This is a genomic window from Sphingomonas jinjuensis (assembly GCF_014197105.1).
Lineage (GTDB): Bacteria > Pseudomonadota > Alphaproteobacteria > Sphingomonadales > Sphingomonadaceae > Sphingomonas > Sphingomonas jinjuensis.
The window spans coordinates 256,455-314,125 of record NZ_JACIEV010000004.1 but is presented as its reverse complement, the minus strand read 5'-3'; the positions used below and the strand labels follow the sequence as shown (position 1 = coordinate 314,125).

The 57,671-nt window shown below is 69.0% G+C and carries 43 protein-coding genes (2 of these 43 cut by a window edge); 28 read left to right on the top strand and 15 right to left on the bottom strand.

Annotated features, from left to right (window positions below; all coding sequences use genetic code 11):
• The 5 genes in view from ptsP to GGQ80_RS09035 are tightly spaced (at most 2 nt apart) and all read right to left on the bottom strand, a layout consistent with a single transcriptional unit that may run on beyond the window.
• Positions 1-1,760 carry the 5' portion of a phosphoenolpyruvate--protein phosphotransferase gene (gene ptsP, locus GGQ80_RS09055; protein ID WP_183983925.1) on the bottom strand. 700 nt of this gene lie to the left of the window's left edge, so 1,760 of the gene's 2,460 nt are visible here — the first part of the coding sequence; the start codon lies at positions 1,758-1,760; its stop codon lies off the left edge, out of view.
• Positions 1,757-4,642: a beta-galactosidase GalA gene (gene galA, locus GGQ80_RS09050; protein ID WP_183983923.1), complete on the bottom strand. Its 2,886-nt coding sequence runs from the start codon at positions 4,640-4,642 to the stop codon at positions 1,757-1,759. Before galA ends, ptsP begins: the two co-directional genes overlap by 4 nt.
• Positions 4,639-5,772 (bottom strand): N-acetylglucosamine-6-phosphate deacetylase, encoded by a 1,134-nt coding sequence (nagA, locus tag GGQ80_RS09045; RefSeq protein WP_183983921.1) that lies wholly within the window; start codon positions 5,770-5,772, stop codon positions 4,639-4,641. Before nagA ends, galA begins: the two co-directional genes overlap by 4 nt.
• A complete protein-coding gene (locus GGQ80_RS09040) occupies positions 5,769-6,794 on the bottom strand; it encodes an SIS domain-containing protein (RefSeq protein WP_221364283.1) in 1,026 nt (341 codons plus the stop codon). The genes nagA and GGQ80_RS09040 overlap by 4 nt, the downstream gene beginning before the upstream one ends.
• 2 nt (positions 6,795-6,796) lie before the next feature.
• Positions 6,797-7,534 (bottom strand): GntR family transcriptional regulator, encoded by a 738-nt coding sequence (locus GGQ80_RS09035; protein WP_183983917.1) that lies wholly within the window; start codon positions 7,532-7,534, stop codon positions 6,797-6,799.
• A gap of 429 nt (positions 7,535-7,963) precedes the next feature.
• On the opposite strand from GGQ80_RS09035, the gene GGQ80_RS09030 reads away from it, so the two are divergent.
• From GGQ80_RS09030 to GGQ80_RS08970, 14 genes are all read left to right on the top strand, one after another.
• Entirely contained in the window at positions 7,964-10,714 is a 2,751-nt protein-coding gene (locus GGQ80_RS09030) for a TonB-dependent receptor (protein ID WP_183983915.1), read from the top strand.
• Between the two features lie 201 nt (positions 10,715-10,915).
• Positions 10,916-13,261 (top strand): beta-N-acetylhexosaminidase, encoded by a 2,346-nt coding sequence (locus tag GGQ80_RS09025; protein ID WP_246346966.1) that lies wholly within the window; start codon positions 10,916-10,918, stop codon positions 13,259-13,261.
• 29 nt (positions 13,262-13,290) lie between these two features.
• Positions 13,291-15,828 carry a beta-mannosidase gene (locus GGQ80_RS09020; RefSeq protein WP_183984107.1) on the top strand — a complete coding sequence of 846 codons (2,538 nt, stop codon included), beginning with the start codon at positions 13,291-13,293 and terminating at the stop codon, positions 15,826-15,828.
• On the top strand, positions 15,825-18,347 hold the full coding sequence (locus tag GGQ80_RS09015) for a glycoside hydrolase family 3 C-terminal domain-containing protein (RefSeq protein ID WP_183983913.1): 2,523 nt from the start codon (positions 15,825-15,827) through the stop codon (positions 18,345-18,347). The genes GGQ80_RS09020 and GGQ80_RS09015 overlap by 4 nt, the downstream gene beginning before the upstream one ends.
• Positions 18,344-20,662 (top strand): GH92 family glycosyl hydrolase, encoded by a 2,319-nt coding sequence (locus GGQ80_RS09010; RefSeq protein WP_183983911.1) that lies wholly within the window; start codon positions 18,344-18,346, stop codon positions 20,660-20,662. The genes GGQ80_RS09015 and GGQ80_RS09010 overlap by 4 nt, the downstream gene beginning before the upstream one ends.
• A complete protein-coding gene (locus tag GGQ80_RS09005; protein ID WP_183983909.1) occupies positions 20,659-22,884 on the top strand; it encodes a hypothetical protein in 2,226 nt (741 codons plus the stop codon). The genes GGQ80_RS09010 and GGQ80_RS09005 overlap by 4 nt, the downstream gene beginning before the upstream one ends.
• A complete protein-coding gene (locus GGQ80_RS09000; RefSeq protein ID WP_183983907.1) occupies positions 22,881-24,794 on the top strand; it encodes an alpha-L-fucosidase in 1,914 nt (637 codons plus the stop codon). The genes GGQ80_RS09005 and GGQ80_RS09000 overlap by 4 nt, the downstream gene beginning before the upstream one ends.
• 55 nt (positions 24,795-24,849) lie before the next feature.
• Positions 24,850-25,590 carry an SDR family oxidoreductase gene (locus GGQ80_RS08995; protein ID WP_183983905.1) on the top strand — a complete coding sequence of 247 codons (741 nt, stop codon included), beginning with the start codon at positions 24,850-24,852 and terminating at the stop codon, positions 25,588-25,590.
• The gene (locus tag GGQ80_RS18295; RefSeq protein WP_343050970.1) at positions 25,578-26,864 is read left to right on the top strand and encodes an L-fuconate dehydratase; all 1,287 of its coding nucleotides are present in this window, start codon (positions 25,578-25,580) and stop codon (positions 26,862-26,864) included. Before GGQ80_RS08995 ends, GGQ80_RS18295 begins: the two co-directional genes overlap by 13 nt.
• Positions 26,861-27,643 carry an L-fucose dehydrogenase gene (locus GGQ80_RS08990; protein WP_343050968.1) on the top strand — a complete coding sequence of 261 codons (783 nt, stop codon included), beginning with the start codon at positions 26,861-26,863 and terminating at the stop codon, positions 27,641-27,643. The genes GGQ80_RS18295 and GGQ80_RS08990 overlap by 4 nt, the downstream gene beginning before the upstream one ends.
• Positions 27,600-28,937 (top strand): L-fucose:H+ symporter permease, encoded by a 1,338-nt coding sequence (gene fucP, locus GGQ80_RS08985; protein ID WP_425506035.1) that lies wholly within the window; start codon positions 27,600-27,602, stop codon positions 28,935-28,937. The genes GGQ80_RS08990 and fucP overlap by 44 nt, the downstream gene beginning before the upstream one ends.
• Before the next feature lie 48 nt (positions 28,938-28,985).
• A complete protein-coding gene (locus GGQ80_RS08980; RefSeq protein WP_183983900.1) occupies positions 28,986-29,636 on the top strand; it encodes a cell wall hydrolase in 651 nt (216 codons plus the stop codon).
• A 120-nt stretch (positions 29,637-29,756) separates the two neighbouring features.
• Positions 29,757-30,455, top strand: a complete 699-nt coding sequence (locus GGQ80_RS08975; RefSeq protein WP_183983898.1) for a pirin family protein — start codon at positions 29,757-29,759, stop codon at positions 30,453-30,455.
• Positions 30,456-30,790: 335 nt separating this feature from the next.
• Positions 30,791-30,979, top strand: coding sequence for a hypothetical protein (locus tag GGQ80_RS08970; RefSeq protein WP_183983897.1), 189 nt, complete (start codon positions 30,791-30,793; stop codon positions 30,977-30,979).
• A gap of 676 nt (positions 30,980-31,655) precedes the next feature.
• On the opposite strand, the gene GGQ80_RS08965 is transcribed toward GGQ80_RS08970, so the two are convergent.
• From GGQ80_RS08965 to GGQ80_RS08945, 5 genes are all read right to left on the bottom strand, one after another.
• A complete protein-coding gene (locus GGQ80_RS08965) occupies positions 31,656-31,805 on the bottom strand; it encodes a hypothetical protein (RefSeq protein WP_183983895.1) in 150 nt (49 codons plus the stop codon).
• Positions 31,806-31,829: 24 nt separating this feature from the next.
• A complete protein-coding gene (locus tag GGQ80_RS08960; protein WP_183983893.1) occupies positions 31,830-32,132 on the bottom strand; it encodes a hypothetical protein in 303 nt (100 codons plus the stop codon).
• Between the two features lie 78 nt (positions 32,133-32,210).
• Complete coding sequence (locus tag GGQ80_RS08955; RefSeq protein WP_183983891.1) at positions 32,211-32,759, bottom strand: PEPxxWA-CTERM sorting domain-containing protein; 549 nt, start codon at positions 32,757-32,759, stop codon at positions 32,211-32,213.
• 215 nt (positions 32,760-32,974) lie between these two features.
• Complete coding sequence (locus tag GGQ80_RS08950; protein ID WP_183983889.1) at positions 32,975-33,976, bottom strand: hypothetical protein; 1,002 nt, start codon at positions 33,974-33,976, stop codon at positions 32,975-32,977.
• Positions 33,973-35,082: an O-antigen ligase family protein gene (locus GGQ80_RS08945; RefSeq protein ID WP_183983887.1), complete on the bottom strand. Its 1,110-nt coding sequence runs from the start codon at positions 35,080-35,082 to the stop codon at positions 33,973-33,975. The genes GGQ80_RS08950 and GGQ80_RS08945 overlap by 4 nt, the downstream gene beginning before the upstream one ends.
• 411 nt (positions 35,083-35,493) lie before the next feature.
• Between GGQ80_RS08945 and GGQ80_RS08940 the strand changes: the two genes are divergently transcribed.
• The 8 genes from GGQ80_RS08940 to GGQ80_RS08905 all read left to right on the top strand — a co-directional run bounded on the left by GGQ80_RS08940 (position 35,494) and on the right by GGQ80_RS08905 (position 45,042).
• A complete protein-coding gene (locus GGQ80_RS08940) occupies positions 35,494-36,159 on the top strand; it encodes a polysaccharide biosynthesis/export family protein (protein ID WP_221364282.1) in 666 nt (221 codons plus the stop codon).
• Between the two features lie 8 nt (positions 36,160-36,167).
• A complete protein-coding gene (locus tag GGQ80_RS08935) occupies positions 36,168-38,396 on the top strand; it encodes a GumC family protein (protein ID WP_183983883.1) in 2,229 nt (742 codons plus the stop codon).
• A gap of 120 nt (positions 38,397-38,516) precedes the next feature.
• Positions 38,517-39,584, top strand: a complete 1,068-nt coding sequence (gene gmd / locus GGQ80_RS08930) for a GDP-mannose 4,6-dehydratase (protein WP_343050967.1) — start codon at positions 38,517-38,519, stop codon at positions 39,582-39,584.
• Positions 39,585-39,587: 3 nt separating this feature from the next.
• Entirely contained in the window at positions 39,588-40,541 is a 954-nt protein-coding gene (gene fcl, locus GGQ80_RS08925) for a GDP-L-fucose synthase (protein ID WP_343050966.1), read from the top strand.
• A gap of 5 nt (positions 40,542-40,546) precedes the next feature.
• Positions 40,547-41,824: a WcaI family glycosyltransferase gene (locus tag GGQ80_RS08920; protein WP_183984096.1), complete on the top strand. Its 1,278-nt coding sequence runs from the start codon at positions 40,547-40,549 to the stop codon at positions 41,822-41,824.
• Positions 41,825-41,867: 43 nt separating this feature from the next.
• On the top strand, positions 41,868-43,223 hold the full coding sequence (locus GGQ80_RS08915) for a lipopolysaccharide biosynthesis protein (protein WP_183983881.1): 1,356 nt from the start codon (positions 41,868-41,870) through the stop codon (positions 43,221-43,223).
• An 89-nt stretch (positions 43,224-43,312) separates the two neighbouring features.
• Complete coding sequence (locus GGQ80_RS08910) at positions 43,313-43,747, top strand: hypothetical protein (protein WP_183983879.1); 435 nt, start codon at positions 43,313-43,315, stop codon at positions 43,745-43,747.
• On the top strand, positions 43,744-45,042 hold the full coding sequence (locus GGQ80_RS08905; RefSeq protein ID WP_183983877.1) for an SGNH/GDSL hydrolase family protein: 1,299 nt from the start codon (positions 43,744-43,746) through the stop codon (positions 45,040-45,042). Before GGQ80_RS08910 ends, GGQ80_RS08905 begins: the two co-directional genes overlap by 4 nt.
• Positions 45,043-45,089: 47 nt before the next feature.
• On the opposite strand, the gene GGQ80_RS08900 is transcribed toward GGQ80_RS08905, so the two are convergent.
• The 3 genes from GGQ80_RS08900 to GGQ80_RS08890 are packed head-to-tail and all read right to left on the bottom strand — an operon-like array spanning position 45,090 to position 48,546.
• Positions 45,090-46,286 carry a glycosyltransferase family 4 protein gene (locus GGQ80_RS08900; RefSeq protein ID WP_183983875.1) on the bottom strand — a complete coding sequence of 399 codons (1,197 nt, stop codon included), beginning with the start codon at positions 46,284-46,286 and terminating at the stop codon, positions 45,090-45,092.
• Complete coding sequence (locus GGQ80_RS08895) at positions 46,283-47,416, bottom strand: glycosyltransferase (RefSeq protein ID WP_183983874.1); 1,134 nt, start codon at positions 47,414-47,416, stop codon at positions 46,283-46,285. The genes GGQ80_RS08900 and GGQ80_RS08895 overlap by 4 nt, the downstream gene beginning before the upstream one ends.
• Positions 47,413-48,546 carry a glycosyltransferase family 4 protein gene (locus tag GGQ80_RS08890; RefSeq protein WP_183983872.1) on the bottom strand — a complete coding sequence of 378 codons (1,134 nt, stop codon included), beginning with the start codon at positions 48,544-48,546 and terminating at the stop codon, positions 47,413-47,415. The genes GGQ80_RS08895 and GGQ80_RS08890 overlap by 4 nt, the downstream gene beginning before the upstream one ends.
• 384 nt (positions 48,547-48,930) lie before the next feature.
• Here GGQ80_RS08890 and GGQ80_RS08885 point away from each other — a divergent pair, with 384 nt between their 5' ends.
• From GGQ80_RS08885 to GGQ80_RS08870, 4 genes are all read left to right on the top strand, one after another.
• Entirely contained in the window at positions 48,931-50,274 is a 1,344-nt protein-coding gene (locus tag GGQ80_RS08885; protein WP_183983871.1) for an O-antigen polymerase, read from the top strand.
• Positions 50,193-51,404: a glycosyltransferase gene (locus GGQ80_RS08880; protein WP_221364280.1), complete on the top strand. Its 1,212-nt coding sequence runs from the start codon at positions 50,193-50,195 to the stop codon at positions 51,402-51,404. The genes GGQ80_RS08885 and GGQ80_RS08880 overlap by 82 nt, the downstream gene beginning before the upstream one ends.
• Positions 51,401-51,970: an LbetaH domain-containing protein gene (locus GGQ80_RS08875; protein ID WP_183983867.1), complete on the top strand. Its 570-nt coding sequence runs from the start codon at positions 51,401-51,403 to the stop codon at positions 51,968-51,970. The genes GGQ80_RS08880 and GGQ80_RS08875 overlap by 4 nt, the downstream gene beginning before the upstream one ends.
• 96 nt (positions 51,971-52,066) lie before the next feature.
• Entirely contained in the window at positions 52,067-54,454 is a 2,388-nt protein-coding gene (locus GGQ80_RS08870; protein WP_183983865.1) for a DUF3772 domain-containing protein, read from the top strand.
• On the opposite strand, the gene GGQ80_RS08865 is transcribed toward GGQ80_RS08870, so the two are convergent.
• Together GGQ80_RS08865 and yghU are read right to left on the bottom strand one after the other, a co-directional pair.
• Positions 54,414-54,875, bottom strand: a complete 462-nt coding sequence (locus GGQ80_RS08865; RefSeq protein ID WP_183983863.1) for a DUF4126 family protein — start codon at positions 54,873-54,875, stop codon at positions 54,414-54,416. The genes GGQ80_RS08870 and GGQ80_RS08865 overlap by 41 nt on opposite strands.
• A 167-nt stretch (positions 54,876-55,042) precedes the next feature.
• Complete coding sequence (gene yghU / locus GGQ80_RS08860) at positions 55,043-55,885, bottom strand: glutathione-dependent disulfide-bond oxidoreductase (protein WP_183983862.1); 843 nt, start codon at positions 55,883-55,885, stop codon at positions 55,043-55,045.
• Between the two features lie 287 nt (positions 55,886-56,172).
• On the opposite strand from yghU, the gene coxB reads away from it, so the two are divergent.
• The gene (gene coxB, locus GGQ80_RS08855) at positions 56,173-57,093 is read left to right on the top strand and encodes a cytochrome c oxidase subunit II (RefSeq protein ID WP_183983860.1); all 921 of its coding nucleotides are present in this window, start codon (positions 56,173-56,175) and stop codon (positions 57,091-57,093) included.
• On the top strand, positions 57,090-57,671 hold the 5' end (the start) of the coding sequence (gene ctaD / locus GGQ80_RS08850; protein ID WP_183983858.1) for a cytochrome c oxidase subunit I. The gene runs 1,944 nt beyond the window's last position; the window shows 582 of its 2,526 coding nt (coding positions 1-582); its start codon is at positions 57,090-57,092; its stop codon lies beyond the right edge, outside the window. The genes coxB and ctaD overlap by 4 nt, the downstream gene beginning before the upstream one ends.

Sequence of the window (57,671 nt, the reverse complement as noted above, 5' to 3'; positions counted from 1 at the left end):
ATCGTGACCGGCTTGCCGGGCAGCGCCGACATCACCGCGGCATAGGCGCAGCGCTGCTCGGCCCGGTCCGGCGCGGTGGCGCGATCGAGGAAGAGGAATTCGGTGCGGAGCAGGCCGCAGCCGTCGGCGCCCGCCGCCTGCGCCGTCGCGGCATCGGCAGCCGAGCCGCAGTTGGCCTGGACGGCGATCGCGGTGCCGTCCGTGGTGGTCACGGCGGCGTCGCCGAGGGCGCGGGCGCGCGCCTCGGCGGCGGTGCGGCGATCGATGGTTGCCCTAGCGGCGGTGATGACGTCGGCGGAGGGGCTTGCGAGGACGTAGCCCGCGTCGCCGTCGAGCAGCATCGGGGTGTCGTCCGCCACATCTTCCAGCGCATTGCGGAGCGCGACGACCATCGGGATGCCGGCTCCGGCCGACAGGATCGCGACATGTGCGGTCGGGCCGCCGCGGACGAGGGCGATACCCGCGATGCTGGCGGCGTCGAGCGCGGCGAAGTGCGACGGCAACAGGTCGCCGGCGAGCAGGATCGTGCCGGCGGCAAGCGAGGGCATGGCATCGGACGTGCCGAGGATGGCATGGGCGACGCGCTCGCCGACGTCGACCAGGTCGTCGGCGCGCTCGGCGATGCGGGCGTCGGCAGAGGCGCGCAGGGTCGCGGCCTGATCGTCGGTGGTGGCGAGGATCGCGGCGGCGGCGCTGTCGCCGGCCTGGACGCGCGCGATGGCGGCGGTGCGCAGGGTGGGATCGGCGAGGATCTCGCGATGCGCGGCGAAGACGCCCGCGGCCTGGCCATGACCGCTCGCGTCGGCAGCGAGCTGCGCCTCGACCGCGGCGATGCCGCGATAGAGGGCGGCGCGTTCGGCGACTGCGCCGGTGCTGGCGAGGGGGACGGGGCGCGCGCGGCGGAGCCAGCGGGCGGTGCCGAGGGCGAGGCCGGGCGCGGCGCAGACGCCGGCGATCGCACCGTCGGGTAGCGTCACGACCGGCCTGGCGACCGGCGGCGGCGGGGCGGCATTGGCCTCGGGCGTCGTCAGGACGGCGGCGATGGCGTCGAGCGCGACGGCGGCGTCGGGGCCCTCGGCGTCGATCGTGACTGCGCTGCCGTGGCTTAGCCCGAGGCCGAGGAGGGCAATCGAACTGGCGGCGGAAGCGGTATGCTCGCCGGTGCGGAGGTTGGCACTGGCGTCGAGCGCGCGCAGCGCAGCAACGATGCGGCCGGCGGGGCGGGCGTGGAGGCCATGGTCGAGCGCGACCGTAACGTCGCGGCTGTGGCGTTCACCGCTTGCCGTCGTGGTGTCGCCCGAGGTCTCAACCAACAGGCGCATCAGCGGATCGCCGACGGCGACGAGGCGATCGGTGAAGCGCTCGACGATCGTGACGCCGTCGCCGGCGACGATGATCGGGGTCGTCGCGGCCTGGGCGCGCATCACCAGCAGGTCGAGGTCGAAGCGGATCAGCGGATCACCGGTCTTCACCCGATCGCCGGGCGCGACGAGCGCGGTGAAGCCGTCACGGCCGAGCGCGACGCTGTCGATGCCGATGTGCATCAGCAGCTCGACGCCGTTCGCGTCGCACAGGGTGATCGCGTGGCGCGCGGCGTGGATCGTCAGCACCTGGCCGTCGCACGGCGAATGGAGCGTGTCGCCGGTCGGCTCGATCGCCAGCCCCTGGCCGACCATGCCTTGCGCGAACGCCGGGTCGGCCACTTCGGTGAGCGGCATCGCCCAGCCGGCGATGGGGGCTATCAGCGTGAACTCGCTCATCGCGCGCTATGCTCGACGACGACCATGCCGGGGAGGCCCGCAGGGGCGGCGGCGGTCTGTTCGAGGAGGACGGTGACGACGTGCTCGCCCGCGCCGGTGGGCCATGCCGCGGTGAGCGGGGCAGGCGCGGCGTTCGATTTTACCGCGACGCGGCGGCCGTCGATCCACAGTTCGCCCCGACCCGCGACCGAATCGAGGCGCAGCGTGCCGCCTTGTGTCGCGATGATCTTCTTCGGCGTCACCTTGGCGCGGTAAAGGCGCCAGCCGGTGGCGGCGTCGGGGGCGAGCGGCTTGCCGACCGAGGTGCGTTCCCAGCCCTTGCCCTCGGGCGCCGCGGGATCGGGGCGGTCGGCGGTCAGCGGCGAGCGGCGCCACCCGGTCAGCTGGCTGGTGGCGCGCACGATCGGTTCCGCGCCGCGCGGGGTGGCGGCGAGGCGGTCGATCGTCAGCGTCGCGGGCTTCAGCCCCGGCGCAGTGGCGCGGACGGCGATGCGGCCGCGGCCGGTGTCCGCCTGGACGATGATCTGGGCAAGGCCGTTGAACAGCGAACGGGCATTGCCCTTCTCGGGCTCGTGGCTGTTGGGGTCGCCGTTGCCGACGCCGATGATGCTCGCGCCGGTGACGGTGAAGCTGGTGGCGAGGTTGGCGGTGGGGACGTGGCGACCCTGTGCATCGACCGCATCGATGGTGATCGGCTGCGTATCCTCGCCGTCGCCCGCCATGACGCGGCGCGCGGGAGTCAGGCGAAGCGCGACCGGTTGACCGGCGGTAACGTGCGACGCACGCGCGACTTCGCGGCCACCGCGATAGGCGATCGCTTCGATCGTACCGGGGGCGTAGGGGACGGTCCACTCGTTGCCCATGATCCGGTCGACCGCAGCCTCGCCCACCGTCTTGCCGTTGAGGCGGACGACGACGCGATCGGCGTTGCTGGTGACGAGCAGCTTGGTAGGCTGGCCCTCCTTGCCCGGCCAGGTCCAGTGCGGGGCGATGGCGACGACCGGCTGGTCGTCGATCCATTGCGCGCGGCGGATGTCATAGGCGGTCTTGGCGAAGCCGCAGAGGTCAAGGATGCCGAAGAAGCTGGCGATCGTCGGCCATTCATAGGGGGTCGGCTCGCCATGATAGTCGAAGCCGGTCCAGGTGAAGCCGCCCGCGACGAAGGGGCGATCGGCGATCAGCTTCCACCCGTCGCGATAGGTCGCGCCCCAGGGTGCCGCCTCGGTATCGTAGGACGAGATGACGTGCGCATCCTTGTCGTTCGCGAACGCGCCGCGGGTCATGAAGGCGCTGGTATCCTCCGAGCTGGTCGACGGCTTCGTCGGGTTCAGCGCGTGGAACTTGTCGTATTCCTTCTGATAGTAGTTGAAGCCCATCACGCCGACGACCTGGCTGACGTTCTCGGGCTCGTAGAACAGGCCGTTCATTGCCGCCGTCACCGGGCGGCTGTCGTCGAGCGCGTGGACCGCGGCGGCCATGCGGCGGACCATCTCGACGCCGGCATGAGTGCCCTGCATCGGCTCCTCGTTGAACACCGACCACAGGATGACGCTGGGATGGTTGCGGTCGCGGCGAACCAGCCATTCGAGCTGGTCGAGATATTCGGGCGCCGGGTTGAACTGGCGGTTCTCGTTCATGACGAGGAAGCCCATCCGGTCGGCATAGTCGAGCAGCTCGGGCGCGGGCGCATTGTGCGAGCAGCGGATGGCGTTGACGCCGGTGTCCTTCATCCGCTGCAACCGCCATTCGAGCAGCGCGTCGGGGATCGCGACGCCGACGCCGGCATGGTCCTGGTGCAGGCAGACGCCCTTCAGCTTGACGGGCCGGTCGTTGACGAAGCAGCCGCGGTTCGCATCGAAGCGGACGGTGCGGAAGCCGATCGCGGTGCGGCGCTCGTCCGATGTCGCGGTATCGCCGACCAGGCGGGTGACGAGGGTGTAAAGCTGGGGTCGCTCGACCGACCAGAGCTGCGGCGTGCCGGCATCGAGGGTCAGCGATGCCTGGCCGCGGGTCAGCGGCTGGACGGTGGCCTGGGCGGTGCCGCGTGCGACCTCGCGGCCCGAGGGGTCGAGCAGCCGCGCCTCGATCGTCGCGGGCCGGGCCACGTCGGCGATGCTCTCGAGCGTGACGGTGACGGGGACGCGCCATTGGCCGCTCGCATCCTGGCGCGGGTCGCCGTGGACGCCGTCGGTCGCGATCGACACGGCGGGGCGGCGCGCGAGCCAGACGTGGCGGTACATGCCGGCGCCCTCGTACCACCAGCCTTCCATCGCGGTGGCATCGACGCGCACGACGATGACGTTGAGGTCGTCGCCGTAGCGCGCGAACGGCGTCAGATCGACGTAGATGCTGTTGTAGCCGGAGAAGTTGTGCGCGACGACGCTTCCGTTGACCCAGATCGTGGCGTTGGTGGCGATGGCGCCGAACTGGAGCTCCAGCTTCTTGCCGTTGTCCGCCGGATCGAGGCGGAGCGTGCGGCGATACCAGCCGATGCCGCGCGGGCGGTAGCCCTGGCTGACGTTCGCTGTCTTCACGAACGGCTGGAACGAGGCCCAGTCGTGCGGGATCTGCACTGGCTGCCAGTCGCTGTCGTCGTAGTCGACCGCCGCCGGGCCGCGCGCGCCGCCGGCCTTGGCGTTCATATAGGTTTCTTCGTGATCCGCGGGGGGCGGCGTCTCCACCTCGCCGTCGTGGAACAGCCAGCCGTGACTGAGCAGCGTGCGCGAAGGATCGGTCACCGGCAGCCGTTGCGGCAGATCGTCGGACGGCGGCGGCATCGGCGGGCCGTCGGCGCGGCGGTTGGCGGCGGCGAAGGCGGGGAGCGGGCCGGCGAGCAGGGTTCCTGCGCTGCCCAGCAGCAACGTGCGACGCGCAATCCTCATGCGACCTGCTTCCCTTCGATCCAGGTGCCGCGCGGCGTGAAGTCGGCGGCGAGTTGTACCCAGTCGGCCCGCTGGCCGGGGGCGAGCGTACCCAATTCCTGCGCGCGGCCAAGGAAGGCGGCGGGATTGGCCGAGGCCATGCGCGCGACGATGTCGGGGGCGAGGCCGAGCAGGTGGACGCTGTTCGCCACCGCCTGCGCCATGTCGAGGTCGGAGCCGGCGAGCGTGCCGTCGGCATAGGAGCAGATGCCGTCGGCGACGCGGATCTGGCGGCCCTGGAGCATGAAGTCCTTTTCCGCGGCGCCGACCGAGGGCATCGCGTCGGTGACGAGCATGAAACCGTCCGGCCCGCGTGCTGCGATGGCGATCCGCAGCATGGTCGGCGAGACATGGACGCCGTCGACGATGATCCCGCACCAGGGTCGCTCGTCGTCGAGTGCGGCGCCGACCAGACCGGGCGCGCGGCCGAGCATCGGGTGCATCGCGTTGAACAAATGGGTGATCCCGGTCACGCCTGCGTCGAAGGCGGCAAGCGCGCCGTCATAGTCGACCTCGGTATGCCCGGCGCTGACGCGCACGCCGGCGGCGTGGAGCGCGGCGATGTGCCGGGGCTCGGCCAGCTCGGGCGCGATCGTCACCATCACCGTGCCGCGGTGCGGGCGGGTGAGCAGCGCGACCATCTCGTCGTCGAGGCGGCGGAAGCGCGCCTCGTCGTGGATGCCCTTGCGTGCGGGCGCCAGGAACGGCCCCTCGATATGGACACCGAGCACGCCCGGCACCCCGGCGGCGATGGCGGCGTCGCTCGCCTCCAGCGCCAGCGCGATGCGATCGGGATGGTCGCTGATGAGCGTAGGCAGGAAACCGGTGGTGCCGAAGCGGGCGTGCGCGGTGCCGATCGCAGCGATGCCGTCGACGCTGGTGTCGTCGTTGAACAGCACGCTGCCGCCGCCGTTGACCTGGGTGTCGATGAAGCCGGGGAAGATCCAGCCGCCGTCGAGGTCGACCGCGTCGGCGCTGTCGGTCAGCGGCTCGACCGTGGTGATCCGATCGGCGTCGACGGTGATCGCGGCGGCGTCGAGCACCGCATGGGCGGTGATGACGTGGCCGTTGGCGAAGCGGTGCGTGGTCATCGTGTCTCGGTCACCTTGGCGAGGTGCGGCGGCGAATCGGGATCGAGCCCGCGCATCCGCGCCAGCCGTTCGGCGAGGCCGTAGAAGCTGGCGAGCATCAGGATCGGCTGGATCGCGGGATGCGCCGCCTCGACCGGCAGCATCGCGTCGTCGCCCGCGGTGAGAACGATCGCGCCGCGGCCGGCGAATTCGCGGGCGACGTCGCGGACGCCGTCGCCGGCGGGGTCAGACGTCGCCAGTGCGAGGATCGGGAAGCCGGTGCCGATGATCGTCATCGGGCCGTGCTTCACTTCGGCGGCGCTGAACGGTTCGGCCTGGATCGCGCAGGTTTCCTTGAGCTTCAGCGCGGCCTCCTGCGCGGCGGCGAAGCCATAGCCGCGGGCGATGACGAACATCTGGCGCGCGGCGGCGAGGGGGGCGGCACCGTGAGTCCAGTCCTGCGCCACCGCGCGCTTGAGCGCCTGGGGCAACGCCTCGACCGCGGCGGTGAGTGCCTCGTCGCCCGACCAGGCGGCGACGAGCGCGGCGAAGCCCGCCATAGCGGCAATGCACGACTTGGTGGCGGCGACCGACCGTTCCGGCCCGGCGCTGAGCGGCAGGCGCCAGTCGGCACGCTCGTGGAGCGGCGAGGTCTCGTCGTTGACCAGCGCCGCGACCGGGATGCCGGCGGCGCGCCAGGCATCGACGCTCGCGAGCAGGTCGGGGCTGCGACCGGACTGCGAAATCGCGACGCACAGCGCGTCGGCGGTCGAGACGCGCGCGGCGAACAGCGACGCGACCGAGGGCGCGATCGACACGACGGGAACGCCGATCATCGTTTCGACCAGATATTTGCCGTAGAGCGCGGCATGATCGGACGAGCCGCGCGCGCAAGTGCCGACGAGGCGGACCGGGCGGCCGCGCAGGTCGGCGGCGAGCGCAGCGATCGTCTCGCGGTTGGCATCCAGCAGCCGGGCGACGGCGACGGGCGCCTCCGCGGTCTCGCGGGCCATCAGGCTGGTGGTGAGGGGCGTCGTGTCCATCGTCATAGGTCCGTCAGCTCGGCGACGAAATCATAGGCGTCGCCACGATAATAGGATTGGGTGAATTCGACCGCGCGGCCGTCGCGGATGAAGCCGCAGCGCTCGATCAGCAGCACCGGCGTGCCGGGATCGACCTCGAGCAGGCGGGCGTGGGCGCCGAGCAGCGGCACGGCGCGCAGCCGCTGGAGCGCGCGGACCGGGCGGCGGCCGGCCGCGTCGAGCGCCGCGTAGAGCGACACCGCGACATCGTCGACGCCGCTCAGGCACCAGCCGGGAACGGTCGCGAACTCCAGCGCCATCGGCAGGTCGTCGGCGGAGCGGACGCGGTGGAAACGAAGGACGGGCGCGCCCGGCGACAGGCCGAGCTGCATCGATTCCTCGGGCGTGACGAGGCCGGCGGCGCGGGTGATCCAGCGACTAGACGGCACCCGGCCGCGCGACGTCATGTCTTCCGAAAAGGAGGTGATCCGCGCGAAGCTTTTTTCGATACGACGGCCGACGACGGTGCCGGCACCCCGGCGGCGGACGAGCAGGCCTTCCTCGACCAGCTCGGCCATCGCCTTGCGCACGGTGATCCGCGACACGTCATATTCGCTGGCGAGATCGCGCTCGCCGGGCAGCGACGCGCCCTCGTCGAGCACGCCGTCGGCGATCGCCCGGCGCACCAGCCCGGCGAGCTGGACATAGAGCGGCGTCGGGTCCGCCGGCGCGAGGGCGCCGATCCGCGACATGAACGTCATTTGCCCTCCCTCTCTTTCCAATGGCTACCCAGCCCTCGCCACCCTGGCAATGGTCCTATTGGTATTACCTTCCCAGCCCCTGCTGATCCGCGCGCCCGTACCCATCCTTCGGTCGATCTCCAGACGGTATGCGAAGCCTTCCAGCGTCGGCCTGACACACAGCAAATGTCAGTACGACTGCCGATTCTCCCCCGAAATGTCCCCCGACATATCTCGCAAAACGATCGCTCGTGCCCGCCGGATAGATCGTATTTTTCACAGAAGAAACAAATTTGCAAAATTTCATTGCGTCAATGGTCCGATATTGGTTACGTATCGGTCTCAAGCCGCGCCGATGCGACACGATGTCGCGGGAGACGCGGCGAGGGGCGCTTTGCGAGCGCGGGGAAGCGAGTGGCCGACGTGGCCGACAGGGCGAAGGGGGTGGACATGGTTTCGCAATTCAAATTACTTCTGCTGACGACGGCATGTGCGTGCGTCGCGGTGCCGGCGATAGCGCAGACGACGACGGGCGATCAGCTGTCGGGCGGCGGCGACGACGTCGTTGTCACGGGTATTCGCAAGAGCCTGACCGACGCGATCGACACCAAGCGTCGCGCCGATTCGATCGTCGACGTCATCAGCGCCGAAGACGTCGGCAAGCTGGCCGACAACAACGTCGCCGAATCGCTGGCGCGCCTGCCGGGCGTCACCGTCGACCACCAGTTCGGCGAGGGCGAGCAGCTGTCGATCGCGGGCGTCGAGCCGGCGCTGAACCGCCTGACGATCGACGGCCACTCGGTCGCGTCGGCTGACTGGGGCGGCAACCCGTCCGACCGGTCGAGCCGTACCTTCAACTATTCGCTGCTCTCGCCGGCGATCATCAGCCAGGCGATCGTCTACAAGACGCCCGAGGCGCGGCTGCAGGAAGGCGCGATCGGTGCCAGCGTCGACATCGTGACGCGGCGTCCGCTCGATCTGAAGCCCAACACCATCTCGGTCAATGCGGGCGGCGAGTACAACGACCGCGCCAATCGCGGCAGCTTCCGCGGCAACGCGCTGTACAGCTGGCACAACGACGAGGGCACGGTCGGCATCCTCGGCGCGATCAACTACGACAAGGAACAGCTGAGCCGCGCCGGCACCGCCGTCTACTGGTATCGCGACGGATCGGCGCTGCTGGAGAGCTATCCGAAGGACGCCAACGGCAACATCGTCTACACCGGCCCGAACGGCACGGTGGCGAGCGGCGCGACGATCAACGGTTCGCTGCCCAACGCCTCGACGATCGCGGCGTTCAGCAAGGCGCGCTACGCCTCGTTCCTGGCGCATGAATTCTTCAAGCAGGAGCGTCAGCGCATCGGGGGGTCGCTCGCGATCCAGGCCAAGCCGACCGACAATCTGACGATCACCGGCACCGCGCTGATCATCCGCGGCAATTACGACAACCTGTCGAATTCGGAATATACCTACGGCTATGAGGGATCGCGCCTCACCGCAGCGACCTTCATCCCCGCGTCGGGCAATTCGCCGGGGATCGTCAACTCGGCGACGTTCAGCGGCATTCCCAACGGCCAGACCGGCGCGACCGGCCAGCTCGACACGCTGTATCGCAAGACCCGTATCAAGAACGACACCGTGTCGATGCTGATCGACTGGCGCCCGGGCGGGTGGGAGATCACCGGCAACGTCGGCGCGACGCGCGCGTCGGGTGGCAAGAACCCCGAATATCTGCTCGACTTCCGCACCAAGCAGGGTTTCACCGCCGGCGCGAACGGTCGCAACACCTACGTCAACTGGGCCTCGCCGGCGTCGGACGCGACCAAGTGGCTGAGCAACTTCACGGCGCTCGGCGGCGAGAACGTCAACGACACCAACCAGCGCTTCTTCGCGCGGCAGATCGGCGGTATTCCGCTGTCGGTCGGCTTCACCGTCGACAAGGAGAAGTTCGGCGAGCTGAACTTCAAGCACGATGTGGACTTCGGGCCGTTCAAGGCTCTGCTGTTCGGTGGTCGATACGTCGACCACGCCAACAGCAACTACCAGACCAGCAACGCGATCTACACCAACCAGAACTTCACGCTGGCGGACACGCCGTTCGTGGTGCGCGCCGACGATCTATACGATGGGCTCTACACGACCGGCAACGGCACGCCCTATGCGACGCTGGACAAGGACGGCATCCTGGCCACGCTGACGAAGTACGGTAACTTCAATATCGATCGTGGCTTCTCGAAGGACGCCTATTGGCTGGTCAACGAGAAGATCGCGGCGGGTTATGTCCAGGCGAACTTCGAGATGGGCAAATTCCGCGGCAACATCGGTGGCCGCTACGTCCACACCAGCGACGAATCGAACTTCTTCACGCGCAGCGGCGACGTGTTCGCACCGACGCGGGTGAAGACCAACGACGATCGCTTCCTGCCGGCCGCCAACCTGATCTTCCAGGCGGGCGAGGACGTGGTGATCCGCGGTTCGGCGGCGAAGGTGATCGCACGGCCGCGCTATAGCGATCTTGCCGGTTCGCTGTCGCTCGACGATACGACCCGTTCAGGCAGTGGCGGCAACCCCGACCTGAAGCCCTATGCGGCGACCAACTTCGGCGTGTCGACCGAATGGTATTTCGCACCGGGCAGCTTCCTAGCCGGCGAGGTCTTCTATCGCGACATCTCGAACTATATCGGCAACCAGACGGTCGACGGCGTATCGCTGACCAACACGGTGACCGGTCGTACGCTGACCTATTCGATCAGCCGCCCCGTCAACGGTGGCAAGGCGAAGGTCACCGGCTTCTCGGTGTCGGGCAACGCCAACCTGATCTGGGGCTTCGGTATTTCAGGAAGCTATACCTTCACCGACGCCGACACCGGGCTTGCCACCGGCCTGCCGTTCCTGTCGCGCAACGTCGTGACGATCGTTCCCTATTTCGAGAAGGGGCCGTTCCAGGCGCGCGTCAGCTACAACCGCCGGTCGAAGTATTTCTATCGCTTCGGTCGTCAGCAGAGTCAGGATTATACCGACGCCTATCGCCAGCTCGATGCGTCGGTGTCCTACGCGGTGACCGACAACATCCAGGTGAGCGCCGCGGCGCAGAACCTGCTCGACGAAACCTATTACCAGTACAGCAGCACGCCCGACGCACCGACGTCGGTGTACAAGAACGGCCGGGTGTTCTCGCTGTCGGCGACGTTCCGGATGTAAGCCGTGGCGGGGCGGCGGCATCCCAGCAATGTCGCCACCCCGGCCATGCGCGACGGGGTTCCCCGTGATGCCAACGCTCGATCTCTCTGTTGGCATCCCTCACTGCCGCCCGCGGACGTTCCCGCGGGCGGCATCTTGTTATCGGCGCCCGTCGGTATGACGGTGGGCGACATCGTCGAGGTCGCTGAAGGAGTAGAGGCGTTGCGTATCCTGTCCCCCCGGTTCCCCCTGTTCCTTGCCGCGGTCTCGGCCCTGGGCCTCGCCGCCGGATCGGCCGGGGCAGACCCGCTGCCGCTGCTGCCGATGCCGGCCTCTGCTACCCCGGCGAGCGGTGCGTTTACCGTCGCCACGGGCATGCGCATCGGCGTGCCGGCGAGCGATGCGGGCGCACGCGTGGCGGCGCGGCTGCTGGCGGAGCGGGTCAAGGCGTGGCGTGGGCTCGCACTGGAAACCGGCGGGGACGCGGGGCCGATCCGCTTCGTGCGCGATGCGAGCGTCGCGGGGCGCGAGGCGTATCGGCTGACGGTCGATGCGAAGGGCGCGACGATCGCGGCGTCGGGCGATGCGGGGCTGGTCTATGGCGCGATGACGCTGGCACAGCTCGCCAGCCCCGACACCGCGTTCGGCAAGCCGGCGCGGATCGGTGCGGTGACGATCGCCGATGCACCGAGCTTCCAGTGGCGCGGGCTGATGATCGACGTCGCGCGGCATTTCCAGCCGATCGAGGAACTGTATCGCATGGCCGATGCGATGGCGGCGGTGAAGCTGAACACGATGCACATCCACCTGACCGACGATCAGGGCTGGCGCGTCGAGATCAGGAAATATCCCAAGCTCACCAGCATCGGCGGCTGGCGTACCCCGCCCTCGACCGGTGGGCCTGCGCCCGCGCAGAAGGTCGGCGGCGCCTATACGCAGGACGAGCTGAAGCGCTTCGTCGCCTATGCCGCCGAGCGCGGCATCACCGTGGTGCCCGAGATCGACCTGCCCGGCCATGCGCAGGCGCTGGTCGCGGCCTATCCCGAGCTCGGCATCCTGGGCGACAAGCCCGCGGTCAGCAACAACTGGGGCATCATGCCCTATCTGTTCAATCCGGGGCCCAAGGGCATCGCCTTCGTCGAGGATGTCCTCGACGAGCTGATGACGATCTTTCCCGGCACCTACATCCATCTCGGCGGCGACGAGGCGGTGAAGGATCAGTGGCAGCGCAGTCCCGAGGTGCAGGCGCAGATCAAGGCGCTGGGGCTGAAGGACGAGGAAGCACTGCAGAGCTGGATGATCGAGCAGTTCGGCCGCTATCTGGAGAAGAAGGGCCGGCGGCTGATCGGCTGGGACGAGATCCTGGAGGGCGGGTTGCCGCAATCGGCCTCGGTCATGTCGTGGCGCGGCGAGAAGGGCGGGATCGACGCCGCCAACATGGGCCACGACGTGGTGATGACGCCGGGCACTCCGATGTACATCAACTATACCCAGAGTCTGCTGCCCGACGAGCCGCCGGGGCGCTACGACGCGATCACGCTGGCGCAGGTGTATAATTACGATCCGCTGCCCGCCGGGATCGCGGCGGACAAGGCGCATCACGTCCTCGGCGCGCAGGCGAACCTGTGGAGCGAGTATATCGTCACGCCCTGGCAGCTGCAGCATCACGCCTTCCCACGCGCCGGTGCGGTGGCGGAGGTGAGCTGGGCGGCGAAGGGGGCAAAGGACTATGCCGCGTTCCTGCCGCGGCTGGTGCGGCAGGGCGACCGCTGGGAACGCAGCGGCGTGCATGTCGCCGACAGCGCGTTCGCGGTCGCCTATCAGATCGAGGGCACGCGCGGCGACGCGCTGCGTAAGAGTGTGGTGCCGCTGACGCTGTCGACGCAGGCGGGGTACGGCACGATCCGCTACACCACCGACGGCAGCGCGCCGACGTTGCGGTCGAAGGCCTATGCCGCACCGCTGTCGCTCAAGCCCGGCGCCACGGTGCGCGCGGTGGCGTTCGATGCGAGCGGCAATGCGACGGCGGCGGTGCGCAGCTTCGACACGTCGCGCACGGCACTGCTGATGCGCGAGAGTTCGCAAATGAAGGAGTGCCCGGCGGGGTCGCTGGGGCTACGCGTGCCCCTGACGTCGGAATCGACCGCCAATACGCCAGCGTACAACATCAACCTGTTCGACACCTGCTCGCTCTATCCCGAGGCGCCGCTCGATGTCGCCAAGGGCTATCGCGTCGAGGTGGTCCGGCTCGCGCGGCATTACGGCCTGGCGCATGAGCAGCGCATGGTGAAGCAGCATTACAACGTGTCCGACTTCGGCGAGCTGCTGGTGCAGGTCGGCTGCATCGATGCGGCGAAGCGGCGTGCGGCGGGCGACAAGACGGCGCAGCCGATCGCGGCCGGCGCCTTCCCGTTGCCCGACCCCAAGACCGCGCCGCAGCGCTTCGCGTTCGAGGGGAAGCTGCCGGCGATGCCGGGCGATGCCGACGTGTGCTTCCAGTTCACCTCGCCGACGACCGACCCCTATTACACGGTCGGCAAGGTCCAGCTGGTCGAGGCCGCCAAGTGAGGCTGGTGATCGCGGCGTTGCTGCTGCTGATGCCGGGTGTCGCCTCGGCAGCAGCCAAGTCGGTGACCCCGCTCGCAAGCGGCTGGCAGGTGCGGATCGATCCCGCCGATGGCGCGGCGGCGAAGGCGCATTCACGCGCCGCGCGCTGGATCGCGGCGCGGGTGCCGGGGAGCGTCCAGCAGGATCTGATCGCGGCGGGGCAGGTGCCCGATCCGTTCAAGGGGACGGACGAGGCCGCGATCCAGTGGGTCGGGCTGACCGACTGGCAATGGCGAACGACGCTGACCGTCACGCCGACGATGCTGGCGCGCGGGCACCTCGACCTGGTGTTCGACGGGCTCGATACCTTTGCGCGCGTGACGGTGAATGGCCGCGCGCTGCTGACCGCCGACAATGCGCACCGCCGCTGGCGCGCGGACGCGAAGCCGTTGCTGAAGCCCGGCGCGAACGAGATCGTCGTCGCGATCGCCTCGCCGATCAGGCGGTTGCAGCCGATGGTGCTGGCCGAGAAGAACCCGCTGCCCGGCGAATATGACAGCGCCTTCGGCGACGAGCCCAAGGGCAAGCAGACGTCGCCGTACATCCGCAAGGCGAAGTACGGCTATGGCTGGGACTGGGGTCCGCGGATCGTTACGATCGGGCTGTGGCGTGCGGTTCGGCTGGAGGCGTGGGATGATGCGCGGATCGATCGCCTGCGCGTCGAGCAGGAGGCGCTGGGCGATGCCGAGGCGCGGGTCGCGGCAAAGCTGGAGGTGGTCGCCGACCATGCGGTGACGACGATGGTGCGCGCCACGGTGACGACGCCGGCGGGCGCCGCGATCGCGGCGGAGCGGCGGGTGACGCTGAGCGCGGGGCGCAACTTGGTGTCGGTACCGCTGACGATCGCCAATCCGCAGCGCTGGCAGCCGGTCGGCTATGGCGCGCAGCCGCTGTACCGGGTCGAGGCGGCGCTGGGCGACGACGATCGTGTGTCCTCGCGGATCGGGCTGCGGACGGTCGACCTGATCCGTGGGCAGGGCGCATTCGGCTTTCGCGTCAACGGCACGGCGATCTTCGCCCAGGGCGCGAACCTGATCCCGTTCGACAGCTTTCCCGCGCGCGTCACGCCGGCGACGATGCGTTCGCTGCTGGCCGATGCGCGCGCCGCGAACATGAACATGATCCGGGTGTGGGGCGGCGGCTATTATCTCGACGACGCCTTCTACGATGCCGCCGACGAGCTGGGCATCATGGTGTGGCAGGACTTCATGTTCGGCGGATCGGTGACGCCGCCCGACGCCGCCTATCGCGAGAATGTCCGCATCGAGGCCGACGAACAGGTCGCGCGGCTGGCCGACCATCCGTCGATCGTGCTGTGGGCGGGCGGTAACGAGATCCTGTCTGGCTGGGAGAATTGGGGCGACCGCAAGGCGTTCAAGAAGGCGATCGGCGCGGACGAGCAGGAGCGGATCGGCGTCGGCATGGCAGTGCTGTTCGATCGAGTGCTGCGCGATGCGGTGACGCGCAATGCGCCGGGGACGCCGTACTGGAACAACTCGCCGTCGACCGACTACGAAGGCCCCATCGATACCGATGCCAGCGGCGACCGGCATTTCTGGGACGTGTGGTCGGGATCGAAGCCGGTCGAGAATTATCTGAACGGCTGCCCGCGCTTCATGTCGGAATATGGCTTCCAGGCGATGCCCGACCTGGCGACGATCCGCGATTTCGCCGGCAAGGGCGCGCTGGCGCCCGACGCGCCGGTGATGAAGGCGCACCAGAAGTTCCTGGCGGGCGAGGGCAACGAGCGGCTCCGGCTGTATCTCGACCAGCGGCTGCGACCGGCGAAGGATTTCGCGGACTTCGTGTACCTGACGCAGGTCAACCAGGCGCAGGCGATTCAGCTGGCGGCGTCGCATCATCGCGCGTGCCGGCCGGTGACGATGGGGTCGCTGTACTGGCAGCTCAACGACGTGTGGCCGGCGGTGTCGTGGGCGAGCGTCGATTACGAGGGGCGGTGGAAGCTGCTGCACTATGCGGCGCGGCGGTTCTTCGCGCCCCAGGCGATCGTCGCCGAGCGCAAGGGCGATGCGACGCGCGTCGTGCTGGTGTCCGACGCGACGACGCCGATCGCGGCGGAGTGGCGGGTGCGGGCGATGACGATGGACGGGCGCGCGCTGCGCAGCTTCCAGGCGGCAGTGACGCTGCCGCCGCTGTCGGCGACCGAGGTGGTATCGCTGACCGACGCCGACCTGTTCGCCGAGGCGCCCTCGGCATCGAGCTATGCGGTGGCGGAGCTTGTTGTCGACGGGCGGGTCGCAAGCCGTACGATCGTGGAGCGCAGCGTGCCCAAGGACATGGCCTATCCCGACCCGGGCCTGACCGCGACGTGGAACGGCAACGCGGTGACGGTGAGCGCCAAGGCGCTGGCGCGGGCGGTGATGCTCGATTTCGGCGACATCGGCGCGCAGCCGTCGGACGACGGCTTCGACCTGTTACCCGGAGAGAGCGTGACGGTGACGGTGAGGTCGAAGGCGTCGGCGGCGACGCTGAAAAAGGCACTCACGCCGCGGAGTCTGGCGCGATGATCTGGTTGGTGCTGGCGGCGCAGGCGGCCGACCCCGTCACCGCGGCGGTCGCGGCGATGACGATCGAGGAGAAGGCGGCGCAGCTGCAATCGACCGCGCCGGCGGATGCGAAGGCTCGGCTGCCCGCCTATGACTGGTGGAACGAGGGGCTGCACGGCCTCGCGCGCAACGGCCGCGCGACGGTGTTTCCGCAGGCGATCGGGCTGGCGGCGACGTGGGACGTCGAGCTTCTCGGCCGAGTCGGCGACGTCGTCGCGACCGAGGCGCGGGCCAAGTTCAACGCCCGTCCGGCATCGGCGGATCGACGCATCTATGAAGGGCTGACGATCTGGTCGCCCAACATCAACATCTTCCGCGATCCACGCTGGGGGCGGGGGCAGGAAACCTATGGCGAGGATCCCTATCTGACGGGGCGGCTCGGCGTGGCGTTCGTCCGCGGATTGCAGGGGCCGGATCCCGCGCAGCCCAAGGTGATCGCGACGCCCAAGCATTTCGCGGTCCACAGCGGGCCGGAGGCCGGGCGTGACGGGTTCGACGTCGATCCTTCCCCGCGCGACCTGGAGGCGACCTATCTGCCCGCGTTCCGGCTGGCGGTGACCGAGGGCAAGGCGCGCTCGGTGATGTGTGCGTATAACTCGATCCACGGCACGCCGGTGTGCGCGCTGCCGTCGCTGATGATCGACCGGCTGCGCAAGGATTGGGGCTTCACCGGCTTCACGGTGTCCGATTGCGATGCGGTGGGGAATATCCATAGCTTCCACCATTATCGTCTCGACGGCGCAGGAGCTGCCGCCGCAGCGATCCGCGGCGGGAACGACCTCAATTGCGGGACGACCTATGCGGCGTTGCCCGAGGCGGTGCGACGCGGGCTGGTCAGCGAGGCGGAGGTCGACACGGCGCTGGTGCGTTCGCTGACGGCGCGGCGCGACCTGGGGATCGCGTTCGGCGGGACATCGCGCTGGTCGTCGATCAAGCCGACCGAGGTGGATACGCCGGCGCATCGCGCCATCGCGCTTGAGGCGGCGCGCAAGGGAATCGTGCTGCTGAAGAACGAGGGCGATCTGTTGCCGCTGAAGCCGACGACGAAGCTGGCGGTGATCGGGGCCAATGCCGACGACCTTGGCGTGTTGCAGGGCAATTACCATGGCAGCGCCGCGGCGCCGGTGACCCCGCTTGCCGGGCTGCGGGCCCGGTTCGGCAGCGTCGCCTATGCGCAAGGATCGGTGCTAGCGGATGGCGCGGCGGTGGTCGTGCCGGAGACGGCGCTGCGGGGTCTGAGCGCGACCTACGGCGTCGGTGGCAAGACGGTGGAGACACGGGCCGAGCGGCGTATCGACCTCGACCTCAACCGCATGGCACCGCGGTCGGGTCTGCCGGTGACGGGCTGGCACGGGCACTGGATGGCGGAGTTCACGCCGCCGGGGCCGGGGCGCTATCGACTGGTGGTCGACCAGGCGCAGTGCTGGAAGGACTGCACGCAGCACGATGTGGTGAAGCTGACGCTGGGCGGGCGGGTGCTGCATGACGGCGTACTGCCGAAGGGGCGCGTCGAGATCGCGATCGACAGCGACGGGAGCGCTCAGCCGCTGGTGCTCGATCTCGACCACCGCAGCGAGGACGAGAGCATCCGCCTGTCGTGGATGCCGCCCGCCGAGCCGCTGATCGCCGAGGCCGTCGCGGCGGCGAAGGCGGCGGACGTGGCGGTGATCGTCGCCGGCCTGTCGCCCGACCTGGAGGGCGAGGCGCTTCAGGTGCAGGTGCCGGGCTTCGTCGGCGGCGATCGAACCGACATCGCGCTGCCCGCGGCGCAGGTGCGGCTGATCGAGGCGGTGCGCGCTACGGGCAAACCGGTCGTGCTGGTGCTGGCGAGCGGCAGCGCGGTGGCGGTCGATCCGGCAAGCGCCGATGCGATCCTGGCGAGCTGGTATCCGGGGCAGGCGGGCGGGACGGCGCTGGCCGACACGCTGGCGGGCGCGAACAACCCGTCGGGGCGGTTGCCCGTCACCTTCTATCGCGCAACGAGCGACCTGCCGGCGTTCGTCGACTATGGGATGAAGGAGCGGACCTACCGCTATTTCACCGGCACGCCGCTGTGGGGGTTCGGCCATGGCCTGAGCTTCACGCGGTTCGGCTATAGCGATGCCGTGGCGAGCGGCGGCGCGGTCGGCGCGCCGGTGACGGTGCGGGTGCGGCTGGCCAATGCCGGCGCGCGTGCGGGTGAGGAAGTGGTGCAGGCCTATGTCGTGCCGCCGGCGAGCGACGAGAGGCCGGGGTTCACCGATGCGGTGTTGCAGCGCCAGCTGGCGGGCTTCGTGCGCGTGTCGCTGAAGCCGGGTCAGGCGAAGAACGTCGCGCTGACGATCGAGCCGCGCAGCCTGTCGGTCGTGTCGCGCGACAGCACGCGGCGGGTGGTGCCGGGCAGATATCGCATCTGGATCGGTGGCGGCCAGCCGGGCGACGGCGCCGGGCAATGGGTCGACACCGAACTGACGGGCGCAGCGCAGGAGTTGCCGAAATGACGATCGATCGCCGCCAGTTGCTGGCCGGCAGCGCGCTCGGCGCGGTGGTCGCGGCGCTGCCCGCGATCGCCGCGCCGCTGCCGGTGCCGAAGCCCAACCTGTTCGTCGGCACCGGCGGCGACGGCCATACCTATCCGGGCGCGACGCTGCCGTTCGGGATGGTGCAGCTGTCGCCCGACACCGACATCGCGCGGTGGGACACCTGCTCGGGCTATCACCATGGCGACGCGTCGATCATGGGGTTCAGCCACACGCATCTGTCGGGCACGGGCATCGGCGACATGCTCGACGTGCTGGTGGTGCCGACGACGGGGCCGGTCAAGCTGGAGCCGGGGCCGCTCGACCAGCCGGACGCGGGCTATCGCCAGCGCTATTCGGACGAGCTGGCGGAGCCGGGTTACTATCGCGTCCGGCTGGAAAGCGGCGTGCTCGCCGAGCTGACCGCGACCGAGCGGACGGGCTGGCATCGCTATACCTTCCTCAAGGGGGCGGGGCATGTGCTGGTCGACCTAGCGCACATGGTGCTCGACAAATGGGATAGCGGCACGCTGGTCGAGGGCGCGAGCCTTGCCATCGATCGCGACGGGACGCTGACCGGTAGCCGTACCGTCAACCGCTGGGCCAAGGGACGCCGGATCCACTTCGCGATGCAGCTGTCGCGCAAGCCCGATCGCGTGACCTTTTATGGCGACGCGGATGCCGAGCAGCCGGCGGGAACGACCGAGGTCGCGGGCAAGCGGCTGAAGGTGGTGCTGCATTACGACCGCGCCGGCGACGCGCCGCTGCTGGTCCGCTGCGGCATTTCCGGCGTCGATGTCGCGGGCGCACGGGCGAACCTGGCGGCGGAGGCGAAGGCTTGGGACTTCGACGGCGTCCGGCGCCGGGCGGCAAGGGCGTGGGCGGCATCGCTGGGCACCATCGCGGTCGAGGGCGGGACGGCGGACCAGCGCACGATCATGGCGTCGGCGCTGTACCATGCGCAGCTGGCGCCGACGCTCTTCAGCGACGTCGACGGGCGCTATGCCGGCATGGACGGGCAGGTACATCGCGTGCCCGCAGGCGGCGCGGCGTACAGCACCTATTCGCTGTGGGACACGTATCGCGCGCTCCACCCGCTGCTGACGCTGGTAGCGCCTGGACGGGTCAAGAGCCTGGTCGACGACATCATCCGCCAGACCACGCAATCGCCCTATGGCCCGCTGGTCTGGCCGCTCCAGGCGAAGGAGACGGGGACGATGATCGGCTGGCACGGCGTGTCCGTGCTGGCGGAGGCGCAGGCGAAGGGGATCGCGGCGGACTATGCCGCGGCGTGGCCCGCGATCGCGAAGCGGTCGTTCGATTTCAGCGCGCCCGACAAGGACAATTCGCTCGGTCGCGATCTCTACGATCGGATGGGCTATGTGCCTGCTGACAAAGTGTTCGAGAGCGTCAGCCGGACGCAGGAATATGCCTATGACGACTGGGCGTCGTCGCATCTCGCCCGCGCCGCGGGGAAGGCCGACGATGCCGCACGGCTGCTGAAGCGCAGCGGCAACTGGCGCAACGTCATCGACGCCAGCATCGGCTTCGCCCGGCCCAGGCTCGCCGACGGCAGCTGGTGGACGCCGTACGACCCGATCCAGCTGGGACATATGCCCAAGCCGTGGTGGCGCGACTATACCGAGGCGAACGGCTGGCAGGCGACGTTCCTGAACCAGCACGACGTCTATGGCCTGATCGCGCATATGGGCGGGGATCAGGCGTTCGAGGCGCGACTCGACGCGCTGTTCACCGCGCCCTCGACGCTGCCCAAGAATGCGCCGCCCGATATCGCCGGGCTGGTCGGGCAATATGCGCACGGCAACGAGCCGGACCAGCATGCGCCGTACCTCTACGCCTACGTCGGCGCGCCCTGGAAGACGCAGGCGATGGTGCGGCGGCTGTGTACCGAGATGTACCAGAATACCCCCAAGGGCATCATCGGCAACGACGACTGCGGCCAGATGAGCGCGTGGTTCGTGCTGTCGGCGCTGGGCTTCTATCCGGTCGATCCGGTCGAGGCGGCCTATGTGCTGGGCTCGCCGCTGTTCGAGCGCGCGGTGATCCAGGTCGGTGGCGGCCGGTCGTTGACGATCGAGGCGCCGGGCAACCGTGCCGACACCCCCTATGTCCAGTCGGTGACGTGGAACGGGCGGCCTTGGACGAAGAGCTGGATCGCTCATGCCGAGCTGGCGAAGGGCGGGACGCTTCGCTTCGCGATGGGGGCCGAGCCCAACAAGGCGTTCGGTTCCGACAAGGCCGATCGCCCGCCGTCTTTCGGTCGCGCACCGGCGTGATCGCGGCGGCGCTGCTGATCGCAGGCCTGGCACCGGTCGGCTGCGTCGCGGGAGAGGGCGTCGCGGCCGATCTGCTGGCGACGCGACTGAACGAGCGCGGCGCCCGCGTGGTGCGGGGACGGTGCCGCGACATGCTGGTGGTGGCGCCCCCGGCGCAGGCCGAGGCGATCGTCGGCCGCGGTTGGCGCTCCCCCGGGGTGGCGGGTGAGGGCTATGCGGTGCGGCGTGTCGGGCGCGTGACCGTCGTCATCGCTGCGGGCACACGCGGGCTCGTCTATGGCGCGGGTTGGGTGCTCAGGGCGTGGCGCGGCGGTGGGGTTGCCGTGGCGGGGCCGGTCGATGAGGCACCGGTCTATGCGGGACGGCTGACCCAGATCGGCTATCGCGCCAAGAACAACAGCTACGACGCCTGGACGCTGCCGATGTTCAGGCGGCGGATCGAGGATCTGGCGCTCTGGGGTGCGAGCGGGGTGCAGGTAATCGCGCCGGTTTCGGACGATGCCGCGGCGAGCCCGCTCTTCCCCGCGCCGCCGATCGAGACGCTGCGCGGGATCGGCAATGCCGCGCACGCTTTGGGGATCGACTTCGCGCTCTATTACCCGCTGCTCGGCGACTATGGGAAACCCGGTGAGACCGCGGCGGAGATGGCGCGGCTGCGGGATCTGCTCGGGGCGCTGCCGCAGATCGACGCCTTCTACATGCCAGGTGGCGATCCCGGCCATACCGCGCCGCCGCTGCTGTTCGGCGTTGCAGGGGAAGCGGCGCGGATGGTGCGGGCGACCAATCCCGCTGCGCGAGTGTGGTTGTCCACGCAGGGGTTCGATGCCGCGGGCTACGAGGCCTTTTACGCCGAGCTGGCGAGGCAGCCCGCCTGGCTGACCGGGGTGTTCGTCGGGCCGCAATCGCGCGACCCCGTGCCGGTGCAGCTCCGACGCATCCCCGCGCGCTATCCGATCGAGCTCTATCCCGACATCGGTCACACGATGCATGCGCAATTCCCGGTCGATCGCTGGCACCCCGCCTTCGCGCTGACCGAGGGGCGCGAGCCGATCGATCCCCGGCCGCTGGCGATGACCGCGATCTTCCGCCGCTTCATGGCGCTGACGAGCGGGTTCACGACCTATTCGGAAGGGGTGAACGACGACGCCAACCAGTTTCTGTGGATGCGGCTGGCGTGGGAGCCGCAGGCCGAGCCGCGCAGCCTGATGGCGGATTACGGGCGCAGCGTGATCGGCGATGTGCGTGCGGGCGAGGCGGCGTTCGCGCTCGAGCGCAACTGGGTCGGCGACCCGGCGGCGAATGCGTCGATCGATGCGACGCTGGCGCTGGTCGACCGGATGCAGGGTAGCGGCTGGCAAGCCGACAGCCTGCGCTATCGCGCGGTCTATGATGCGCTGGTGCGAGCGCGGCTGGGCGAGGCGCGGCGGCGCGATGCGGCGGCGCGGGCGGCACTGCTGCGCGCCGACGGGGCGGTGGCGATCGCGGCCTATGCGGTGCCGGACGGCGCCGAGGCGAAGGCACTGCGTAAGCGATTGTTCGGGTTGGCGGCGCGACCTCATGCCGGTGCTCGGTTGCAGCTGAGCGTTCCGCTATACGGCGCGTCGAGCGTCGAGCGCGGGGCCAATCTTGATCGCGTCGACGTGACACTCGACGATCGGCACTGGTTGATCCCGCGGATCAGGGCGGCGACCGACCGGGCGGCGCTGGTGCGGCTGGGCGATCATGCCCGGGCGGCCGAGGGGGCGCTGTACGACGATCTGGGCGATCCCGACCATGAGCCGCATCTGGTGCGGGGAGCGGGCCTCGCCGCCGATCCGCCGGGCTTCGCCAGCGCGATCGACGGCATCGCCGACCGGACGCCTGACGATGGCTGGCGGATGTCCGAGATCAGCTATGCCGAGACGCTGTACGATGCGCCGCTGACGCTGCGCTATACCGGGCTCGATCCCCGGCGGCGCTATCGGCTGGTCGCGACCTGGGCCGGCGAGGATTATGCGCTGTCGATGCGGCTGGTCGCCAATGATACGATCGAACTACACCCGTACCGCCCGCGCACACGCAATCCCGAGACGGTCGAGGTGGCGATCCCCGCCGCCGCGACGGCGGGCGGCACGCTGACGCTGGGCTGGACCCGCCCGCCCGGCATGGGCGGCAGCGGCCGCGGCCATCAGATCGCCGAAACCTGGCTGATCCCCGAACATTTGACTGGAGCCCAACGGTGACCGAACTTACGCGCCGCCACCTCGTCGCCTCCGGCGCGCTGCTGTCCGCCGCCCCCGCCTTCGCCGCGAGCGACCGGACCGGCGCGCCCACGCCCTGGGGGGCGACACCGTCGCCGCGCCAGCTCGCGTGGCATGGCCACGAGCAATACGCCTTCATCCATTTTTCGATCAATACCTTCACCGACAAGGAATGGGGCTTCGGTGACGAGAGCCCGGCGCTGTTCAACCCGACCGATTTCGACCCCGACCAGATCGTCGCTGCGGCGAAATCGGCGAACATGCGCGGCATCATCCTGACCGCGAAGCACCACGACGGCTTCTGCCTGTGGCCGACGATGCTGACCGAGCATTGCATCCGCAACTCGCCCTACAAGCAGGGCAAGGGCGATATCGTCGGGGAGCTGGAGCAGGCGGCACGGCGCGCCGGGCTGATGTTCGGGCTCTACCTGTCGCCATGGGACCGCAACCACGCCGAGTATGGGCGACCGGCCTATATCGATTACTATCGCAAGCAGGTCGTCGAGCTGTGTACGCGCTATGGCGAGCTGTTCGAGTTCTGGTTCGACGGGGCGAACGGCGGCGACGGCTATTACGGCGGCGCGCGCGAGACGCGGAAGATCGACGCGCCGGCTTATTACGATTGGCCGTCGATCATCGCGCTGGTCCACCAGCACCAGCCCAAGGCCTGCACCTTCGATCCCTTGGGCAGCGATATTCGCTGGGTCGGGAACGAGGACGGCATCGCCGGCGATCCGTGCTGGCCGACGATGCCCAACCACGCCTACGTTCAGGCGGAGGGTAACTCGGGCGTCCGCGGGGCGCCGCTGTGGTGGCCGGCGGAGACCAACACGTCGATCCGGCCGGGCTGGTTCTATCACAGCGACGAGGATTCGAAGGTCCGTAGTCCCGAGAATCTGGTCCGCTATTATGACACGTCGGTAGGGCGGGGCACGAACATGCACCTCAACCTGCCGCCCGACCGGCGTGGGCGGATTCCCCACCAGGATGCGAAGATCCTGAAAAGCTTCGGCGATGCGATCCGGGCGAGCTTCGCGAGCGATCTGGCGCAGGGCGCGGTGGCGCATGCCAGCCACGAGCGGGGATCGGCGTTCGCGGCCGACAAGGTGCTCGACGGCAGGCGCGACAGCTATTGGTCGACACCCGACGAGGTGACGCAGGCGACGCTGGTGCTCGACCTGCCGCCGGGGCGGGCGTTCGACCTGATCCGTATCCGCGAGCATCTGCCGCTCGGTATCCGGGTGACGAAATTCGCGGTCGACGTTCAGATCGACGGTGCCTGGCGCGAGCTGGCGGTCCACGAGTGCATCTCGGCGCAGCGGATCATCCGCCTGCCCCAGCCGGTGACCGCGCGGCGGTTGCAACTGCGCATCCTCGAGGGCACGGCCTGCCCCGCGATCAGCGAGGTTTCGCTGTTCCGTTCGGTGGCGCCGGTGCCGGTGCCGGCGATCGTGTCGAGCGATCCCAGCGTGTTGTCGACCGCCGGGTGGCGGATCGTGGCGGCGTCGGCGCCTGGGGCCGACGTGTTGCTCGACAATGATGCCAAGACGATCTGGACGCAACCGGCGCCCGTCGCGGGCAAGCCGGCGAGCGTCACGCTCGACCTTGGCCAGGCGGAGATGCTGGCCGGTTTCAGCCTGACGCCGTCGCGACAGGTGATGACCGATGCGGCGCCGCCCAAGGGCTATGTCGTGGAGACCAGCGTCGATGGGCGAAGCTGGCAGCCGGGCGCGAGCGGCGAGTTCGCCAACATCGCCTATGCGCTGTCGACGCAGCGGATCGCGTTCGCCACGCCGCGTCGGGCGCGCTTCCTGCGCCTCAGCTTCGCCGCGACCGCGGTGCCTGCGGCGAAGCTGGCGGTGGCGGGCGTCGGCGGCTTTACTTCCAAGTGAAATTACGTTTGACTAATGAAAATGCCGGCGCATGATGCAAGACCGGGGGGAAAAGATGCGATTTTTGAATAAGGTGGTGGTCGTCACTGCCGCAGCGAACGGTATCGGCCGTGCCAGTGCCGAACGGCTGCGTGACGAGGGCGCGAAGGTGTGGGCGCTCGACCGCGACGGCGACGCGCTGAACGCCATCGACGGTGTCGAACGGGTATTGGTCGACCTGACCAACGCCGCCGAGGTTGCTGCGCTGCCCGATCGGATCGGCGCGATCGATACGCTGTGCAACATTGCGGGTTATGTCGCGGCGGGCGATATCCTGGCAGGCAGCGAGGCGGACTGGGCGTTGTCGTTCGACCTCAACGTCCACGCCAGCTATCACATGATCCGCGCATTCCTGCCCGGCATGCTGGACAAGGGCGGCGGTGCGATCGTCAACATGTCGTCGATCGCATCAAGCGTGAAGGGCATTCCCAACCGCTGCGCCTATGGCGCATCGAAGGGCGCGGTGATCGGGCTGACCAAGGCGGTCGCCGCCGATTTCGTCGGTCGCGGCATCCGCTGCAACTGCATCTGCCCCGGCACGGTCGAGACGCCATCGCTGCGCCAGCGCGTCGTCGACCAGGCGGCGGCGCAGGGCGTGGCGGTGGCCGATGCCGATGCCGCCTTCGTCGCGCGCCAGCCGATGGGCCGGCTGGGCCGCGCGGAGGAGATCGCCGCGCTGGTCGCCTATCTCGCCAGCGACGAGGCGGGCTTCACGACCGGCGCCGTCCATGTAATAGACGGCGGGTGGGTGAATTGACCCGCGTTACCGGGCTTCGCACGATCGATCTGCGCTTCCCGACGAGCCTGTCGCTCGACGGATCGGACGCGATGAATCCCGATCCCGACTATTCGGCGGCCTATGTCGTGCTCGACACCGATACGCCGGGGCTCGAGGGGCATGGCCTGACCTTCACCATCGGGCGCGGCAACGACGTGTGCGTCGCGGCGATCGAGGCGATGCGCCATCTGGTGGTGGGTATCGACCTGGCCGAGATGGCGGCGGCGCCCGGCGCGATGTGGCGGCGACTGACCGGCGACAGCCAGCTGCGCTGGATCGGGCCGGACAAGGGCGCGATCCACCTCGCGACCGGGGCGGTGGTCAACGCGCTGTGGGACTTGTGGGCGAAGGCGGAAGGCAAGCCGGTGTGGCGGCTGGTCGCCGACATGACGCCCGAGCAGATCGTCGCCGCGATCGACTTTCGCTACATCACCGATGCGATCACCCCCGACGAGGCGCTGGCGCTGCTGACGGCGCGGGCGGAGGGCAAGGCGGCGCGGATCGCGACGCTCGAGGCGAACGGCTATCCCTGCTACACCACCTCGGCGGGGTGGCTGGGCTATCCCGACGACAAGCTCCGGCGGCTGGCGCAGGAGGCGGTCGATGCCGGGTTCCGGCACATCAAGCTGAAGGTCGGCCGCGACCTGATCGACGACATCCGCCGCGTGCGCATCGCGCGCGAGGTGCTGGGCCCCGACCGCGAGCTGATGATCGACGCCAACCAGGTGTGGGAGGTCGGCGAGGCGATCGAGTGGGTTAATGCGCTCGCCTTCGCCGATCCCTGGTTCATCGAGGAGCCGACCAGCCCCGACGACGTGCTGGGCCACCGGGCGATCCGCCGTGGCATCGGCCGGGTGAAGGTCGCGACCGGCGAGATGTGCCAGAACCGCATCCTGTTCAAACAGTTCATGGCGGCGAGCGCATGCGACATCGTCCAGCTCGACGCGTGCCGGATCGGCGGGGTGAACGAGGCGCTGGCGGTGATGCTGCTCGCGGCAAAGTTCGACCTGCCCATCTGTCCGCATGCAGGCGGCGTCGGCCTGTGCGAATATGTCCAGCATCTGTCGATGATCGACTATCTGTGCTTTGCCGGGACGATGGACGGACGCGTTATCGAATATGTCGACCATCTGCACGAGCATTTCATCGACCCCTGCGTGATCCGCGACGCCGCGTACATGCCGCCGCAGCGCCCGGGCTATTCGATCGAGATGAAGCCCGAGAGTTTGCGCGACTACAGGTTCGGCGCGTGAAGCTGGGGCTCGCCGGCAGGGTCGCGATCGTGACCGGCGGCGGATCGGGCATCGGCGCGGCGATCGCACGCGGACTGGCGGCGGAGGGCGCGATCCCGGTGATCGTGTCTCGCACCGGCCCCCACGCGGCGACGGCGGCGGCGTTGGGCAAGGACTGGTCGTTCGTCGAAGCGGAGCTGGCCGACGATGCCGCCTGCGAAGCCGCGGTGGCGGCGACGGCCGAGCGCTATGGCCGGATCGATGCGCTGGTGAACAATGCCGGCGCCAATGACTCGATCGGGCTCGACGCGACGCCGGCGGCGTTCCGGGGGTCGCTCGACGCGAACCTGATCCATTACTTCACCATGGCGCGGGCCGCGCTGCCGCATCTGCGCGCCACGCGCGGGACGATCGTCAACATATCGTCGAAGACGGCGCTGACGGGCCAAGGCAACACCAGCGCCTATGCCGCCGCCAAGGGCGCGCAGCTGGCGTTGACGCGGGAGTGGGCGGCGGCGCTGGCCGGAGACGGCATCCGCGTCAATGCGGTGGTGCCGGCGGAGGTGATGACGCCGCTGTATCGCGAGTGGCTGCAGACCTTTCCCGATGCCGATGCTGCGGTGGAACAGATTGCGGCGCGGGTGCCGCTGGGCCAGCGGTTCACGACCGCGGAGGAGATCGCCGATACGGTGCTGTTCCTGCTATCGGATCGCGCTGGGCATACGACGGGGCAGTGGCTGATGGTCGACGGCGGCTATGTTCATCTCGACCGCGCGCTGGGCCGCGACACCAGCGGGTAACGCCGTCGTCGCCGACAAGAGCGATGCGGCCGTGGAGGAGGAGTGTGGCATGAAGGGCGAGCAGGCGCGCGGGTTCCGGCCGGCGATCATCCTGACGGTGGTGTTGTTCTTCCTGTGGGGAATGGCGAACAATCTCAACGACATCCTAATCGCGCAATTCCGCCGCGCCTTCAGCTTGAGCGATTTCGAAACCAGCTTCGTCCAGCAGGCCTTCTACATCGGCTATTTCGTGTTCGCGATCCCCGCGGCGATCGTCGCGCGCAAGCGGGGATACAAGACCGCGATCGTGATCGGCCTGACGCTGTACGGCATCGGCGCGCTGCTGTTCTATCCGGCGGGGCATTATGGCGAGTATCGCTATTTCCTCGCTGCGCTGTTCGTCATCGCGAGCGGGCTGGCGTTCCTGGAGACGACCGCCAACCCGTTGATCGCGGAGCTGGGCGATCCCGCAGGCGCGGCGCGGCGGCTGACGCTGGCGCAGGCGGCGAACCCGGTCGGGACCGTCGCGGGCGTGCTGATCGGCAAATATTTCATCCTGTCGGAGCTGGGGCATGATCCTGCGCAGATCGCGGTGATGGCGCCCGCGGCACGCACTGCACTGCTGCGCGAGGAGGTGGCGGCGGTACAGCTGCCGTATCTGGCGATCGGGCTGGTGGTGCTGGCGGTGGCGGTGGCGGCGTTGCTGGTGCGCTTCCCGCGGCATCGCGACGAGGCGGAGGGCGCGGGATTGGCGGGCGTCGCGTCGGTCCTGCGGCAGCCGGTGCTGCGCTTCGCGGTGATCGCGCAGTTCTTCTACGTCGGCGCTCAGGTCGGGCTGTGGAGCTATACCATCCGCTATGCGCAGGCGAACGTGGCCGGCATGATCGAGCGGTCGGCGGCGGACTATCTGTTCGCCAGCCTGGTGCTGTTCGGCATCGGCCGCTTCGTCGGATCGGCGCTGATGGCGCGGATCGCGTCGGCGACGTTGCTGGCGGTGTTTGCGACGGTCGCCGCGCTGCTGACGCTGGTTGCGGCCTTCGTCGGCGGCGAGCCGGGGCTGTGGGCGCTGGTGGCGGCGAGCTTCTTCATGTCGGTGCAGTTCCCGACGATCTTCGCGCTCGGCCTGCGCGGGCTGGGGCCGTTGGCGCAATCGGGTGCGTCGCTGATCGTGATGGCGATCATCGGCGGCGCGGTGCTGACCGGCGCGATGGGGCGCGTATCGGATCTCGCCGGGATCAATATGGCGCTGCTGGTGCCGGTGCTGAGCTTTGCCGTGGTGCTGTCGTTCGCCCGCATGGCGGCGCGCCGGGCATAGCCTCATCCGCCGCTGGCGGGCGGCAATTTGGATGGTAGAGGCGCTTCCATGGCGCAACGTCGATCATCCCGTTCCCGTCGGCGCCAGGCGCCGGGCGCGGCGGAGCGCTGGTTGCTGCTGATCGGCGTCGTGGCGTTCGTGGTGATCGCCGCCGGGGTGATGGGGCCGTGGCGCCCGGAAAAGGTGGTGCCCAACTTGCCCGAGCCGATGTCGATGGCCGAGGCGCGTGCGTCGAATGCCAGGGTGCCGATCGAGGCCAGGCGCTGGCTGCCGCCGATCCGCTATCGCTTCCGAGGCGGCCCGGCGGAACGCGCGCAGGCGACCGAGTGCCTGGCAACGGCGGCACTATACGAGGCGGGCGACGACCGGCCGGGCCAGCGCGCGGTGATCCAGGTCATCCTCAACCGGGTGCGGGCGCCGGGATTTCCGCGAACGATCTGCGGTGTCGTCTATCAGGGATCGTCGCGGGTGACGGGGTGCCAATTCTCGTTCACCTGCGACGGATCGATCCGGCGCCGCACGATCCATTGGGGCTGGGGCGGCGCGCGGCGGGCGGCGCGCGAGGCGCTGGCGGGGCGTGTCTATCGACCGGTCGGGCGGGCGACGCACTATCATACCGACTGGATGGTGCCCTATTGGCGCGACACGATGGTGAAGGTGGCGAAGGTGCGGACGCATCTGTTCTATATTCGCGCCTGAACGGTCGCATTCCGGCAACGATGTGATGCCGTCATCCCTATTTCGAAACGGTGGCCGAACGCTCATCTTGGGGGCAACGAAGCGCTACGTCGCTTCATCGGACTTTCGAGGAGACAGAGCATGATCGACCATCGCCCCTTCGCCACGCTCGGTGGTGCCAATCACGGCTGGCTGGACGCGAAACATCATTTTTCGTTCGCGAGCTATTACGATCCGTCGCGGATGGGCTGGGGGCCGATCCGGGTGTGGAACGACGACGCGATCGCGGCGGGCACCGGCTTTCCGCCGCATCCGCATGCCGACATGGAGATCATCACTTATGTCCGCGAGGGCGCGATCACGCATCAGGACAGCCTGGGCAATACGGGTCGGACTGAGGCGGGCGACGTCCAGGTGATGAGCGCGGGGTCGGGCGTTCGTCACTCCGAATACAACCGCGAGAGCGACCTAACGAAGATCTTCCAGATCTGGATCGAGCCAAAGGAGCGCGGCGGCCAGCCGGCATGGGGCGCGCGGCCCTTTCCCAAGGGCGAGCGCTCGGGTCGGTTCGTGACGCTGGCGAGCGGGGTCGTGGGCGACCAGGACGCGTTGCCGATCCGCACCGACGCGCGCGTGCTCGGCGCGACGCTGAAGGCGGGTGAAAGCACGGAATATCCGTTGGGCGAAGGGCACCATGCCTATCTCGTCCCGGCGACGGGAGCGATCGAGATCAACGGTGTGCGGTTGGCAGCGCGCGACGGCGCCGCGATCCGTGACGAGCGGGTACTGACCGTCACGGCGATCGAGGATGCGGAGATCGTGCTGGTCGATGCCGCCTGACGGGGCGAGTCACTGGTCGACGATGGCGACGCTCCCGGCGGCCGGATCAGGGCCGCCGGGGGCACGCTAGGGCGACGCTCGGCGACTCGGGGATTGCGGAGGTCGGCGTAGGCAGCCGCTCGGGGGACTCGGGCAGTTGGCACTCTTCGTGAGGCGACCGCCTGCCGAGCCGGGACTGACGAAGGTCAAGTGTCTGATTTTCAGCCCGTAATCCGAAGTCTTCGATAACGTGAAATGGAAATGCGTTACTATGGAAGATTACCGATCTACTTGAGCGATGTCGATTGCCGCGGTGCAACAACTGTGGTATCCCGACCGTTGAAGGAGATACGCCGATGCGTCGGATCGGGACTGCGATTGTCATGGCTGCTGCGCTGATCGCGACGGCAGGAACGGCTGACGCCCAGCGCAAGAAGACGACGACGCCGGTCGTGACCAATCCGGCGGCGCCGCCGCGTAGCCCGGATGCACCCCCGCCGCCGCCTGCGGTGCTCCCGCCGCTGCCGCCGTCGAGCCCCTTCTGAGCGCTCGACCCGAAGACGATGGGGCTCGCCGGGTGCGGGCTCTTTTGTCGTTTTGGAGCGCCGCGATGGCGGTGGAAGGCCGGCTTTCGATCGCCTGAGCTGGCGCTGATCATAGCGATCGACGCAGAGCATAGTCGGGAATCCGGTCGAGGGGGCGGATTGTTTTCAAGTCCTCGACCATGAGGGCTCGACCCCTTGACGTGGAAGCGGCATCGGGGCGCTTCTCCAGCCGGCCGCCCGATCAGGATATGCTGTAAGAGGTCGGAAGCGGGCCGATGCCGCTTCTAACCCCAGCGTTACTGGATCAGCCTCTTGCGCGTGAGGCGGGGGCGGCTCCGAATGGAAATGGCTGCACCATCTTCGGTTGGCCGTGCTTGAAGTCGCCAAGACGGGGCACGCTACTCATCCAGAGCTGGGCTCGTGATCGCCCGGCGAAGGTCTTTGGCGGCGTCGCTCGCGTGCGCCTGGCCCGGCCACGCGTCTGCACTTCGTGTCAGTAGCCTTTGCGGGGCGACCGCGTAGCGGCAGCGGAAATGGTCGCCAGCGGCGTCGAGGTGTCGGTCACGACGCTGAAGCACCGCTCCCTTCGGCCCGGCACCCGCTTTCGCGCCGTCACGATCCTGATGTGCTCGTGTATCAACCCCAAGACACAACGCCGCGTCGGACGCGCGTCGTACTACTCGTCATCCGTCGCGGGGCCATTCTGGATGAGCGACACCGATGCCGGGGTCCATGTCTTCTGCTTGGCAGCCATGCGGGCACCGAACAGGGCGTACACAATGGCGCACACGAGTGCCCCACATCCGCCGCCGATCGCGATCAACATCGTTTCAAGCCCCGTTTCGGCCGCTCAGTTGATCGCGGTCACGTCGTGCTGGCGTAACCCGCTGTTTGTCCGGGGCTGCGTTGTCAGCATGGAGCGACACCAGCGTAGCGGGATCAAGGCCACGCCGATCGTCAGGAAGGTCAGCGAGATGGCGAAATAGCCGATCAGGCCGGCGCCGATGATCATCCGCCGCCAGGGGCGGCGGTCGATGAAGCGATAGAAGAACGTCTCGGTACGGCCCATGATGCACTCCCCGATCAAGAGCTTGCCTGTATCCATGCCGCGACCATCCGGGGCGGGGCAGAGCCCCGGGCGGCTGCGGTCCATGTCGTTGCCGCCGTCAGCATCGCTTCCGTCCGACACCGCGCCCCGTGACGTGGCCGCTGCGTCGGACGGACGCGATCGTCACGCCAGCAGGGTGACAGCGCCCTTCGCGCGGCGACGCATCGTCACCCCGATGGCGCCGAAGCCGATCAGCATCATCGCCCAGCTCGCCGGCTCCGGGATGGCGGTGATGAGCAGGCTGTACTTTTCCGCCGAGTTGTACTTGTTGGTGAACACGAACGAACCCGTCAGGAACGTCGGGGCGATTGAAGGACCGGTGATGACCGACGGACCGTTGGTCGTCAGGATCGCGCGATCATCCACGTCCACCGTAGTATTGTAATAATCCTCGATGTAGAAGCCACCGTCTAGTTTATCCGTGTAGAATTCGATCAATGCGGCGTTGTTGGTCTTGGCGCTGAATCCCGGCAGGTCGGAAAAATTACCCTCGACGATGTAATAGGACGATTCGCCATCGGCATATCCGTCAGTCGGCTGATCGGTGTCGATCGTCCACACTGCACGGTGCGCGCCGTTCAACTCGAAGGAAAAGACGGTGGCCGTGGCGGAGGTAGCCGTCATCGCGGCGGCCAGCGCCATCGCAGCAGCCGACCAATTCTTGAGTTTCATCTGTAAATCCCCCTGTTTGATTCGCAGGTTAACGGTGGGTTAACCGTGCAGCAAGGGACTCATCATCCGCTTATGGTCCGATTATGATACATACTGGCTGCTAATATTGCAGTAATGCATGCCGTTTATGCAGTCGTGTATAAAAACAAACACTTAGACCGTAGCGTCTAGCGACTGGTACAAATAAATCATTGTATTGACTGCCAAACTATCAATTACGACAAGTCGACGCGAAGCGCGGGCGGTACATCCTGTATCGGCACGGCGGCGTCTCGTGGCAAGGATACAAACTGCGCCGGGCAACCGCCTGGAATGTCGACCGTTCGGCGAGACGTGGTCACACCGTGGTTCGTCTCGCTCGAGACCGGGCCGATCGTTACGAAATGCGTTGGCTGGAGGCAGCGCATCGTCCAGGGGCCGCTCGCAGCGATCGTGCTGCCGGGTGTGCGTGCCTTCCATGACAGGACGTGGCGCCCCGGGTCGGCGAAGGTGATCTGCCGTACCCTGTCATCATGCCCGCTAGTGTCGCCGAAAGCCCAACCCAGCAGGCCGCTGCGCGACGAGCCCGGCCGTCGGAAGCTTCGGTCGATTAGCAGATCGCGGCCAGGCGCGAAGGCGGCGCGCAGGGCGAAGGCGGCATCGACGTCGTTGGCGGCGACGATCGTTTCGGCCAGCGACTCGATCTCGTCATCCGTGGGCGGCGCGATCGCCTTCATAGTGGTCAGCAGTGCGACCGCGTCGCCATGGCCAGCTGCGATCAGGCCGCGCTGGTGGACGAGCAGGTCGACGCGCCAGGGCGGCCTTGCGGCGAGGCGCGTCGCGATGGCGTCGCGTCCCTCCGCCGACGCCGCGGCGTCGCGCAGGAACGTGAAGACGGGGGCTTGATAAGCCTGTTGCCGCAGCAGGAGGTCGGCGTCCCGGACGGCGCCGGCCAGATCGCCATCGGCGGCCTTGATCGCCAGCGCCATGAAGCGGATCGGCAGGTTGCGCTTGGTCAAGCTGGTCGAAACCGCGATGAGGCGCTTCTCCTCGGCCCAGCGACCGGCGGCGTCGTCGGCGCGGACGAGCGCTTCGAGTGCGCGGTCGTCGAGCGGTGCGCGGATCAGCGCGTCGCGGGGCGTCGTCGTGTCGCGTGCGGACCGCACGGATCCAAGGACCAGCGCCGTGCCGAAGACGAGGATCGCCAAGGCGAGGGCGAGGCGGAGAGCGAGCCTCACGATGCCGTGCCCCGGCGATCCGCCGCCGACAGCAGGATGCCGGAGAGCAGTCCGAAAACCGCCGACAGCGCCATCATGCGTAGCGGGAAGTCGAGCGCGGAATGGATCAGGAGGATCGCCAGCCCCGCTGCCGCCGCTTGCCCCAGCGACCGGCGACGGGCGGCATGGGCGGCGGCGGTGAGCAAGCCGATGCCGGCGACGATCAGAACGAGCGCGGGCAGGCCGCCCTCGAGCAGCAGCTGCAGAAAGTCGTTGTGGGCGGCGGGGATGCGATACGGACCGATGAGCGCGTCGGACTCGTAGAGCGGGAAGATTTTGTCGAAGGTGGCGATGCCCGATCCCCAGGGCCAGAAGTCGCGCGTCGCGGCGAGCGTCGCCTGCCAGAAGGCATAACGCTCGCTGCCGTCGGCGAAGCGCGTGGCGACGAGCTGGACGGCGCCGCTCGCCCAGGCGGCCGCCACGGCGACGGCGAGCGCGACGCCTCCGATCGCCACGTCGCGTGGTCGCGGGCGGCGCTCGACCGACAGCAGCGCGGCGATCGCGAGCGCAGGTAGCAGGAGCGCCAGGCCGGCGCGCGAGGTGGTGGCCACGATACCGCCGGCGAACAGCAGCAGAACAATCGGTATCGCGGCGCGGCGCCGCGGCCCCATCACGGCAGGGGTGAGGACGATCGCCACGAGAAGCAACGTCGCCTGATGGTTGCGGTTGACGAACAGGCCGGGGCCGAACGGCGCGTGCGCATCGGCGAAGATCGTCACGGCGCCGGTGGCTCGCTGGAAGGCGCCGAGCAGCGCGGACACCAGCGCGACGAGGATGACGATGGCGAGCAGCGCGCGCTGGCGCTGCGGTGACAATCGGGTCGCCGCCCAGAAGAAGGCGATGCCGGGGATCAGCTCAAGGCCGGCAGCGAGCGTTGCCGCAGGGTCCAGCGACAACGGGTGCGGCGCGGGCGACGCGCCGATCGCGGCCAGGATCGCGAGCGCGGGGGCGCGCCCCGGCAGCGCCGTCCACATCGTGACGGGCAGCGGAATGAGATGGATCGCGGGGAGCGCCGCAACGGCGAGGATAAGTATCTTTGCAAAAAGGACAAACCGTCCATCGGTCAATTGCGGATAGACGGCGGCAACGAACGCGAGAAGAGCAATGGAAATTAGCTGAATACAATAGGATAGCACTGGAAAGCCGCTGCCGGCACCGCCTAAGGCCAAGACGGTGACAAGCGCAATGAGGCATATCCAGAATAACAGGTCGCCATCACGTAATCGTGTAGCACGAAAGGATAATAAATCCTGTATCATTCAATAACTTAGCGAAATAATATTGGTAACGTACCGCATGCCCCGCGCCTGACCCCGAGATTGCCACTATTACCAATGACATCGACTGGCGTGCCATAACTGGACGAAGCAAAATCAATGACTCGACAGCGCTTACAACTTCAGCTTATTGCAGTGCAACACTTGTTTCGTGGGGGGACTGTGTCGATCCGGTTGGCCGTTGTTTTGGCCACCCTGCCGATGGCGGCTGGGTGCGTCGAAAACCAGACGTCGCGCGTCTTGCCGCGCGGCGATGACGCATATCAGGCGCTCGCGGCGCGGGCGGCGAGCGTGGAGGCGCCGGTCGACTATCGGATCGGCGCGCTCGATACGATCGACGTGGCGGTCTTTGCGGAGCCCGACCTGTCGGTCAAAGGCGTCCAGGTCGATGCCGCGGGCAACGTCGAGCTGCCGCTGATCGGCACGGTGCCGGCGGCGGGCAGCACCGCGCGCCAGCTGTCGGATCGCGTCGGCCGCCTGTACGGCGCGCGCTATCTGGAGCATCCGCAGGTCACCGTCTCGGTCGCGACTGCCGTGTCGCAGCGCGTGACCGTCCAGGGCGAGGTGACCGAGCCCGGCGTCTATGACCTGAAGGGGACGACGACGCTGCTCCAGGCGATCTCGCTGGCGAAAGGCGAGACGCGGGTCGCGGCGCTGCGGAGCGTGTCGGTGTTCCGTGTCGTCGAGGGCACGCGTGTCGGCGCGATCTTCGACATCGCGGCGATTCGGCGCGGTGAGCAGCCCGATCCGGCGCTGGTCGGCAACGACATGGTCATCGTCGGCTATTCGGCGGGCAAGGGGGCGTGGCGCGACACGCTGGCGGCGGCGCCGCTGCTCAACGTCTTCGCCTTCAACGCGCTTCGCTGAGGATGGCGATGAACTACCCCGACGCCCCGCCGATATCGCCGCGATCATTCCGCCAGCCGTACGCCGACCCGCCCGCTGCCGGCAACGACGGCCTGCGGATCGAGGAGGCGCCCGCGATCGATTTCCAGACGCTCTGGAATGCGATGATCCGCAACCGCTGGATCATCCTGGGAATCATCGGCACTTGCCTCGCGATCGGGTTGGCCGCGTCGATGCTGACGGTGCCGCGCTATCGTGCGTCGGCCAGCGTGCAGATCGACCAGCGCGTCGCCAAGGTGCTCGGCACCGAGGACGACGACAATGTCGCGACCAGCAGCGCTGATGCCGATCGCTATCTGCAGACTCAGGTCGACGTGCTGAAGAGCCGCGCGCTGGCGATCCGCGTCGCCGACGCGCTGCGGCTGACCGGCGACGCCGATTTCCTGGCCGCGGCCGCGATCAAGCGCGAGGACCGGTCGCCGGAATCGTTGCGGTTGGCGGTGATCGACGCGCTCGACAGGGGGCTTACGGTGACGCTGCCACGCAATTCGCGCGTGGTGACGATCAGCTTCGCCAGCCGATCGCCGACGGTATCAGCGAAGGTCGCCAATGCCTATGTCGCGGAGTTCATCGAGAGCAGCCTTCAGCGCCGCTTCGACCAGTCGGCCTATGCGCGCAATTTTCTGTCGCAGCAGCTGGCGCAGGCGAAGGAGCGACTGGAGCAGTCGGAGCTGTCGACCAACGCCTATGCGCGGCAACAGCGGCTGATCGACGCGAGCTCGGCAGCCGGCGGCGCGAGCAATCCGGGCAGCGCGCCGCGATCGATCACCGCGGCCGATCTCGTCCAGCTCAATCAGGTGCATAACGAAGCCCAGGCCACGCGCCTGCAGGCGCAGGAGCGGTGGGAGCGCGCGCGCGCGACGCCGCTGATGAGCCTGCCCGACGTCTTGTCGAACCAGGCGATCCAGGAGCTGACCCGCCAGCGCGCCGAGCGCGAAGCCGCATATCGGCAGGAGCGCGAGCGGCACAAGCCCGACTATCCAACGGTGCGCGAGGCACAGGCGGCGATCGACGCGATCGACCGGCAGATTCGCGGGATCGCGAACGGCATCCTGGGCTCGATCCGCTACAGCTACGAAACCGCCGCAGCGCAGGAGCGTGCGCTGGGAACGCGGATCGACCAGCTGAAGGGGGCGACGCTGTCCGAGCAGGATCGCAGCGTCCGCTTCAATATCCTGAAGCGCGAGGCCGATACCAATCGCGAGCTGTACGACGGGCTGCTCCAACGCTTTCGCGAGATCAGCGCGGCGTCGGGTGCGACCAACAACAACATCGCGGTGATCGACCAGGCCGAGGCGCCCGCCCGCCCGTTCGCGCCGCGACCGCTGGTCAACCTGGGGATCGGGGCGCTGGTCGGGTTGCTGCTGGCAGGGCTGGCCGCGACGCTGCGCGAGCGGCTGGATGATTCGATTCGCGAGCCAGGCGATACCGAACGCAAGCTGGCGCTGCCGCTGCTTGGCGTATTGCCGCGCGCGACCGACGACGATCCGATGCGCGACATTGCCAAGCCGCGGTCGCCCCTGGCGGAGGCGAGCCAGGCGCTGCGCACGTCGCTGGAGCTGACGTCGCCCGAGGGAATGCCCCACGTTACGCTGCTGACGAGCAGCCGGCAGGGCGAGGGCAAGACGACCAGCGCGGTGCTGATCGCGCTGATGCTGGCGCAGGCCGGCAAGCGGACGCTGCTGATCGACGCCGACCTGCGGAAGCCGTCGCTCCACAAATATCTGGGATTGGGCAATGCGACCGGGCTGTCGACGCTGCTCGCCGGCCAGGCGGAAGGGGCCGCGGTGGTCCAGGCGACCGCCGCCGAACGGCTCAGCGTCATCACCAGTGGCCCGATGCCGCCCGATCCCGCGCAACTGCTGGGATCGTCGGCACTGCCCGACGCGATCGCGGCCTTCGCCGGCAGCTACGACCGGATCGTCGTCGACGCGCCGCCGGTCCTGGGCCTGGCCGACGCGCCGCGGCTGGCGTCGATCGTCGACGGGGTGATCTTCGTGGTCGAGGCCAACCGCGCGCATCGCGGCGGCGCCAAGGCGGCGCTGAAGCGGCTGGAGGGCGGACGTGCCACGGTGATCGGCGCGGTGCTGACCAAGTTCAACCGCTCGGTCGGCTATGGCTACGACTATTACGGCTACGGCGCGGGCTACGGAAAAAGCAGGCTGATGAACGTCTTCCGGGAGAAGGCGGACGCCTGAACACGCCTTGCGATCCGGCGGCGACAGACCGGCCGGGCGAGGCAGGCGAGGGGATGATGGGAAGGACGATCGCGTCGGGGGAAGGCGCGGTCGTTGGGACGACATGCGTGCGGGGGTATCGTGGCAAATAAGAAGACAGCGCTCATCACCGGTGCGACGGGGCAGGACGGCGCGTATCTCGCCGAGTTGCTGTTGGCGAAGGGATATGAGGTCCACGGTATCAAGCGGCGGTCGTCGTCGTTCAATACCGGGCGGATAGAGAGCATCTATCAGGATCCGCACGAGGAAGGCGCGCGCTTCCACCTCCATTACGGCGACCTGACCGATTCGACGAACCTGATCCGGATCGTCCAGCAGGTGCAGCCCGACGAGATCTACAACCTGGCCGCGCAGAGCCATGTCGCGGTGAGCTTCGAAACTCCGGAATATACCGCCAACGCCGACGGCATCGGCACGCTGCGCCTGCTGGAGGCGATCCGCATCCTGGGGATGGAGAAGACGGCGCGTTTCTATCAGGCGTCGACGTCGGAGCTGTACGGGCTGGTGCAGGAAGTGCCGCAGCGCGAGACGACGCCCTTCTATCCGCGATCGCCCTATGCCGCGGCGAAGCTCTACGCCTATTGGATCGTCGTCAATTACCGCGAAGCCTATGGCATGCACGCCTCGAACGGCATCCTGTTCAACCACGAGAGCCCGCTGCGCGGCGAGACGTTCGCGACGCGCAAGATCACGCGTGCAGCCGCGGCGATCAAGCTGGGGCGGCAGGACAAGCTGTATCTCGGCAATCTCGATGCGCGGCGCGACTGGGGCCATGCGCGCGAATATGTCCGCGGCATGTGGCTGATGCTGCAGCAGGACGAGCCGGACGATTACGTGCTGGCGACGGGCGAGACGACGCCGGTTCGCACCTTCGTCGAGTGGGCGTTCGCCGATGTCGGCATCGCGCTGCGCTGGGAAGGCGAGGGCGAGAACGAGAAGGGCTATTGCGCCGAGACGGGGCGCTGCCTGATCGAGATCGACCCGCGCTATTTCCGCCCGACCGAGGTCGACCTGCTGATCGGCGATCCGAGCAAGGCGCACCAGAAGCTGGGCTGGCGGCACGAGACGAGCCCACGCGACCTGGCGCGCGAGATGGTGCTGGCCGATCTGGAGACGATGAAGCTCTCGCCGATCGCCAAGGGGGCCTGAGCGGTGGCGGCGGGCGAAACGTTCGCGCTGGCGGGACGGCGGGTCTTCGTCGCCGGGCACCGCGGCATGGTGGGATCGGCGATCGTGCGGCGGCTGGCGACCGAGGAATGCACCGTGCTGACCGCCGATCGGGCGGCGGTCGACCTGAAGAACCAGGCGGCGGTCGAGGCGTGGTTTGCGCAGAACCGGCCCGACGTGGTGTTCCTGGCCGCGGCGAAGGTCGGCGGGATCCTGGCCAACGACAGCTATCCGGCGGACTTTCTCTACGACAATTTGATGATCGAGGCGAACGTGATCGAGGCGGCACACCGCCACGGCGTCGCCAAGCTGATGTTCCTGGGATCGTCGTGCATCTATCCCAAGATGGCGCCGCAGCCGATCGTCGAAGAGGCGTTGCTGACCGGGCCGCTCGAGCCGACCAACGAATGGTATGCGATCGCGAAGATCGCCGGGATCAAGCTGGTGCAGGCGTATCGGCGCCAGCACGGCTGCGACTTCATTTCGGCGATGCCGACCAATCTGTACGGGCCGGGCGATAATTTCGACCTGGCGTCGAGCCACGTCCTGCCCGCGCTGATCCGCAAGGCGCATGAGGCGAAGGCGGCCGGCGCGGCGTCGATGGAGATATGGGGCACCGGCACGCCGCGGCGCGAGTTCCTGCACGTCGACGACCTGGCCGACGCCTGCGTGTTCCTGATGCGTCACTATTCGGGTGACAGCCACGTCAACGTCGGGTCGGGCGACGATATCTCGATCGAGGAACTGACCCGGCTGGTGGCCCAGATCGTCGGGTTCGAGGGCGACATCACCCACGACTTGTCGAAGCCCGACGGGACGCCGCGCAAGCTGATGAGCGCCGACAGGCTGACGCAGATGGGCTGGCGTCCGCGCATCGGGCTGCGCGAGGGCGTGGCCGCGGTCTACGCGCTCTACCGCGACCATCTGGCGGCGCGGTGACGGCGATGAACGTCCTGATCCTCAGCCTGAACTATGCGCCCGAGCCGGTCGGCATCGGCCCGTACAGCCACGGCATGGCGACCGCGCTGGCGGCGGCGGGGCACGACGTGACGGTGGTGTGCGGCAAGCCCTATTATCCGGCGTGGAAGCCCGACCCGGCCTATACCGGCGGCGGGGTGCGGCGGGCCCAGGAAGACGGCGTGGCGGTGGTGCGGGTGCCGCATTACGTGCCGGCGGTGCCGAGCGGCGGCAAGCGGTTGCTCCACCATATCGGCTTTGCGCTGCGCGCATTGCCGGTGCTGCTGGCCGAAGCCCGGCGGCGGCGGCCCGACGTGGTGATCGGGGTGGCGCCGTCGCTGATCTCGGTCGTATGCGCGCGCTTTGTCGCGCAGCTGATGCGGGTGCCGTTCTGGCTGCACGTCCAGGATTTCGAGGTCGAGGCGGTGTTCGCCACCGGACTGCTGCCGGCGAACGGTGCGCTGACGCGGGTCGCGCGGTGGTTCGAACGCCAGGCGATGGCGGCGGATCGGGCGAGCAGCATCTCGCCCCAGATGTGCGCGAAGCTGGCCGAAAAGGGATTCGCGCGCGACCGCATCGTCGAATTCCGCAACTGGGCGCAGATCGACCATATCCGCCCGCTCGAGCGCCCGTCGGTGCTGAGCGAGCACTGGGCGATCGATCGGCCGCTTGTCGCGCTCTATTCGGGCAATATCGCCAACAAGCAGGGCATCGAAATCATCATCGCGGCGGCACGGCGGCTGGCGCATCGTCGCGACCTGATGTTCGTGATCTGCGGCAACGGGCCGAACCGGGCGCGGCTGGAGGAGCAGGCGAGCGGGCTCGACAATGTCCGCTTCCACGATCTGCAGCCGATCGAGCTGCTGCCCGAATTGCTCGGCCTGGCCGACGTCCACCTGCTGCCGCAGATCGCCGGTGTGGCGGACCTGGTGCTGCCGTCGAAGCTTGCCAACATGCTGGCGTCGGGGCGGCCGGTGGTGGCGACGGCGCTGCCCGGCACTGGCCTGGCGCGCGAGGTCGAGGATGTCGGCATCGTCACCGCGCCCGAAGATGCCGACGCCTTCGCCGATGCGATCCAGGCGTTGCTCGACGATCCGGCGGAGCGGGCCAGGCTGGGCGATGCGGCGCGCCGCCGGGCGGAGACGCGGTGGAGCCGGGCGACGATCCTCGACCGCTTCGAGCGCGATCTGGTGCAGGGCGTGACGCCGGCGGCCACGGCGACGGCGGCGGTGCTGTCGGTGGCCGATCCCATCGAGCTGCGATGATCGTCGCCGCTCCTGGTCGTGCGTCACGGGCGGAGGCGGTGGCATGAGGGCGGCGCGCGTTTCGCGCGGGATCGCTGCCAACATCTACGACAAGCTGGCGGTGGCGCTGGTGCAGCTGATGCTGGTGCCGATCATGGCGGCCGGCTGGGGGCTGGACACCTATGGCGTGTGGGTGCTGCTGGCGACGATCCCGAGCTTCCTGGCGTTCAGCGACCTGGGCTTCGCGAGCGCGGCGGGGACGCAGATGACGATGGCGGTCGCGCGCGGGAACCGCGACGAGGCGGTGGCGATCATGCAGAGCGCTTGTGCGGTGATCGTGCCGGTGTCGGCGGCGATGTTGCTGCTGGTGCTGGCGGGATGCTGGCTGGTGCCCGACGCGTTGTTGCCGACGTCGGCCGCGGTGTCGCCGGATGCGGCGCGCGTGACGCTGTGCCTGCTCGCGACCTATGGGCTGATCGCGTTGCAGGGGAGCATCGTCACCGCGGGTTTTCGCTGCGAGGGGCTGTTCGCCGTAGGCGTGATGTGGACGGGACACACGGTCCTGTTCGAGAATATCGCGCTGGGTGCCGCAGTGATGGCAGGCGCGACGCCGCCGGTAGCGGCAGCGGTGCTGCTCGCCGGGCGGACGCTGGCGCTGGTGGCGCAATGGCTCGTGCTGCGGCGGCGCGTCGGCTGGCTGACGTTCGGATGGACCCGCGTGCGGCGCGAGACGGTAAGCGCGCTGACCGGGCCGGCGCTGGCGGTGGCGGCACTGCCGGTGGCGCAGGCATCGTTCCTGCAGGGGACGGCGCTGGCGCTGGGTGCGGCGGCCGGGGCAGCGGCGGTGCCGGCGTTCACCGCGACGCGGACGCTGTCGCGGATCGGATTGCAGATGACGCAGCTCGTCACCCACGCGCTGATGCCCGAGTTCACCGCCGCGGTCGCGCGCGAGGACCGGCCGGCCCAGGCGCGGATGCTGGTGGCGACACTGGCAGCGGCGGGGATCGTGGCGGTGCCGTTCGCGGTGGTACTGGTCGTCGCGGGGCAGCCGCTGGTGATGCTGTGGACGCGCGGGGTGATCCATCCGCCGCAGTTGCTGATGGTGGTGATGGCGGCGACGGTGGTGCTGGGCGGGCTGTGGAACCCGCTGTCCAACCTGATCCTGGCGATGAACCGGCATGCGGGATTTTCCTATCCCTTCGTGGTGCTGGCGCTGCTGACGATGCCCGCGAGCTATGCGCTGTCGACGTGGATCGGTGCGGCGGGTGCGGGGCTGTCGATCGCGGTGCTCGACGCGGCGATGTGCATCGTCATCGCTCGGATGGGGCGGCGCTGTTTCGTCAGCATCGGTGAGGCGCGGGTCGCCGCGGGCGAGATGCTGGCACGAGGACGACGGTTGCTGGCCCGGCGGCCGGGATGATTGTTCTCTTTTTGTTTTCCTACATGGATCAACATGGCTAGCTCGATCGACGGGCGATTCGGATCGCTCGTCATTCGAGAGGCAATTCCATGCAGACCTTTCCCACCACCGCCGCGCCGGCGAGCTTCGTGCCGCTGACCGCGATGGCCTATACCGCGGACAGCGGCGAGGCGGTGGCCATCGATGCTGCGCACCCGCTGCCGATTACGACCCGACTGAGCGCCGCGGCGAGCGTGCCGCTGACCGGCAGCGCCGCCGCCAGCAGTGTCGCCGGGCCCTTCACGCCCGACAAGGCGCGGCCGATCTGGCTGACGCTGTCGGGCAGCTGGAGCGGAAGCGTCACCGTCCAGCGATCGACCGACGGCGGCGCGACCAAGCAGCCGCTGACCGTCGCCGGCCAGCCTTGGGGCGTGTTCACCGCCAACGCGAACGAGATCGTGGCCGAGGAGACGGTGGAGGGCGCGACCTATTACCTGACCATCACGATCGCGTCGGGGTTGCTGAGCTATCGGGTGGCGCAATGAGCGCGCTCGACTTCGGCGCGCGCGGCATGGCCGCGCAACTGCGCGCCCGCGTCGATCGGTCGGCGGTGCTCGGGCGGTTGCAGCGTTCGATCAGCCGCGCCGGGCCGTCGCTGCCCACGGTGATGACCACGCCGCCGACGATCGGCGCGCCGACCGGCACCTCGGCGATCACCGGCACGCTGTTCGCGCCGTACAGCGCCGGCGTCGCCACCGATCTCGACAAGTTCACGCTGATGCGCGGCACCTGGCGGCCGGTGAACGCCACCTATCCGCAATACAGCCTGGCGATCCCCGATGCCGTCACCAATGGCGACGGCACGGCGGGCGGGACGGGCGCCAACAAGTTCGACGGCACCGGCGGCCTCGTGCGGTTTCAGTCGGCCGCGCCCGACCTGGAGATTTGCTTCTACGCGCCGGGCCAAGCCAACGCCCAGGGCTTTCGCCTGCGTGTCGACGGCCAGTATGTCCAGACGGGCTCGCTCGGCATGAATGCGGCGACGAACGGCGCGAGCAGCTTTATCCGGCTGACCTGGGGCGACGGCTCGGCGGCGAACCGGCGGATGCGCGTCTACGAGATCGAGGGCTTGCCGCAGTTCAAGTTCGGCGGGGTGAAGTCGGCCGCGATCTATCCGCCGTGCGCGGCGCCGCCGATCGACGGCCTGAACGTCATCGTTCACGGCGACAGCTTCGTCGGCAGCACCGGATCGACCGCGGCGGCGCTGTATCCGGGCATGGGGTCGCAGATCGCGCTGCTGCTCGGCCAGCCGGGGTGTATCAACTCGGGCGTCGGCGCCACCGGCTTCGTCGCCAACGCCAACAACCAGCGCAACACCTTCATCCAACGCGTCCAGGCCGACGTGATCGCGCGCGCGCCCGACGTCATCGTCGAGATGGGCGGGATCAACGACGAGAACCTGATCGGCGGCAGCGCGGCGACGATGCAGGCGGCGGTGTCGGCCTGGCTGGACGCGGTGATCGGCTCGCTGCCCAATGTGCTGATCTTCATGACCGGGCCGATGACGCCGGGGACGCCGAACGCCAACCGGCTGGCGGCGCGAGACGGCAAGAAGGCGGCGGCGGCGCTGTATCCGAACAACGTCGTGTTCATCGACAATCTGGCCGAAGCCTGGGTGACAGGCACCGGGCGGACGGGCTTGACCAAGGGCGACGGCAACGCCGACTGGGTGACCGGCGGCACCGACGGCGCCGACCCGACGCACCCGACCGACGCCGGGCATGGCTACCTCGCGGTGCGGACCGCGCAGGCGATCGCAGCGCGGTTGCCGCGGGGGTAGCGACGGGGGAGCGGGTGGTGGTCGGCGTGCTGCCCGCTCGTTCGCCCTTATGTGAGAATGCTGCGGGCGTGGGCGGCGATGGCGGCGCGAAAGTCACGCCATTGCCAACGGGCGGCCTCGTCGCGAATGGCGGTGCGGTCGAGTTCCCCCGCCTGCGCGGCAGCCGACAGCCGGGCGAGCGCCGCCGCCAGCAGGTCGATGTCGCCGCTGGGCACGATCGTCGCCGCACCGGCCGACAGATCGAGATCGGGAAGCCCGGTGTTCTCGGTCGCGACGGCATGGCAGCCGCGCGACAGCGCCTCCAGATAGACGAGGCCGAAGCCTTCGACGAGCGAGGGCATGACGAAGACGTCGGATGCGGCGTAGAGCGCGTCGAGATCGGCGCGCTCCTGACGGCCGAGCAGGCGGATGCTGGGGCTCTTGACCATGGCCCTGATGCCGGGATCGATCCGGTAGCAGACGAGCGTGAGGCGAGCGTCGGGCAGATCGGCGCGCTGCCACGCGTCGATCAGATGGTGCAGCCCCTTGCGCTGGACGCCCTGGCCGACGAACAGGAATTCGGCTTGCGCCCGCTCGCTCGCGACGGGAGGAGAGGGATCGGCGAGCGGGAGCGCGTCGAAGGCGTAGGGCACGACGGTGATGATCGATGGATCGCAGCCGGCATATTCGAGCGAACGGCGGGTGATCGAACTGGCGCAGGACACCGCGTCGGCGCGGCGCCAGACGTCGTGTTCGGCATCGTCGCGCTTGATCGCCGCTTCCTGTTGATAGGATTGGCGGGTCGCATCGGGATAGCGCGCGTGGTCGGCGGCGAGCAATTCCCACAGCAGACCGGGAAGCGGATGGAATTCGAAGATCGCGCGCCGCGTGCCGGGGGCGATCTGGCAGTCGGCCGGCAGATAGGGGCTGTAGCAGTACAGATGACTGCGGGTCGATCGCGCGACGCGGCCCGCGACATGACCGAGCATCCGATCGGTATGGCGGAACACCGGCGCCATCGGTGCGCCGAGCAGCTCGGCAGCGGCCTGAACGCCGAAGCTCGCCAGCGCGCTGGTCGTCGCGGCATGGGGAAGCCCGTCGATGCGGCGGCGGCGCAGCGGGGCGGGCAGCCAGCCAGGCGGCGCATCAGGCGCATAGAAATCGGTGACGAAGCGTTCGAGCAGCCCCGCTTCGTACAGGGCGAGCGGCACCTGATAGCCGTCGCGGTTGCGGTTGATCGCGCAGACGAACCGGTCCTGAGTCATCGCACCTTCTCCCGTTCGATGAGGTGGCGGACGCCAGCGGTGAAATGGCGGCAATCGCCGCGGTAGCGCGAATCGCGGGTGGCGGCGGCGGCCCGGTGCCAGCACGCCTCGTCCTCCGACAATAGCGCCATCGTCGCGGCCCAGGCATCGGGTTCGCGCGGGTCGAGGAGGAAGCCGTTGAGGCCGGTGTCGATCAGCGTGTCGCAGGCGCCGGCGTTGGTCGAGGCGAGTACGGGGACGCCCATCGCCTGCGCCTCGATCACGACGAGGCCGAACTGCTCCTCGATGCTGGGCAGCAGCAGGCACAGTGTGCGCGACAGGATGCTGGCGACGTCGTCGGTCTGGACGAAACCGTGGAAATGGACGTGGTCGGCAAGGCCGAGGCGATCGACCTGCGCGTGCAGCTCGCCCTCCAGCGGGCCCGAGCCGCAGAGGTGCAGGTCGCGGGCCACGGCGGGGCCGGCGGCGCGCCAGCGGGCATAGGCGTCGATCGCGAGCGCGATGTTCTTCTTCGCCACATGGCGCGCGACGACGACGAAGTGGCGGTTCGCGAAGGGGGTGCCGTCGGGGGCGGGGGGCGCCGCGGCGAGCGCCTCGATCCGGTCGACCGACAGCGTGTCATAGCCCAGCGCGATGCGATCGGGCGGCAAGCCGAAAAACGCGAGATAGTCGCGCGCGCGCCGGCTGGCGGTAAGCGCGCCGCGATAGGGCAGCAGGAACAGCGACTTGACCAGCTCGCGCGGGAGGCGGCGGGGGTAGTCGTCGAACTTGCTGTCGATCATCGCATGGACGCGGACGCGCGACAGGCGGAGCAGCAGGGCAGCGATCAGGACGTGCGGCTCTTGGTAATGGCACAGGAAGACGTCGCGGGCGCCGGTGCGGCGGCACGCGCGCCACAGCCGCCAGGCATCGCGGAGCGGGCCGCGGCGGCGGTCGGCGGGGAACAGCGTGCGTGTGTCGTAGGCGGTGCCCGCGACCGACGCCCACGCATAGACGCGGCTCTGCTCGCCATCCTGGAGCGCGACGATCCGATGGGTCTCGGCGAGGTCGGCGGCGAGCCGTTCGAGCCGGTCGACATGGGTCGGGCCCAGATTCTCCCAATAAAAGGTCAGTGTCGTCCGGTCGGTCATCGGGCGATACTCCGCAGGTGAGCGTCCAATGCGCGGAAGCCGTCGACCATCCGGTCGAGCGACAGGTTCGCGGCGACGTAGCGCTCGATGTCGGCGCGCATCGCCGGGCGCAACGGCACGGACGCGCGGGCGATTGCGACCAGCTGGTCAGCGAGGGCGCGCAGCGTGGTCGGGGCGACGCGAACGCCGGTGACGCCGTCGACGATGTTGCCATGCTCGGGATGGTGGCGGCGATCGGCGCCGGGATGATCGTAGAGCACGACCGGCACGCCGTAGAGCAGCGCATTGACGGCGGCGAGGCCGATGCCGCCGGCATAGACGAGCGCGCTGGCCGACTGGAAATAGCGGGCGAGTTCGTCGGCGTCGTAGACTTCGCCGGTGATGCGGACGGCGTCGCCGAGCGGCGCGGCGGCGGTGCGGACGGCGGCCATGTCGGGGCCGTCGCCAACGATCGTCAGCCGCAGCCGCGGGGCGTCGGCCAGCGCGAGTGCGAAGGCACGGACGAGGTCGGGCACCGCCTTGTCGCGGGTCAGCCGACCGACGAACAGCAGGTGCGCGGCAGCCGGATCGGCCGGCGAGGTATCGATACCGCGGCCCGGCAGCGTGGCCGGGTCGAGGGTGTTGTGCGCGACGAACACCGGCGGCGAGGCGGGCAGCCAGCGATGGAGGAAGGCCGCGCCCGCCCCATCGTAGCACAGATGCGCATCGGCGGGGGCCATCAGCGCGAGGCGAAGCGCCTGCGCGCCGAGATCGGCGGGCGAGCGGAAGCCGCGCTCGACGTTCGCCCCTTGCGACCAATAGGCGAGGCGGCGCGGGCCGCCCCGACCGAGCAGCCGGTCCGCCGACAGCCGCCAGGACGACGACATCTGCGGGCTGAATTCGGCGACGATCGCATCGGGCGCGAGCGCGGCGAGGATCGCGTCGACCGGGACGGTGGCGCGATACTGGCGCGCGCGGTGGCGACGGATCGCGAAGCGGTGGAGCCACGGCGGATCGGCATCGGGCACGTGCAGCCCGTGCGCATCGCCAGCGCCGCCGGTGGCGACGACCCAGCCAAGCTCGTCATGCAGCCGGTCGAACAACGCGAAGCGGTAATGCGGGACGGTCCGCTGAAGAACGATGGTGCGCAAATAGTCCCCGTCCGCTGCGCCGGCATCCGCTCGCCTCCCCCCGGAAGCAGGACCCGATCCCCCGACGTCGTTGGCGACAGGATGACGGCTTTGTCAATGTCGAGACTATCCCGTCTTGCGACAATTCCACCGCGAAAGCCGACAATTACTTGCCTGGCTGACGGTGGCATGCGATCTCTTGCGCAAGGGTTGGGGGACCATCGATGACAGCGCCGATCTATCGGCTGGGCCACTGGCGCCTTTTCGTTTGTTTTGAAGAACTTGCGCTGAAGCTTGTGGCTGCTTCGGTCAGGCTGCCGCGATGATGCCGGGGATTGACGATGGCGGCGATTCGCCGGCGGCGGCGATCGATGCGTGCGCCCGTGCCGGCGCGGGGGCGGCGCGATGACCTTCATGCTGGTGCTGGGCGTCGTGCTGTGGATTGCCGCCGTCGCCTGCTATTGGCGCAGCGGCGTCGCGTCGCTGTTCCACCCGGCAGGCTATTACCTGTTCTTCCACGGGCTGGTGTTCGTGGTCCGCCCGATCCTGGGCGCCGTCTACGACTATCGCTACATCTACCACGTCTTCCAGTTCACGCCTTCCGATGCCGAGCGGATCACCGCGCTGCTCGTCGCCGACGTCGGGCTGGTGTCGTTCATGGCGGCGGTGCTCTACGTCGGGCGCGAGCGGCTGGTGCTGCGCGGGCGCGAGCGCGGGATCGAGATCGCCCGCCGGCGCTTCCCCGGCGCGATGTGGCTGGCACTGGCGCTGTGCTTGGGACCGGCGGTGTATTCCACGATCCTGAGCCTGTCGAAGAAGCTCGCCGACAGCGGCGACATGGTGCTCGACGCTGCGACCGGCGCCTACATCAACACGTCGACCAACGGCTATCTGACCGATTCGGGCAACATGCTGATTCCGATCGTCGTGCTGATCGCCTGGTATTACCGGTTCCGGCCGGCGTCGCTGTTGCCGTTCATCGTCTATATGGGCGCGCGCCTGATCAACGGCGGCGGGCGCTGGACGTTCGTCATGGCGGCGGCGTCGATGGCGCTGGCCTATCTGTACGACCGGCGGCGGGCGTGGCCGGAATGGCGGACGATCGCGCTGGGCGTGATGGCGATGGCGCTGTTCACCGTCGTCGGTGCCAACCGCGCCTTCTTCGCCGAGATGCTGTCGGATCAGGTCGCGACCAGCGAGGAGGTCACCTTTCTAGCCCCGCTGGAGGACGAGCATTACGCCAACCAGGAGATGCTGGAGTATCTGGTCTACATCATCCCCGAACGTACCAAGACCTATGGCTGGTTCCTCGACAACCTCCAGGTGCTGACCGAACCGATCCCGCGCGTGCTGTGGCCGGGCAAGCCGGTGGGGCCGCCGATCCAGCCGTACAAGCTGTTCGATTACGGCTATCCGATCGGCATGACCTATTCGCTGCCCGGCGAAGGCTGGGCGCAGGCGGGCTGGATCGGGGTGATCCTGTGGTGCGGGCTGTTCGGTGCGCTGTGCGGCAAGGCGTACAACTGGTTCGCGCGATCGATGCAGACCGAATATCAGGTCGCCTGCTACATCCTGTTGCTGCCGCTGAGCATCCAGCTGTTCCGCGACGGCCAGCTGATCTCGGCGTTGCGCTTTCCGCTATTCTATCTGGTGCCGATCGCGTTGTGGTGGCTGTTCGCGTTCGCCGCGGGGCGACGGGTGCGGCGGGTGAGCGATCCGCGGCGGCTGATCGCGGCGCGGCCGGCGTGAGCGGGATCGCGGGGCGGCGCATCGGCCTGCTCACCGCCTGGGCATCGCGCGCCAACGGCGGGGTGTTCGAAGCGGTGGTCGCGCAGTGCGACATGATCCGGGCGGCTCGCGGCGAACCGGTGGTGGTGGCGCTGGCCAGTCCCGACGACGCCGCGGATCATGGGCGGTTCGGCGATGCCGAGGTGCTGACCGCGCCGGCGATTGGCCCGGCGGGGATCGGCTTTTCACCAGCGCTTCGCGGCGTGCTGGAGCGCGCGCGGCTCGACCTGCTTCACCTTCACGGCATCTGGACGGCGACGTCGCTGGCGGGGGCGGGCTGGGCACGGGGCGGGCGGCCCTATGTCGTCTCGCCGCACGGCATGCTCGATCCGTGGATCATGGCACGCGGCCGGTGGAAGAAGCGGGCGGCGACGCTCGCCTATGAACGGCACAGCTGGCAGCGTGCGGCGCTGTTCCACGCGCTGACCGAGGCGGAGGCGGCGGACATCGCCGCCGCGACGGGCGGCGCGGCGACGGCGGTGATCCCCAATGCGGTGGCGCCGGCGACGGCCACGCGTCGGCCCGGCGAGCGCCATGTGCTGTATCTTGGCCGCATCCATCCGAAGAAGAATGTCGAGGCGCTGATCGCGGCGTGGCGGCTGTTGCGCGAACGCGGCGCGCTGCCCTTCGAGGCGAGCTTGCGCATCGCCGGCTGGGGCGAGGCCGAGCATGTCGCGGCGCTGGAGGCGGCGATCGCCGCCGGGCCGGGGAACGACGTCGCCTTTCTGGGGCCGGTGTTCGGCGCGGCCAAGGCTCAACTACTCGCCGATGCGCGCTTCCTGGCGCTGCCGTCGCATAGCGAGGGGCTGCCGATGGCGATACTGGAAGCCTGGGCGAGCGGTACGCCGACGCTGATGTCGGCGCATTGCCATCTCCACCAGGGGTTCGCGCGCGGTGCGGCGATCGACTGCGGCACGAGCGTCGAGGAGATCGCGGCGGCGCTGCGCACGGCGATGCTGATGGACGAGGCGGCCTGGACGGCGATGGCGGCGAAGGCGGCGGCGTTGGCGGCCGAGGCGTTCGCGCCGGGCGTGGTCGCGGCGCGGTGGGACCAGACTTATGGCGCGCTGATCGCGGGGCGGGCGGCATGAAGGTGCTCGACGCCGCCACGACCCGGCCGCTCGAGGGCGGCGCCAGCTTCTCGCTCGGCAACCGGCTGTTCCGGGCGGCGTGGGGGGTGGCGTGGCTGGTGCTGGCGCGCTGGACGCCGCCGCCGCTGCACGGCTGGCGCCGGCTGGTGCTGCGCGCGTTCGGGGCCAAGGTGGGGCGGGGCGCGCGGCTCTATGGCTCGACGCGAGTCTGGTATCCCCCGCACCTGGTGCTGGGCGATCGCGCGCTGCTGGGGCCGGGGGTCAACGTCTATAATCAGGGACGGATCACGATCGGGCGGCGCGTGGTGGTGTCGCAGCGGGCGCATCTGTGTGCGAGCAGCCACGATATCCGCGATCCCGATTTCCAGCTGGTATTGCGCCCGGTGACGATCCGCGACGGCGCCTGGGTAGCGGCGGAGGCGTTCGTCGGCCCGGGAGTGACGGTGGGGGAAGGGGCGGTCGTCGGCGCGCGCGCCGTGCTGCTGCGCGATGCCGAGGCGGGCGGGGTGTATCAGGGGAACCCGGCGGTCTGGGTGAAGCCGCGGGGGTTGGTTCGTTCGGATTGAGCTGCCCTCACCCTTTCGGCGCTGCGCGCCTCCCTACCTCTCCCGCCCGGAGAGGGAGCAGGAAGCCATCCTCGGGCTCGATCGTTGGTACGGTCCATGACCGTCCAGCGCTTGTTCCTCGCCCTCCTGCTCCTTTTCACGAGCCCTGCCGCGGCGCAGGAGGTGTCGCTGGCCACCGCGTCGGCGCAGCTGGCGCAGGCGGAGGGCGATCTGCGCAGCGTCGACCGCGCGCTCGACGGGCGGGTCGATCGTAGCGATCGCGCGGCGCTGCGGGCGAAGGCGGCGGCGGCGCAGGCGATGGTGCGGACGACGACGGGCGCGCTCGAGGACCAGCTGGCGCTTGTCGATGCGCGGCTCGCCGGCCTCGGGCCGGTCGCGGCCGGAACCGTCGAAGCGCCCGAGATCCGGCGGCAGCGCGCGCAGTTGCAGCAGCAGCGCGGCGTGCTCGATGCGGCGGCGAAGCGCGGCCGGCTGGCGGCGGTCGAGGCGGAGCAGCTGATCGACGAGATCGCGCGGGCTCAGGCGGAGCAACTCAACCAGACGCTGTCGACGCGATCGCCCTCGCCCTTGTCGCCCGGCTTCTGGACCGCGCTGGTCGAGGCGATGCCGCGTGACCTCAGGCGCGTCGACGGCTTCGTGCGGCAAGGTGCCGAGCAGATCGCGCGGCAGTGGCGCGGCGGCTTGCCGTGGCAGGCGCCGGCGGGGCTGGTGGCGGCGCTGATCCTGTTGCTGCCGCTGCAGAAACTGGGGCGGCGCGTTGGCCAGCGCTACCTGATCGGCAACACGCCGGGCCACCGGGTGCGGCGCAGCGGCTATGCGATCTGGAGCGTGATCGTCGGCACCGTCGCGCCGCTGCTGGCCGCCGCGGTGCTGGTGCAGGGATTGCGCTGGGCCGGCCTGCTGCCCGAGCGGTGGAGCGGGTTGCTCGACGGCATCGTGTTCGCAAGCGGCTTTGCAGGCTTCGTCGCGGCGCTGGGCGGGGCGGTGCTGATGCGCAGCCAGCCGTCGTGGCGGGTCGCACCGATCGCCGACGAGACGGCGCGGCGGTTGCGGCCGCTGTCGTGGATGCTCGCCGCGCTGACCTTCGCGACGGTGATGGTCGAGGTGTTCAATCGGACGATCGGCGTCAGCCGCGCCGCGACGATCGCGGCGCAGACGCTGGAGGCGGTGCTGCACCTGGGGCTGATCGGCTGGTTCCTGCTGCTGCTCGGCCGGCTGCGCGCGGAGCGGGCGGCGCGCGGCGATCTCGATGGCGCTTCGGCGAGCGCCGGGCTGCTGAGCCTGGTCGCGTGGCTGCTGGTGGGGCTCGCCACGCTGGCGCTGCTGATCGGCTATATCGGCTTCAGCCTGACCGTCGCGCGGATGATCGTGTGGGCGCTGGTGCTGGGCGCGGCGCTGTACCTGCTGATGCGCGCGGCGGACGATGCCGCGACCAGCGTGTTCAACCGCGACAGCCGGGTCGGCGCGACGCTGATGCACGGCCTCGGGCTGCGCGGCAGCGTCGTCGACCAGTTCGGGCTGCTGCTGTCGGCGGTGGTGCGCGTCGCGCTGGTGCTGCTGGCGCTGAGCATGTTGCTGAGCCCGTTCGGCGCGGACGGGATCGGGACGCTGTTCGGGCGGCTCGGCGTGCTGGCGCAGGGGATCAAGATCGGCGGGCTGTCGATCGCGCCCGGCGCGATCCTGCGCGCGATCGTGGTATTGTTCGTCGGGTTGGCGCTGGTCCGCGCGTTCCTGGGCTGGCTGGAGAAGCGCTATCTGCCCGCCACCGACCTCGATGGATCGGGGCGCAATTCGATCAGCCTGGTCGCACGCTACGTCGGCATCGCGCTGGCGGTGATCTGGGGGCTGGCGTCGCTGGGGATCGGGATCGAGCGGATCGCACTGCTGCTGTCGGCGCTGTCGGTCGGCATCGGTTTCGGCCTGCAGGCGATCACGTCGAACTTCGTGTCGGGGCTGATCCTGCTGGCCGAGCGGCCGATCAAGATCGGCGACTGGGTGCGCGTCGGCCAGGACGAGGGCGATGTGAAGCGGATCAGCGTGCGCTCGACCGAGATCGCGCTGGCCGACCATTCGACATTGATCGTGCCCAATTCGGAGCTGATCACGAAGTCGGTCATCAACAAGACGCTGGCGGCGCCGCTGGGGCGGGTGCAGATCCAGTTCTCGGTCCCGCTCGGCACCGATGTCGAGCAGGCGCGGCGGATCGTGCTCGATGCCTTCGTCGCGGAGGAAGCGGTGGTGGCCGACCCGGCCCCGGCCGTGTTCATCGATTCGATCGCCGACGGGCGGGTCCTGTTCAACTGCTTCGCGCACGTCGGCTCGCCGCGCGACGCCTATCGCACGCGCAGCAACGTCTTCATGGCGCTGCTGACGCGCTTCCCCGACGAGGGGATCGATATCGGGACGGTGCCGCAGCGGCTGGAGCTGGCGGCGCCCGATGGCGTCATCGCGCCGCCGGCAGCGGCGCCCGCACCGCCAGCGTAGCGATGCCGAGGACGATGGCGTCCTCGACCGCGCCGGTGGCGGTCTGGCCCCAGCGGCGCATCGCCCATTGGCGGGCGCGGAAGGTGACGAAGGACGACACGATAGCCGTCGCGGCGCCGAGCGCGGCGGCGGTGACGCGGCGATCCTTCGGCGCGAACGCCATCGCCGCGACCGCGCCGGTCAGCGTGCGGCCGACGAGGCCGGGGGCGATGATGCGATCGGGGGCGGACTTCATCTTGTCGCCCGCCATCTCGCCGCCGGCGATGGCGAGGATGCCGGTCGCGATCAGCGGGTTCGCGAGCAGAGGGGGGATGCCGCTGTCGGCGGGCAGCTGACGCGCGCGAGCGGCGTTGGCGACGGCGGCGAGGGGGGTCAGGGCGCGGGCGCCGGCGGTGGCGGCGATCAGGATGGAGCGGAGCATGGGTGGGGCAACGCGGGTCGGGGAATTGTGCTCCCGTTAAATCCTCCCCGGCACGGGGAGGGGGACCAGCCGCGGGCTGGTGGAGGGGCAGAGGCGGGCGATGCCGCTTGGGGCTGCCCCTCCACCACCGGCTGCGCCGGCGGTCCCCCTCCCCGTGCCGGGGAGGATTAGAGAGCTGCGTCGATGTCCGCCGCGGAATGGCGTTCGCGTAGCTGGGGGCTGTCCCAGGTGCGGGTGACGATGCGGCCACGCTGTACCCCGGGACGGGCGGCGATCTCGTCGGCCCAGCGGCGGACATGGGGATAGTCCTGCACCGACAGGAACTCGGCAGCGTTGTACAGCGTGCCGAGGACGACCTGCCCGTACCACGGCCAGGTGGCGATATCGGCGACCGAGTAATCGTCGCCGGCCAGGAAGCGCGTGTCGCCCAGGCGGCGGTTCAGCACGTCGAGCTGGCGCTTCGTTTCCATCGCGTAGCGGTTGATCGGATATTCGTATTTCTCCGGCGCATAGACGTAGAAATGCCCGAAGCCGCCGCCGAGGAACGGCGCGCTGCCCATCTGCCAGAACAGCCACGACAGCGTCTCCGCGCGCGCCGGCCCACTGGCGGGAAGGAAGGCGCCGAACTTCTCGGCGAGGTGGATCAGGATCGCGCCGGATTCGAAGATGCGGATGGGCTCGGCGCCGCTGCGATCGACGAGCGCTGGGATCTTGGAGTTGGGGTTCACGTCGACGAAGCCGCTGCCGAACTGCTCGCCCTTGGCAATGTCGATCGTCCAGGCGTCATATTCCGCACCTGCATGGCCGGCGGCGAGCAGCTCCTCGAGCATGATCGACGCCTTGATCCCGTTGGGCGTTGCCAGCGAATAGAGCTGGAATGGATGCTCGCCGACCGGCAGCTCGGCATCGTGCGTGGCGCCAGCGATGGGGCGGTTGGTCGAGGCGAAGCGGCCGCCGTTGTCCTTGTCCCAGGTCCAGACGGCAGGCGGCGTATAGGTGGGGTCGGACATGGGGCCTCGTTTCGTCAGTGGTGATGGCAAGGTGGGGAGTGGGTAGCCATGCGCCAAGGCTTGTCTCACATCCTCCCCCGCCAGGGGAGGTGGCAGCCTTCAGGCTGACGGAGGGGGAGGTAGGCCGTGCGCTATCGATAGTGCACGGCCTACCTCCCCCTCCGTCGTGCTTCGCACGCCACCTCCCCCTGGCGGGGGAGGATCAGGGGCCAGCAACAGTTCGTTACTGGAACGAACCCGATCGTCCGCTCGTCTCCTAATCTAAGGCAAGGGGAAAGCAGGCGGCATTGGGGGGATCGGGACGACAATCGCTGTTTGCGCCGTTCGGCGTCGAGGCGAGGTATCAGCTGAGCCTGACCGGCTGGCTGGTGCTGGCGGCGGCGATCATCCTCGTTGGCGTCCTCGCGCTGTCGATCACGGGCATTCGTCGCAAGGGCAAGCCGATCGGGCACCAGAGCGGCATTCGCATGATCTGGTGGCTGGGCGCCGTCTTTCCGACGGTGACGCTGTTCGCGCTGCTGGTCGTCACGCTGCCGGCGATGCGGCCGATCGTCGCTGGCGTGGATGCGCTCAAGATCGCGGTGACCGGCGAGCAGTTCTGGTGGCGCGTCGGCTATGCCGGGCCGCAGGGTGGCGTCGTCACCGCGAACGAGCTGCGCGTGCCCGTGGGGCGGACGGTCGACCTGCGGCTGGAGGCGGGCGACGTCCTCCACAGCTTCTGGGTGCCGGGCCTCGCGGGCAAGATGGACATGATTCCCGGCCGCACCAACCGGCTGGTGGTGCGCGCGACCAAGGCGGGCGTCTATCGCGGGCAGTGCGCCGAGTTCTGCGGCCTCAGCCATGCGCTGATGGCATTCGACGTCGTCGCGATGGAGCCGGCGGCGTTCGACGCCTGGCTCGCGCGCGAGGCGGCGGGTGCCGCGGCGCCGGTCGATGCGGCGGGCGCGGCGGCGTTCGCGCGGCATGGTTGCGGCGGATGCCATGCGGTGCGCGGCACCGATGCTGCCGGCATGATCGGCCCCGACCTGACTCACATCGGCGCGCGGCGCTCGCTGGGTGCGGGGATGCAGCCGATGACGATCCCCAACCTCGCCCGCTTCGTCCGCGATGCGCCGAGCGTGAAGCCCGGCGCGCGGATGCCCGCCTATCCCCAGATGACGCCCGAGGAGGCCCAAGCCATCGCCCGTTACCTGAAGGGCCTCGCATGAGCCTCCACGCGCAGGACGATCCCGCTCTCCGCGAAGCCCAGGAAGACCGGCTGCGCGCGGTGTGGAAGCCGCCCGAGGGGCTGTTCCTGCGCTGGACCGACACCAACAACAACCGCGTCGGCGTGTGGTATGTGCTGACCGCGTTCGGCTTCATGCTGTTCGCGGGCGTGCTGGCGCTGATCATGCGCGCGCAGCTGGCGGCCCCGGGCAACGACCTGGTCAACGCATCGACCTTCAACCAGCTGTTCACGCTGCACGGGTCGATGATGATGTTCCTGTTCGCGGTGCCGATGTTCGAGGCGGTCTCGATCATCCTGCTGCCGCAGCTGCTGGGCGCGCGCGACCTGCCGTTCCCGCGCCTGTCGGCGTTCGGTTATTGGAGCTTCCTGATCGGCGGCGTCTTCGTCGCGGGGTCGATCTTCTTCGATGCGGCGCCCGACGGCGGCTGGTTCATGTATCCGCCGTTCACGACGCGCACCGACCTATCGGGACTCGGCGCCGACATCTGGATGCTGGGCCTGAGCTTCATCGAGGTATCGTCGGTGGCGGCGGCGGTGGAGCTGATCGTCGGCGTGCTC

Coding starts and splice junctions, on each gene's coding strand:
- galA (WP_183983923.1), bottom strand. CDS start 4,642: ATGAGGATTGCGCGTCGCACGTTGCTGCTGGGCAGCGCAGGAACCCTG.
- nagA (WP_183983921.1), bottom strand. CDS start 5,772: ATGACCACGCACCGCTTCGCCAACGGCCACGTCATCACCGCCCATGCG.
- GGQ80_RS09040 (WP_221364283.1), bottom strand. CDS start 6,794: ATGGACACGACGCCCCTCACCACCAGCCTGATGGCCCGCGAGACCGCG.
- GGQ80_RS09035 (WP_183983917.1), bottom strand. CDS start 7,534: ATGACGTTCATGTCGCGGATCGGCGCCCTCGCGCCGGCGGACCCGACG.
- GGQ80_RS09030 (WP_183983915.1), top strand. CDS start 7,964: ATGGTTTCGCAATTCAAATTACTTCTGCTGACGACGGCATGTGCGTGC.
- GGQ80_RS09020 (WP_183984107.1), top strand. CDS start 13,291: ATGCCGGGTGTCGCCTCGGCAGCAGCCAAGTCGGTGACCCCGCTCGCA.
- GGQ80_RS09015 (WP_183983913.1), top strand. CDS start 15,825: ATGATCTGGTTGGTGCTGGCGGCGCAGGCGGCCGACCCCGTCACCGCG.
- GGQ80_RS09010 (WP_183983911.1), top strand. CDS start 18,344: ATGACGATCGATCGCCGCCAGTTGCTGGCCGGCAGCGCGCTCGGCGCG.
- GGQ80_RS08995 (WP_183983905.1), top strand. CDS start 24,850: ATGCGATTTTTGAATAAGGTGGTGGTCGTCACTGCCGCAGCGAACGGT.
- fucP (WP_425506035.1), top strand. CDS start 27,600: ATGTTCATCTCGACCGCGCGCTGGGCCGCGACACCAGCGGGTAACGCC.
- GGQ80_RS08980 (WP_183983900.1), top strand. CDS start 28,986: ATGGCGCAACGTCGATCATCCCGTTCCCGTCGGCGCCAGGCGCCGGGC.
- GGQ80_RS08975 (WP_183983898.1), top strand. CDS start 29,757: ATGATCGACCATCGCCCCTTCGCCACGCTCGGTGGTGCCAATCACGGC.
- GGQ80_RS08970 (WP_183983897.1), top strand. CDS start 30,791: ATGCGTCGGATCGGGACTGCGATTGTCATGGCTGCTGCGCTGATCGCG.
- GGQ80_RS08965 (WP_183983895.1), bottom strand. CDS start 31,805: ATGTTGATCGCGATCGGCGGCGGATGTGGGGCACTCGTGTGCGCCATT.
- GGQ80_RS08960 (WP_183983893.1), bottom strand. CDS start 32,132: ATGGACCGCAGCCGCCCGGGGCTCTGCCCCGCCCCGGATGGTCGCGGC.
- GGQ80_RS08955 (WP_183983891.1), bottom strand. CDS start 32,759: ATGAAACTCAAGAATTGGTCGGCTGCTGCGATGGCGCTGGCCGCCGCG.
- GGQ80_RS08940 (WP_221364282.1), top strand. CDS start 35,494: ATGGCGGCTGGGTGCGTCGAAAACCAGACGTCGCGCGTCTTGCCGCGC.
- GGQ80_RS08935 (WP_183983883.1), top strand. CDS start 36,168: ATGAACTACCCCGACGCCCCGCCGATATCGCCGCGATCATTCCGCCAG.
- GGQ80_RS08920 (WP_183984096.1), top strand. CDS start 40,547: ATGAACGTCCTGATCCTCAGCCTGAACTATGCGCCCGAGCCGGTCGGC.
- GGQ80_RS08915 (WP_183983881.1), top strand. CDS start 41,868: ATGAGGGCGGCGCGCGTTTCGCGCGGGATCGCTGCCAACATCTACGAC.
- GGQ80_RS08910 (WP_183983879.1), top strand. CDS start 43,313: ATGCAGACCTTTCCCACCACCGCCGCGCCGGCGAGCTTCGTGCCGCTG.
- GGQ80_RS08905 (WP_183983877.1), top strand. CDS start 43,744: ATGAGCGCGCTCGACTTCGGCGCGCGCGGCATGGCCGCGCAACTGCGC.
- GGQ80_RS08900 (WP_183983875.1), bottom strand. CDS start 46,286: ATGACTCAGGACCGGTTCGTCTGCGCGATCAACCGCAACCGCGACGGC.
- GGQ80_RS08895 (WP_183983874.1), bottom strand. CDS start 47,416: ATGACCGACCGGACGACACTGACCTTTTATTGGGAGAATCTGGGCCCG.
- GGQ80_RS08885 (WP_183983871.1), top strand. CDS start 48,931: ATGACCTTCATGCTGGTGCTGGGCGTCGTGCTGTGGATTGCCGCCGTC.
- GGQ80_RS08875 (WP_183983867.1), top strand. CDS start 51,401: ATGAAGGTGCTCGACGCCGCCACGACCCGGCCGCTCGAGGGCGGCGCC.
- GGQ80_RS08870 (WP_183983865.1), top strand. CDS start 52,067: ATGACCGTCCAGCGCTTGTTCCTCGCCCTCCTGCTCCTTTTCACGAGC.
- GGQ80_RS08865 (WP_183983863.1), bottom strand. CDS start 54,875: ATGCTCCGCTCCATCCTGATCGCCGCCACCGCCGGCGCCCGCGCCCTG.
- yghU (WP_183983862.1), bottom strand. CDS start 55,885: ATGTCCGACCCCACCTATACGCCGCCTGCCGTCTGGACCTGGGACAAG.